The following is a 57,671-nucleotide window of genomic DNA, read 5'->3' on the forward strand; positions in this document are numbered from 1 at the left end:
GGATTGGGTAAATGGATCTTTGAGGAGATAAAATCCACCCTGCCCAAAAGCCAGATCGGCAAGGCCATGGCTTACGCCTATGCCAGATGGGACGGGCTGTCGGCTTACCTGTATGACGGAAATCTGCAAATAGACAATAACCTATGCGAGAATGCGCTTCGTGGGGTTGCGCTGGGCCGCAAAAACTACCTTTTCGCCGGCAGCCATGAAGCCGCACAGCGGGCAGCCATGATCTATTCTTTCTTCGCCATCTGCAAGAAGCATGAGGTGAACCCCTTCCAGTGGCTGAAATATACACTGGAAAACATCATGACCATAAACCACAAAAATATAGGAGACCTATACCCGCAGAACTATAAGAAAATAGTGCAGCAATCAAACATGTAGTTCATAGGGCGGATACCCCATAACGGGCATATTGATCCCCTTCGATAGGTGCGTCCTAAACCATCTCTGCTATTTTGCTTAACACCGGTGTTGGATTCCAGTCCAACGCTTTTCGTGCTTTACTATCGTCAAACGTCAATGTTGACGTGATTTTCTGCAATTTCTCTGAGTTAATTGGAAAACGTCCAATGATGTCACCCGTTTTGGCTAAACCCTTAGCAAGCCAATATGGTACTTTTATAGGTTTCCGTTTACCTAAAGCGTTGGAGATGCTTTCTTCCAACTCACCAAAAGTAGGGTGGTATCCATCGGTTAAATTATATATGCCTCCTTTTTCAGCCAAGGACGGGATGATTCGAGCGATATCCTCTGCCCAAACCACACTTTTCCTTGCGTCGGCTTGACCGATGCTTAAATACTTTCCAGATTTGATTCCGTCTATCATGGCACCTAAGTTCCCGGGTGGATTAGGACCTGCAATTAATGGCAACCGGACGATACTTAATTTAATACTATTCTTAACAGCCCACTCGGCCAGCCAAGATTCTGCCATAATTTTGCTCTCGGCATATGGTGTAGTGCCTTTGAGCGAGTTGTTCTCATTGATGTTTTGTCCTCCATCCAATCCATATACTGCAACAGAACTAATAAAAATAAAGCTTCGCGGCAGCCTATCCAACCCCTCAAGAGCATGACAGAGGTTTTTGGTGCCCTCGTAATTTACCTCATAAAACGCCTGCTTGTCTCTGTTAGTTTTCGGTACCGAATGAGCTTTCCCAGCAGCGTGAATGACAATTTGAGTAAGTTGATTTAAGTTTAATGCAAAGGGTTTTGAAATATCAATACGATGTTGCCCAATTGCATTGGGCAATCCGAATATTCTGTAGCCATTTGAGGCTAACGTGCTTGATATTGTCTTCCCAAAAAATCCCGATGCACCGGTCAGTAATATATTAATCATTGACGAGTTCTTTTAAAAAGTTAAGATAAGAATAAGCCAACTCATCTCTGTTAAATATATTGTTCGCCAGGTTGAAAGCTTGTAGTCCTGATTCATGCACCCTAGCCTCATTCTGTACAAAATCGAGTATCTTATAAGCCGCTCCCTTAGGGTCTTCCAAATCAACATTGAGCCCGCAATTATGCTCATCCACTAAATCTTTTATCCAACCTTTGGTTGTTTGAATGATGGGTTTTGAAGCAGCAAACGAATCAAATATCTTATTGGGACTACAGGTGCTTTGAACGGGATTATTTAATGTCGCAAACAAGGTAGCAGTGCTATTTTGCACCCAGATAGGGAGGTCTTTTTTGGGCTTAAGACCCAAAAAATATACATTTTTTAGGTTTCTCTCCCTCTTGTGCAACAGCAATTTCTCTTTATCTGCGCCATCCCCAATGAACACTAATAACACCTTAGTGTCTAAATCAATTTTTAGTAACTCTTCCGCAACCAGCATCCAATAATCGATATTATGAATCAAACCTAAAGAACCGATATGAGTTAAAAGTCTTTTTCCTCCTGTCCATTCCGGCAACGTACCCTCGACTATATGTCCAAATAAATCTATATCAGAGGCATTTGGTATTACCTCTATTCGTTTTGCTGGCGTACGGGGTTGAATATGCCGTTTCTGGCCAATAGATGCCGTCACAATTAAATCAGCATTGCTGTAACACTTCCTTTCAAACCAAAGAGCAAGTTTTTTTTGCAGATCTGATTTTAAGATTTCTAACTCAATAGCCCCTGCAGGCCATAAGTCTCGAACTTCAAACACTGTTTTCTTTCTTCGTAATTTCTTCGCAAAAATCATTGGCAAGCCGATAGTTATAGGACCCGAAGATGCAATGCAAACCTCATACTTGGACGTTAAGGAGTACCAAACACTTATTAAAGAAAATAGAATTGCTTTAAATGCTCTTGTTATAAAAGAGGATTTATTCGAGTCTGCGGAATTTATCACAATTAAATCAATCCCTTCGATTTGTTGTTTGCTGATAAACCCTCTAGCCTTTATATCGGATTTTTCGTAAGGCGCCGTTACAACGGTGACTTTATGTCCTTGCTCAACCCAACGCTTGCAGATTTCATAAATACGAGTGCTCCAACTTCCCTTAGGAGTACCGAAATATTGATAAAACAGTAGGATATTTAGCAATGGCTTTGCCGGATTTCGTTTACTCATGTGGAATAGAAATTGTAATTAGGATACAATCTAAAGAAAATACCGACTACTTTATGCTATTATGATACAATTTTAGATATTCCCCTGCAAGTTCAGACCACCCATAGCCAGTTAAAACTTGCTTTGGAGAAAACGTGTATTTTGGTAGATCAGCGGCGATAGTCGAAATAGCTTTGGGTAAAGCTAATTTTAAATTTTTCTTGCTAACAGCGATTCCAACTTCTTTCCCAAAAAGGCCGTCAACGCCGTCATCGGTAGAATAAATTATGGGTACACATTGCGACAACGCTTCCAAATAAACTAAGCCAAAGGTTTCCCGCTCGGACGGCATCACCAAGATGTCTGATGCCCTCAGTATCTCTTTCAATTTCTCTTTATCTTTTATTTTTCCTAAATAGGTATAATGGGCTTTTTCATTTATAAAATTCATAATTCTATTATGATCCGCTCCGCCACCACCCACTAAGCTTAATGACACATTCATTCCACCTTTTCTTAATTCCTCTGTAGCGGCAATAACTTTTAGCACATTCTTGCGTTTCAAGAAGGTTCCCACATACACTAATTTAGTTTCATCTGAAATCTTGCGCTTTTCATTGGCAATGTTCTTGAACCAGAAATCATCAATTCCGTTGGGTATAATACTGTGGTTTTTAGTCAAAAAAGCTTGGTAATTCCTATAATAGGGATGATTGAGGAGGCGTTTTGCATATACCGGTGCAACGAAAACAATGTTTTTGGCACCTAACAACACCTTCTTTCCATATCTTCTTAAATGAATCATATACTTAAAAAAAATCTCAGTATCTGAACTTCTTACCGTTACGATATAAGGCAAATTATACTTTTTACTGAGCACGTAAGCAACTCCACCGTCACTATACCATGTATGGGCATGTATTACATCAACATTGGTTAAGTCAAGTTTCTGTTCCAAGTCCTGAACAACTCTAGTTATCTTGCAGTGGAAGAATATTCTAGTAAAGGCATTTAGAATATTACTATAGATTAGTCGAGATTTTTTTTGCTTAAAAGCAACTTCGTTGTTGCCAATAAGTTTTTTCGATCGAACAGCTGTATACACGATTTGTTCGAGGTTATTTCTATCAAGTTCTGAAAACAAGCTTTTGTAAACTGTTGATCCAGCATAATCATTGGCGATATGTAATATACGCAATGTAGATTTTGGTGTTTTGTTCAAAACAATTACAAATTACCTTTAATTTTTATTTAATAATCGATCAGGGCCCTTTGTACGGCTATTGTACACCCTTTCGAATTCTGTATAACTCTTAGGAGTAGCAAAAAACAACAAACGACGTTGCTTGAACTTGCCTTTGCTTAATTGATAAAGATTATTAAAGGAGTTAGTTAAATCAACATTACGAAGCTGCTTATCCTGCCATTCTTTTTGTTTTAAAGCATAGGAAAGAAGGTTTTCAAACGCCGTATTAAGTGATCGACCGTTGGCAGTTTTAAAGTTCCACAGATCATAGCCAGCATGTTCCAACATATTGGCCATGTTAAACCAATAATTCAAATTCAACACACTATAGTTCCAAGAGTTGGTACGTTTAATTTCGTGTATCTGAACCCCAGACTCGTCTATTTGCTGGTCAAGGAGTTTGGGGATTTGATTTATTGCATACCGGCGTACAGGGGCAATCTTTCCCAAAAATAAATTAATTTGAACTACTTGCATATAATAGGCTGTGCCAATATTATTGGTTGCTTTAGACGCTTCTATCCCAAGCTTACTTGTTTCTAGCCAACTTAGAAACTCCGTAAACCATTCGTTTATACCTTGGTCAACCTCCGTGGTCCATTCAGGTGATGTTTTCAGGAGCTGAATGCCATCAATGAGAGACACCAAAACACGGGTATCGATTACGCCCTCCATCCTACCTGTGTTGCGACCAGGTATATATTGTCCGTTGTCTAAGTTTGGATTCATCTTAGTCTTTGAATCCAAAAACCATACTTTTAGACGCTGAATGGCATTTTTTGCATATTGCGAATCTTTCGTGTAGAAATAAGCTAAGCCTAGCTTTTGGATAATATCACAAAGTTCATTAAAATATGTTTTGTCCGTAATTTTCCTCACCTCCGGATTCGTCTTTCCGTCCTTTCGTATATAGGGAAGTCCGTTACGCTTCGCTGGGTCAGGCCACCAATAAGGCCCCATACTTACGAAATTATGTTTATCCTCGATTCCGGGAATGTCTATTTTCTCAACCACCGATCGCATAGGCTTTTTTATAGATGCATCTGCGACTTGTTTAAGCTCTTCGAGCGCCTCGGCCATCGTAGAAGAATTACTTTCTAACAAACGTTTATTCTCCTTAAGATTATTGAAATCAACTGAGAATGTAGGATATTCCTGTTGGTATAGATTGTTTGTACTACGGCTGTAGGCGGCTCCAATTCCTGTAAGGAAACTATTTGTAAAAATAAGAATTTGAAAAAGCGAAATCCTGTACATAGCTACTAATTTTAATTTCCAAATATCGTTTGATAGGGTGCGGTTCCATGAGATCCATTATAAATAGCAAACAAATATAATGCTATATAGAGCACAAAGATGCCTATTACGCCATACTTCCATATGGCATTCTTTTCCTGCCACAAAAACCATGCGGTAAATGCTAATATGAAAGAACGAAATATAATGAAATAGTGGTTAATTCGAACTATCAACGGTATCATATAAAATAAATTATAGATGATGAGCCCTATAAAAAATAGCGTGTAATACGCTTTCGTTTTTGGTTCCGCCTTTATAACCCGTTTACTGGTGAAGAGCAAAAATAGCGATACAGCGACCCTAAAAATATATCCTAAGCCTACTTCTAGCCGAAAATTCCCAAACTTTTCATTTAATATATACCGAACATAGATGTTTAACAACGGAATGAACTCGGTAACACGTATAAATAGCTTTAGAAACAACTCAATAAATATAGGGACATTAGCCAACAAAAGAGTGATGACATAGGTTATTATCCACAATTTTTGGTTATATAGACGCTTGTATGGCAAAAAATAAAGAGGTATAAGAATTACCGCACTTAAATGAAATAAAGAGGCAAACAATAAGCAAAGCAAAAATTTCAAAAAGTGTCTGCTTACAATAAACTTGACTGAATAAACAAAAATACCAAGCGCTGTAAATTGTCGAACTAAATTTAGCGAGATGAAGAAATATTCGTCGACGAAGAGAAAAAAGATTAATAAGGGAACCAAATAAGGCGGGACACTTTTAAATGCCAGCCCCCAAGCTATAAGTGCTAGCGCCCCAAACACAATAGAGGAACCTCCCCCCATCCAAATGACAAACCTATTAACGTAATAATACCCTAATTCCATCTCTTGATTACCAAAGCTCATGAGGGGATTATTCTTATATGACTTGAAAAGACCGTTGTATGTATTCCAATCTGTTCCGACATCATAACGAACCGCTACGACTAAAGTCAGAAGCATAAGCGCTAAAAGGTGGAAAAAATTAAAACTGTAACCTTTTGTTAAATCCAGCGTTGCGTTTTCTTGCCATACATAAACTTTATAGGCGAAGAAGAGCAACCCTACTTCCATAAGTAATAAACTTACATATACTCCATATGTCAAAAGGTCTGCCACTTTATCGCTTTTAAATACGAATCATTAATTTTCCCAATCACGTTCGACCATATAAAATGTCGTGCTAATAACCTCGAATGTTGAGAAATATTCGTTAATATAGCACGATTTTCGGCGATATGGGTTAATACGTTTAAAATAGAATCTACATTTTCGTGATCAATTAGAAAACCTTCTTTCCCGTCTGCAACGAAACCATCCATACCACATCCTTTCGCGGCAATAACAGGAACGCCTACCGCCATGGATTCTATGTATATCCGTCCGAAAGTTTCCGGATAGCTCACTAAAACAAACACGTCATACTGCCCCAAGATACTTGGGATACTAGCATAATTCGTATAACCTTTAAAGGCCACTTTATTTTTAATTGATAACGAATCCACCATTTTCTTTAATCTTTCCTCGTCTGGACCGTCACCATAAATGTCGTAATTGAAGTCAAAGTCGGCTTTCTCCAATGCACATAATACCTTATCTATATTTTTCCAATTCAATAACCGACAAATGGTAACGACTTTTAACTTGCCCGAAATATTAGCGCCTTTCGATGGATGGGAAAAGAAAACGTCATCAATACCATGCGGAATCAATATTGAATTTTCATTAAAATTGTCCGCAATTCTTTTTAGTGTCGGGGTCAAACTAATCAATAGTTTAGCCATGCTGAGATTTTTTCGGACGTATGAGGTGATTCTATTATTATGTATATTACGAGTGGTAATAACATACGGAATCTTGTATCTGGCATTTATTTTTGCAGCCAAAGCTGCATCCGTACCAACATTATGGGCATGTACAAGGTCTATGTGGTTTTTAACAATCGTGGATTTTAGCCTCTTGCGGTAGAAATTAAAACAGATATTGATTAGAAAGCGTTTAACCAGATAATCCGATCTAAAACTTGGAACAGCAATCACTTCTATTTTTCGGTTCTCATGCAGGTAGTATCCCTTTTTGCGCAATGTTCTATACTCCTTCCATTTTTTTGAAAACAAGGAAAGAATAAAGTTTGAGTATGGCACAACAAATAAGAAAGCATATCTCACCCGGTTATTTGCGTCTTCGTGGAGATTTGCAGTTTTGAACAGTACATCGTTTTCTCGTTTCTTTCCACTCAAAGGAGCAGGCATTACACTGGAAATAACTAATATGTTCATGAACTAATCAATTTGAACCTCACAGTCTCGTATTCGAACGGCCTCGTAAAGGCGAGCTGCCGCCGTCTCCTTGTCAAATGTCCCACCCAATTGCATCAGGTTCGTAGAGAAATCGAATGTCCTGCTGATCTGCTGAGAAATCCAATAATCTCGTTGGGTTGTGTTCCCAAGCACATCGTAAGTAAAAGCTAACTCGATACCGGCCGGGTTATAAGGATATCCATACTTACTGGTATTTAAATCTTTTCTGAACGTATCGCGTTCTATCACATTCAATGCTTTAGCTAGCTTATTCATTTTAAATAACCCATATTCGGACAATGTCTTATCTAACAGCGCCAAAGCATACAAGTTAAATCCATGATACCCGACAGATTTGCTATAAATGTAAGACGAACCATTCAATTCCCTTTTAAAATAGCTACCCATGGCTCGGATCTTTTGATATGCTGATTTCTTTAAATAGAAAGTGGGTATATGTTTTATGACCCCATTTGAATAGATCTGAATATTTTTGGGGATTGCTGAGGTAAAGTGTCTGACACCATTAAGATTCTCTTTTTCAAGAATTTTCATCAATACAGAACCTATCGCAGCGAACCACAACTGATGATTAAAAGTGTAGTCGAACTTTCCCGCCGTTCCATCTACATTCACAATCTTCCACCCTTGCACACTTTTAATATAAGGATGCAAATTAAATACTTCTTCAGCTAGTAACAATGCCTTTTCATCTTCAAATAACTGATAACCATCGATTAAGGCTTCTATTGTCCACGCTTGCCCAACTAACCCATTCGTGGAATCCTTTTGTGGATTTTTGCGATGCCAAAAAGTAGCTTTCTGCGGGCGTGATTCCTTGCCCATTAAGTATTGAAGACAACGATAGGCGCCCTCCTTAAAGGTTTGTTCACCACTTATTTCATACGCTTTTTTAAATATCATTAGCCAATGGCCAGTATTCCTGACTGGTGTCTCCAAATCATTATACGGTCCGTTGTGTCCAGGGGGCATTGAGCCGTCAGCATTTTGAAGCTTAAAAGCTTGGCGTGCACTGCTTGTTATAATTTCAAAAAGTGAAGTTCTAATCATGCGTTTTCCTTGAGTTTTAAAATTCCCTGTATGTTTGCTAACCCCATTGCCATTTTAACGATTTGTGCAGTAAACAAAACACTAATATAGTAGCTTCTGATTCTCTGCTTTTGATGTTGACGCATTACTTTTAGCACCGATATCGGTGATACAGGAATTATAGTTTTTTTCAGCGCATTTAGTAGCGAAAAAGACTTTCCTTGATCTCTCCAAATCAACGGCTGATGCAATCCTACACGCCACTGCTTCTTAAGTAACTCCTTAAAGCATCTTGCCGGTTTGTATACGATAGCATCACGACAAAACACCAGTTTTAACCCATTTGAAGTTGCCTTATATGTCCAACGCACATCAGCCCCTGAACGGATACCCTCTGGAAACAAACCAATCTTATCGAAAACAGATTTTTTTATAAACAAGTTTGCTGTTTTCGCTACCCCCTTTTTAATCGATTCTTCCATCTTGATATTCGTCATCGCATCGTATAACTTAGCGCCTGTTACTTTCCCTTCAAAATCAAACAAGACGTTACCACCTACTATATCAGCTTTTGTGGTATCAAGATAATTTAAGCCCTTCTCCAGCCAATCATTTTGAGGACAACAGGTGGCATCTAAAAGGACAATGATATCTCCTTTGGCAATCTCTATTCCACGATTCCTACATGAGTATGGACTATTTAAATTTTTTGTTTCACTAAGAACCTTAATTTGATCTGATTGCCCAATCCATTGAAAATCATCATAGGTGGAGCCATTATCAACAATAATGATTTCTATATTCTTCCTTTTATCGATTTGGCGTTTAATCGCTGCCAACGTCGACTTAAGATATTTCTCGTCGTTATATACAGGTATTATTATGGATGCATCAAAACTCATTTTATATTATTGGCGTAGTGTTTTAATTTAATTAGGTCCCCTCTATGACAACATTGATTTATTGTTTCAAGATTGTTCTGAGTAACATGAAACATGAATGGATTGCATGATTAAACCTTAGTTCCCTAATGAAGCCACGAAGATTCTTTAAAAAAAATCGCTTAAAATAAGCAAAAATTTCGGGATCGTTAATTTCAGAATTAAGGAAATTTTGATAATTGAGACATGTTGCGACGTACTTCAACTTGACTTTCTCTGAAGAACGATTTGCGACTTGACTTAATTGAAGTTCATGCATTCTTCTAAAAATATATGCTTTATCTATAATTTTGAAACGATGGTCTCTCAGGATGATTCTAAAAAAAAATTCTCTTTCCTGATGCCTTTTCAGTGTGACATTAAACAGATCCATCGGCTCCAAAAAAGCTTTACGAAAAAGTGGCCCAGGCGTAAAAAATTTAGTTCTATAAGTTAAAAAATCAATGAAAATTTCTTCTGAATCCAAATTCTGATCATAATCCGTCTGTAGGGAATAGTCATTGTCATAGAAGTAGGAAGTACGACATATGGCATAGTTAATTTCTTTGCACTCATCTAACGCCTTTACTTTCTCTTCCAGCATCCTTTCATGCATAATGTCATCACTATCAAACCACTGTATGTACTCGCCGGTCGAAATTTTAAATCCATAGTTTCTGCATGCATTCCCGCCTTTCGGATACGAATTAGGCCGCTTAACGGATAAAAATCGATGATCGTTTGCTGCGTATTCTTCCAAGATATCACAACTTGAATCGCTCGATCCATCATCTACACAGATACACTCCCAATTTTTATATGTTTGCGCCTTTATAGAATCCAGCGTTTCTGATAGATAGCCTGCGCTATTAAAAATTGGGACAATTATAGAAACCCTTCCCTGAATCATCTCAAATTTACAGTAAACCTATATTGATTTCCACTCTTTTAGAATCCCCGCTGTTAATTGCTTGCTAAATAGATGTTGATTTAACTTTAATTCATTAAGTGGTCGGTCCCACCACTTCAATGACATCAATTGTTCTATAATCTCGTCATCAAATCGTTGGCCGATAGCTTTTGCGGGGGAGCCTGCCACAATACTGTAAGGACGTACTTCTCCCCTTACGACACTATTAGCGGCAACAACTGCTCCATCACCAATCGTCGCTCCAGACAAAATGACGCATTGTGCACCTATCCATACATCATTGCCAATGCATATAGATCCATTTGAATATATATCATTTTCTCGTGGTGAATCAAAAATGTTGTGGTGCATGTGATAAGTACTAAGCGTGTTTATATTATGATTGAATTCTTGAATAGAGACACTTCTAGCAATGCTTGTAAAGGAACCAATATAGACTTCGTTGAAATAATTTATTATGTCAGTATTGGGTCCATTTATTGAGGTATACCGCCCTATTTGAACCTTTTGTTTTGCTTGAATAGAAACACTATCGGTAATTTTAGTGTTATCACCTATCTCAAGAAGCCCATAGGCTGTCAGTCCTTTCATTACGACACTGGAACCTATCTTAGATTTTTTATCAAGATTTAGGATATTCGCCGTTCTTAGTTTAAATGCTAAGGCTCGAAGAAACTTAGCTTTGGTATTCTCTATTATTGAAAAACTCATATATTATGCCTCAAATTAATATTCTTCTCAATATATCAGATAATGATGAGGCTTCCGGATAGGGTAGCGCAAACGCATCACCATTTTTGATATAATGTGCATAAGTATCAATACCTATTGGATCCATAATGACGGTAGGTGTTTTTAGGGCAATACCTTCGATTATTGATCCAGAAAATTTAGAGATATGAACAGCTGCATTTTTTAATAATACCGGAAGAGGAGTTTCATTTGACGTTTCAATTTTAACTCCGTATTTCATCGCTCCAGCAACAGATAGCTGTTGCCGAATAACACTCGCTGCATCAGCCATCCTAGGATGCAATCTTAACCACCATTGATATTCTCCACCTGTCTGCATTATAGTTTCAATGATGTATGGATCTAAGCTTCTTTCTTGCAAAGTGTATAAGATAATTTTCTTGTCGCTTGAAAGGCTTTCCTTTTCATTTTTAATTTGAAATTCTAACCAAGGATTGCCTAAGAGTTTTGCCGAATGGTACAAATTATCTTTTAGCCAATTGTTTATATTTTTATAGGAGCCTTCATCCCAGCACCAAAAATACTTTGGCAAAATACTTATGCCTCCCTTAGGGTAATTGCTGTAAGAATACATAGGATGAAGTGGCCCTTGGCCGCCATGTTGAACATCATAAATTGGGATTTTGTTGATATAACACCAATGATTTAAAGCGAACATGGCTATGTTATAATAGCATAGGCTATAAATCACTTCGGGCTTTTGCTTAGAAAACAAGTAATCAAATATCCTGATATGGAGTGAGAGGTCTTTTGCTTTTGATTCTAATTTGCCCTTATAGCTACTTATATCTAGCAATAATTCCTCGCAAACTATTTTTTCCATCTTGTCCCAATCCGGCAACTCAATCTTTGGCTTATCCGTAAATTTGTCTATCAAACGAAAGGCAAAGCGGCATCGATCTAAAAATATTATACGCTCTTCATTCAAATAGTTCTGTATTTTGTCCTGAGAACCATACTCAATTTCCCAGTAACTTTCTGTAGATAGCTTTCGGGTAAACGGGTAATAATAGCGGTTAATTAATTTTCCCTTCCAGGGTAAGCGATGCGAATATGCGCCACAAAAAACTGCTTTTGGCGAGCTTTTGACACGGAATTTTACTGCTAACACATACCAAAACGATGTAACATATGTCTTGAATTTCCAGAACAATACTGATTCGACTTTCTTGGGTTTAGATTGCCCGTTTTCATGTGGCTGATCAAGAAATATAAAAAAGAGTTCTTTTTTAATTAATGGCCACAATGGTATATCTCCACATTTCCAATCGTAAACCGAAATGGTAGCTTCAATTTTACTTAAAGTGCCGATGACCAGTTTTCTCTCCAATTTACCATTTTTACCCATATTATCTGTTATTTTTTTGTTCTATTGAAAATCGGCCAATCAAAATAGCTCCAATTATGACAACAAAAAAAGTAATTGCAATTTTTATCAGCGGTGAGAACTCTACGATATAACTACTTGATATCATCAGGCCAATAGTGGCAAATATCCAAACAAGGGGGTAATAGTTTATATGATTAATCTGTTTAAACACCTTAAGAAAATATCCAGCATATCCCATATACATCAAGGAAAAAAATGTTGTATAAGCTGCAGCTTGATACCCATAAACGGGCAGAAGTATAAAATTTGCGACAACATTCAAAACCCCTGCAGTAAAGGTTACCTTTAGTAGGTTTTTAGTTTTTTCGGTATAAAATATTTTATTATTAGAACCAAAATACATCGGCCTATAATTATAGGCCATGATGAGAACTATGCCCAAAGGGTAAGTAGTTTGAAGTTCCTTGTTCTTTAGTAAGAAATGAAATATTTCCTTAAGCCATATTGTCACGGTAAATGTCAGGACGAAATAGGATATTTGTAGCAAAAACACCAGGTTGCGCGCCTTGACATCGTCTCCTTCCTTATAAGAGGCATTCATCATTGGTCCAATTGCATAACCTGCAGCTGTTCCTAGTTGCCTGAATAGATTTGCACCGGTGTTTGAGGCATTATAAAGTCCTATATCTGCCGTACTGATATTTAGTGTTTTCATAATTAGCCTATCAGATGTATCAAGAAGATATGCAGAGTAGTAGTGAGGCACCGTTGGCAACGAAATAGCCAGAGACTTCCTAATATATCTCCATTTGAAGTTAAAAATTGGCCTTAGTCCATATTTAAAATTAAGTGGTATGAAGTAGGACGCTTGGTTCAATACGGTAGCTATACCAGTAGAATAAAACCATCCCATGTAGCCCAGCTTTAATTCCGCAATAAAGTGTATATTAAGGAAGATAGTCATGAGCCCAAATATGATGCTTCGAACGGCAATCTGAATCGGAATTTGCTTTAACTGGAATAGCGTAGTACCAATAAAAGAAGTAGGCCCAAACATAATAATCGGGATGACGTTTATTAGTATAATTTCGAGCCTATTATCTATTGCTTCGTGAGGCACGAAAAACCACAGTATACAAGCTGTTAATACTGAAAATGGAATACTCCATACCATTAAAAAACCGTAAATCTGCCTCCAGCCCCATTTATACTGGTGAGTGCTTTTAAAGAACGTATTGGTCAAAATAACTTTTAATCCGATTGTGCCCAACACGGAGATAGCCCCAGTTACAGCAGTTATGATGCCATAAACCCCGAAATCCAATGGAGTTAGGTAGGGGGTTATAATGGGCAAAGCGAAGATGCTTGCAAACCTAGTAACCTGAGGAGCAAGACCATAAATAGCTGTGTGTGAGAAAAGCTTTTTAAGCATTTAAAATTAATTCCGCAAGCTTAAAATCAAGCATTGTGTCGATATCTATGGATTCATCTCTTTTCATCAGATATTTTGTCATCGCTAATTGTTGATATCCTTTTGCTAATAACTTTTCAACGTTGATGATGTATATAGCTCCATTCAATTCATATACCGTCGGACAATCTTGCCTTCTAATGAATACTCCTTCTTTCGCCTTTCGCAATATACCGTCATTGTCTTCTTCGAATAAGACATAATAGGGATTGGCGTCAGTTATCTTAACGGAAACAATCAGCTCACTTTCCGGTGTAACCAATGACAATGCCTCCTTAATATGTTCAGGCTTTCTTAATGGCGACGTAGGTTGTAACATAACAATATAGTCGTAATTTCTTCCCAAATCTCGAAATGCTTGAATCGCATGCAATAAAACCGCTTCACTGGAAACATCGTCACCAGATAATTCTTTAGGTCTTAAAAACGGTACAGATAACCCCATCTCCTCAGCAATTTGCTTTATTTGAGGCGAATCCGTTGAGAGGTATATATTCTTGTTGGACGATACCTCCATGGCTGCTTTGACTGTATAATATATCAATGGCTTGCCTGCCAATGGGTGAATATTCTTATGAGGAACCCCCTTCGATCCGCCTCGAGCTGGTATGAGATACAAGATATTCATTTAGCCGTTAGTATTAACCAATTACTGTTCTTTGATTTATAAAGCTTTCTATCGTATTACAGATATAACGTATTTCCTCTTCATGTAAATTAACTGAAGAAGGTAGACTTAACCCCATTTCTGAAACCTTTGTGGAAACAGACAGAGAAGCGTGATTTCCAAAGGTTTGATACGGCGGCATTATGTGTAGTGGGTAAAAAATTGGACGTGTCTCAATGCCTTTATTGCTGAGAAACGAAACCAACTGTTGGCTTGTAAAAGGAGCATGTTCCTTAATCAAGAAAGTATATAACCAATACGAGTTTTTAGTTTCGTTAATTTCAATCGGAATTTGAATAAAATCGTAGGGAGAAAGTGTTTCATTATAGATTGATGCGATAAATCGTTTCTTATCAATGAACTCCTGTAGTCGCTCGAACTGAGCGACACCAATCGCAGCCTGAATGTTTGTTAACCGATAATTAAACCCAATTTCATCATGCCAATATCGCTTGGTTTTATTCATACCGTGATCTCTTAAGACTGCAGCATATTTTGCGACTTCCCTATCATTAAACAATACCATGCCACCTTCCCCTGTGGTAATCGTTTTATTACCGAAAAAACTAAAAGTCGCGGCGTCTCCAAATGTTCCGACCGGCCGATTTCTATAAGTCGATCCTAACGCTTCCGCACAATCTTCAATCACCAAAAGACTATGCTTTCTGGCAATCTCCATAATCGAATCCATGTCACATACCTGACCGTATAAATGTACAGGCATAATTGCCTTAGTCTTCTTAGTAATACTATCTTCAATTTTTTGAGGATCGATGTTTAACGTGAGAGCGTCGACGTCGACCAATACTGGAGTTGCTCCAGTATATAAGACAGCATTAATTGAAGCGGCAAAGGTAAGATTTGGAACAATTACTTCGTCATTACCCCCAATTTTTAAAGCTTTCAATGCCACGTGTAATGCCACGGTACCATTGCTAACCGCCAATGCAGACATTCCATTATGGCTTGCCGAAAAAAGTTCCTCAAATCTTTGAACGTATTTGCCTTGAGAGGAAATCCAGTTCGTATTAATGCAATCAGATACATACGATAATTCGTTTCCGCCTAAGAGAGGGGAAGCAATAGGGATACGGCGCAATCTACTTATCGTGGCATAATCAACAAGATAGTTGTTTTGATCCACTAACGGGATTATTTTTATCTTATTATCTAGTTTTTTGATAATGGTAGCATTGTCAGCGTCCGCAGGCAGGGAGATGAAGTTTTCATTCATAATATCACCCGTTTGCGATTTGAGATCATGGCCAGATAATAATGCGCGCCTGATATCTCCATCTGTCGCGATTCCTATTAGCTTTCCGACATTGTCAATAACAAATAAAACTCCCAAAGCATTTCTGTCGAGAATTTTCATAGCCGATTCCAACGAATCCTCGGAAGTAACAGTTAGATGCCTAATTTCCATGATTAATTAAAATTTTTTTTAGTGAGGCGATTTCTTTGGTAGTAATGTTCTTTACTTCAATGACATGAGGAATTTCTTCAAATTGGACCATATATTTCAAAAACCAATAATCATTTGTGAATTTCTTATTGTCATCTATTAAACCGTCGTTATCGCTATGGTGAATACATTTAATGTGCGGCATTATTAATTTTAACTCTTGGTGTAAGTCGACATTAAAGGTGATGCAACTTACTTTAAGATGAGCTGTGTCCAATAAAATACCAAAATTCGGTTGATTGATTTCAGACACTAACCAATTTATCTCCTCGCCTGTACAACATAGTAAAGGGTTGACGTTCTCAGCTCCTAAATTGAATTGGGCAATCACGTTATTTTCGATTAGAAATGAGATCCCTATCTTATTTGCGTGCACCATAATCTGCCGAACAGATTCGATGAACAATTCTTTACACAAACTCTTGTCAAATGTCGAAGGCAGTCGAATTTTATTTCCCAGCTCCTCTGGATTAGGGTCGATACAAAATCCCGCGTGCGCAGAGAAAAATGGAGAGCCGCTACGCTTTGCCAAGTCCAATCCTTGCAAACAATGTTTGATAGAATTTTCTCTAAGAACTTGATTGGTACTTGCTAAGTTAAGCACAAATGCTTCTTGGGGGGCGGGAAAGTAGTTGTGGGGTATTCTTTTTATAGGCGCATGTATATATATATCTTGCATGTCGCGTCGGAACGGAAGGCCGGAACTGAACTCTAGAGCCAAATCGTTTGTATGGCATAAATCAAGTATTTCCTCAATCGAACTGCCAGCAAACGCAAGCGAACTAACATAAATTTCCATGGAGTTTTCGTTTCATTAAAATAAAAGATCGACTTTCGAGACATTTTTCCGGCAAAAACCCAAACCTATTATACAATGAAATAGCAGCTTGGTTAGATTTATCTACTGAAAGAAAAATCTCCGAGACTTGGCCTGAATCCGCGTAATCCAATAAATATTCGAGCAATCTCTTTCCTAAACCTTTTCTTTTGAAAGACTCCACAATCATCAAGCCCAGCCAAATCTTATCATCTTCTTCATCCAAGTGACCATAACCACAGGGCTCACCATTGAAGTAAAGAATAACGGTCAATTTGTGATTCTGAATTACCGAAAAGGAACGTTTATTGAAATAACGGAATGAGTCCAATGAGTTACCTGCCCTAGATAAAAGATCCTGTAAAAGGGGGATGTCCTTTAATTTGACAGGTTGAATAAGAACAGGGTTATCTTTCATTACCATTTTATTGCATCAAAACCAATGTTGTCGTCTGCTTTCAAGTCTATCAGAGTTTCTTTACCGATTATGTCGGGCAACATATTGATCGGCACACCCCGAAGCGGTCGCTTAAATCCGATATGACTTTCTTTTAAAACAGTTCCTTTAGCCAAGTCCTCCAACACGACCATCCCTCTTTTCATCTCTTTACTATTTTCTAATTCGATTTTGGATGGTCTTTTTACTTTGCTGCCTAAAGCTAATTCAATGTTTCTAATTCCTTCGATCAATTCTCGAAATCCTTCGGGGTCTAATGACGAACTATGATCCGGTCCTTCCATTGATTTATCCAATGTGAAATGTTTTTCTATCACCTCTGCTCCTAGAGCAACAGCTGTATAGCAAGCGTAATTACTAGGGACATGGTCCGAGTAGCCTACACTGACATTGCATGCTTCCTTTATGCTGTTCATAGCCAAAATATTCGCATCTTCTATTCTTGATGGATAATTCGTTGTACATTGAAGGACAACAATATCGTTATTCCCTTCATCACGAATTGCTTCAACAGCTAAAAAGACATCTGCTAATGTAGCCATTCCTGTTGAGATGTACATTCGCTTGTTCTTCCTTGCGAGGTAGCGTAAAAACGGCAACTCCGTAAGTTGGCCAGACGCTACTTTGTAAGAAGAAACATTGAATTTCTCAAGAAATTCAATATCTTCAATATTATAGGGCGTTGAAAGAAAATCTATCTCGTTCACCTTACATAACTCGATAATCTCTTCATATACATTAGAATTTAGTTCTAGTTTTTTCAACATGTCATACTGACTTTCGTCTCTATCAGTAACTGCCAATTGGTATTTTGCTTTAGGCGAGTTTTTAGTGACGATTTGTTCTGCCTTAAACGTCTGAAATTTTATCGCATTCGCGCCGACCTGCTTTGCTGTTTCGACTAATTTCTTAGCTATTTCAAGATCACCATTATGATTGACTCCAGCCTCTGCTATGATATATACACTACGGTTCATCACTTCTAAATTAATTCCTTTGAATAAATGGATGTTGACTATTCAAAATAACCAACAGTTCTGTATCCCCCCTCTTTTAAATACAATTCTTTTTTTGTCAATTTAATATCTTCCTCCATCATCTCCTTTACCAACTCTTCGAGGGAATATTCCGGTTCCCAGCCTAATTTCCTTTTTGCTTTTGAGGGATCGCCAATTAACAAATCGACTTCTGTAGGCCGAAAATAGGAAGGGTCTACAGCAACCACTTCTTTCCCTAAATCTACAATATAATTTGGATTGCTACATGATTTTACATAACCTTTCTCATTTATGCCCTCACCCTTAAAATATAGTTCAATACCCACCTCGGCGAACGACATCTTTACAAAATCCCGTACACGGGTCGTTTTTCCAGTAGCTATTACCCAGTCCTCAGCCTCATCAGCTTGTAGGATTAGCCACATCACTCGTACGTAATCTTTTGCATGTCCCCAATCACGCTGAGCATCTAAATTACCTAGATATAGTTTATCTTGAAGTCCTAATGCAATACGGGCCGCTGCACGGGTGATCTTGCGAGTAACAAAAGTTTCTCCACGAATGGGCGATTCATGATTAAATAAAATACCGTTACTAGCAAAAATGTTGTAGGCTTCTCGGTAATTGACTGTAATCCAATATGCGTATAATTTCGCTACCGCATACGGACTTCTTGGATAAAATGGAGTTGTTTCCGATTGGGGAACGGCTTGAACCAAACCATATAATTCAGAAGTAGAAGCTTGGTATATTTTGGTTTTGTTTTCCAAATTAAGAAATCGGATGGCTTCCAACAACCTGAGTGTACCAATTCCGTCTGCATTAGCAGTATACTCTGGTGTATCAAAGCTGACCTTCACATGGCTTTGTGCTGCCAAATTGTAAATTTCGTCGGGTTGAATCTCTTGAATGAGTCTTATAAGATTTGTGCTATCGGTCATGTCACCATAGTGAAGAATAAATCTAGGGTTGGTGACGTGGGGATCCTCATAAAGATGATCGATTCGACCTGTATTAAACAAAGAGGTACGACGCTTAAGGCCATGCACTATATACCCCTTTTTTAACAGAAACTCACTGAGGTAAGCACCATCTTGTCCTGTAACACCAGTAATAAAAGCTGTTTTCATTAAATTGTCCTCCATTCTATAGCCTGCCGTCAACTAAATTTCGATTTAGACACGCTTTTGTGTCAAAGATAACACCGTTGCTGCGCTTTACTTTCCCATAATCGAACGTTAAGAACTCATTATGTGCTACTGCGACCACAATAGCATCATACACCACACGTGTATCTACTTCATTAAGAACCTTTAATCCGTACTCAGACTTGACTTCCTCCGCATCTGCCCAAGGATCATAGATGTCTACAGAAAGGCCAAACTGTGCCAATTCGTGATAAATATCCACTACTCTCGTATTACGAATATCCGGGCAGTTTTCTTTAAATGTTATTCCCATGATCAATGCACGGGAATTCTTAATTTTATGGTCTTTTTGAATCATCAACTTGACCACTTTGTCGGCCACAAAAGCACCCATGTGGTCATTGACCCTCCGCCCCGACAAGATTACTTGCGGATGGTAACCGAGCGACTGAGCTTTATGTGCCAAATAATAAGGATCTACGCCAATACAATGACCACCAACTAGACCAGGTTTATATTTTAAAAAATTCCATTTCGTTCCGGCAGCTTCAATCACATCATTGGTGTCTATACCGATACGATCAAAAATCAATGCAAGTTCGTTGACAAACGAGATGTTGACATCGCGTTGAGCATTTTCAATCGCCTTTGAGGCTTCAGCGACCTTGATGGTAGGCGCCTTGTGTGTGCCTGCCTCGATGATAGAACGATACAGGTCATCTACCCGAACGGCAATTTCGGGATTGGATCCACTGGTCACTTTCTTAATCTTGGTCAGCGTATTGATTTTGTCGCCCGGATTAATTCGTTCAGGGGAATAGCCAACAAAGAAATCCCTGTTGAATTTCAAGCCTGACACGCGCTCTAGGACCGGTACACAATCCTCTTCCGTACAACCGGGGTATACCGTCGATTCGTAGATGACAATATCGCCCTTTTCGAGCATCTTACCTAACATTTCGGAAGCCTTGACCAGCGGTGTGAGGTCGGGTGCTTTGAATTGGTCGATCGGCGTAGGAACAGTAACAATATATGTGTTATACGGGCGCAGGTCTTCAACGGTTGACGAGAAAGACAAGCCGATTTGGCCTTTTTTCTTTAATTCCATCGCGTTTTTCAATCCGTTGAGATCCGCCTCTTGTGTACGGTCTTTCCCGGCTTTCAACTCTGCAACCCGCTCGACATTGATATCAAACCCGAGGACATTGTATTTCTTTCCAAATTCGATCGCCAAAGGCAAACCGACATAGCCTAATCCGATGACCGCGATATGTGCATTATCAACCGTTTTGGGAGATGTTTGGTTACTCATTTTCTATTTAATTCTTGTTTCTTTGTGAGTCAAATTTAATTGTGTACGCGTTAGTAGGTCAATTGCTTTCTTCCTTATTTCAAGCGATCTCTAAATTTGGCGTTGCGGCGGTGCCTATAGCGGCAGAACCTTCCAAGTCTGCCAAATAGATTATTGTTGTTATCATCTCTTAACCATCTTTTTTATTAGTCTTTCCGTTTCTAAGTGCTTTATGAATCTATTCGCTGACAGCAATAAAGGTATAGATGCCTATTGATTTGCAAATACAATACAATAGATGTTGGATTTTATCATCTTGATCGTTGTTCTCGAACTGTTTCAAGCTTCTCACTCACGGTTATAATGTTGCGATAGTATTTCTGAGTAATTAAGAAGATTAAGACCAAACACCCAAATAAAAAACCTCCTATGAGGATACCTTTTACGCTACCCAACTTTTTTATCGGAAGGGGGTAAACAGGAGTATCTACAACTTGAATCAGAGGCTGCTCTTGTAACAGATTCATTTTGGCTAATTCAAGGTTTTGCAATAAATGGCTCAAAATAGCTTTATTTGCCTCAGCCGAAAATTGAGCCTCTTGTACGGGTACAACTCGTTGCGCCTGTCTCGTGGGATTGAGATTAGGCGTTACATCAGACACGCGCGCGGCAGAATGAATTGCTTCTGACATTTCGTTACGTACCGAGTCCACTTTCTTCTCGAGTATTGCAATATTATCAGTTGATTTTTTCGTTTTGGTCTGTAAGTAAAACTCATTTACGTTTTTCACCAATTTTTCATTAAACGCTTTTGAAAAAACCTCGTCTGGCGAAGTCACATCGACTTGGATAATAGAAAGGTTCTCTATTCTACCAACAAATAGTACTTCTGACTTTATCAAATTGATAATCGAAGCGATTACGCCATCACGTAGCCTACGCGATAATGAATCTAGCGCCTCTGGTTCTTTGCGAAAATCTAAAGCCAGTAATTCTGGTTTATTTTTCCAATCTTTCTCTAATTCGTTGTAAGCAATATAGCGTTCTATGAGTAGCTCATTAGAGTCAGGATGAACCTCGTCTAATAAGGTTTTTTCCAACATCATACGGGACTTATACAATTCCAAAATATTATTGCCCTGAAAAAGCCCTCCAACATCTGAACTCAAGTTGATCCCGGCGATAGCTGCCACTCCGGCTATGCGACCAAGCCCATTTTTCGAATCACTAGATTCTAACACAAAAGTGGTCGTGGCAGTATATTTCGGTCGACTGAAGAAAGAATAACATAACCCGATTATACCACCCGAAATAACCGCTATCAGTATAATATTCCACTTTGATAAGAGGTAGATCAACCACCAACGGACACTTAAAACAAGTTCCCTTAAAGAGCCATCGTCATTTCCTGTATGATACGTAGATCTTTCTTCCATAGCTTTTACCTCAATAAACTTACAATTACCGCCGCCATTGATGTAATCACGCTTCCCATGCTCACCCAGGCCTGCACAGGAATTTTCTCCCGCTCAGGCCTCGTGGGCACGATGATCTCGCTGCCGGGTAACACCTCGGGGTATCCCCATCGACTTCCTTCAACCGAGCCGTTGGCATGCTGCACAAAGGTTTTTTTCTTGTGGGCCTTGGCAGTAAAGCCACCCGCCTGCCGGATGTAGTATTTCAAGGGCTTCCCTTTTTGGTAGACGATCCGGTTAGGGTTGAGTACCTGCCCGCGAACCGTGACGGTACGCAACTGCCGTGGTACGATGATCACATCCTCATCTTCCAGCGGGATGTCATATTTGCGATCCCCCTCTAAAATCCTATCCAATTGAATGCCCACGTAATTACTGAAAAATAACTCGGTTTTGGTTCCCCCTTCTGCCGTATTTTCGAGGGCAATACTTTGCAACGCGCTCTGTTCCAGCTCCAGCTCGCGCAGTTCCTGTTGATCCAGGCTGGTTAATGCGCTATGCCCCTGCGCGAGCATCGCATCCGATGCTTTACGCTGTAGTGAAGCACCAGGCAAGTAAGCAAACTCCGTGACGCCACCGGCACGCCGGATGAGGTCAGAGACCTTCTCGTCTTTCTTTAGCAGCACATACTCGCCCGGATACATGACCTCCCCTTCGATACGTACGAGCCGTTGTACTTGATAACCGGTGCTTGTATGCACACTGACCATGTCAAACGGCTGCAGCACGAAGTCGGATTGCACGGCTTCCTCGCGGCTATCAAAACTAACCCGTACCAGTTCAGAAATCGTTGAATCCCGTTCGTTGGTATTCCGGCGGATACGGCGGGCAACGTCGATATACTCGATATTGGCGGCTTCTGCCAGCCCGCCGCTCATCTGGATGAGGTTACCGAGGGTCATCTGCTCCACATATTCGAATTCGCCAGGTTTACGCACCTGCCCACTGATAGACACGGTGTATTCTTCGCGGAGATCAAAAATCGATGAAATGATGACCTTGTCTTCACGCTGCAGCACGTGGTCCTGTTGCGTAGAGCCGGCCATGAGTTGGGCCAAGTCTACCGTGATGAGCTGCTGGGTATTGTCAGGATTCAGGCGGTTGATGTAGGCCCGCGACATGAAGGCATCCTCCTTGAGACCATCGGCTCGACGGATCAGCTCCCGAAGGGTAAGCCCGTCTGTAAGGGCATACAATCCGGGGCGGAATACTGCGCCTTCGATAGCGACGCGGTTCGCATACCGGTCGAGAACCTCCTCCACGATGTAATGGTCACCGTTTCTCGGAGTATAACGACTAAAGTCTTCGGCATAGATATCGGCTACGCTGCGCTGACGGTCGGTAACCTGAAGTACCTTGACCTTGGCCCGGTAAGCCTCGGGGGAGAAGTCGCCCGCAAAGCGCAGCACGTCTTCCAATGTTTCGCTTTCTACCGGCTCGAAGATGCCGGGGTTGTTTACGAGCCCATCGACGGTGACATGGCGGTTAAACACCGGAATATGGATGACGTCGCCATCTTCCAACCGCACGTTGCCGGGTTGGATGCCCTTGGTCAGAAAATCATACGTGTCGATGGTTTCTATCACCCGGTTATTACGGATGAGCTGGATGCCGCGATAAGTTCCTTTGTCGGATGGGCCGCCGGATGCGTACAACGCATGGAATACGTTGGCCAGCGACGGCAGGGTGTATGTGCCCGGGCGGGTGACGTAGCCCGTGAGCGTCACCTTGATGCTGCGGATATTGCCCAGCGTGAGTGACAGCCGCGTGCGGCCGGAACCCAGCTGCGGATAAGTTGGTTGCATCCGGTTTCGGATCTTATCGGCCGCATCTTCGATCGTGAGGCCGGAAACCGGCACGATACCCACGTAATTGATATTGATGGTGCCTTCCGGCGTTACAGGAAGTGTATAGCTTGCTTCGTTGTCTCCGGTGAGGTCGAGCAGCAATTCATCGCCTGTGCCGATCACATAATTTTTCGGTGTCGGGATATTGAGATTGGGCTGGAATTGGATATTGGTATTGCGGAACAGCTTGGCGCCGAATATACGGCTGGTATCGGCCTCCTCCTCAACAATCATCAAGCTGTCGACAAAGGCAGTTGTCGTGTCGACTACCTGGCGTCCTTGCTGATCCATCGGTGTGGGCATAGCGGCAGCGCGCTTTCCAACGGGTGAGCCTTTCTGCCGAAGCGCGGCCATCCTGCTACGCAACTTTTGTTGCTCAGCTGCTGGCATCCCCCGTTGAGCCAAGCCTTGCAGCAGTTGATCATCCGTCAAGCCACGCTTTTCGGCGTCGGTCATGATCTTTGTGATCTGCTCGTCGGACAGCTGATCCACCCGGACCTTGGAAATATCCGACAATTGCACGGGAGGTTGCTGCTGCTGTGACTGGCTTTGCGATTGGTTTTGTGATTTCGTTTGTGACTGCGTCTGTGCCTGTGTCGTAATCAACCAGAAAAAGCCTATCAATAACAGGATACTTCTTTTCATCAATCTATTCGCTTTCTTGTGTTTATATAATGCTAAAATTGAGCAAAGGTACATATTCTCTGTGGTCCTCACAGCGTTAGTGTCCAAATTTATCGTTACGTCGGATGTTAACCCACAAAAAAATACGCCAAGGTTTTGTGTTATGGACTTGATTTTACCGCTCATACAACACCAGCCCCCCCGCTGTTTTTACTTGACTTAACGTAAAGCGTACCTTGCGTGCGATCACCCCTTCCACCTTCGGGGCCAGTTGTTCGAGATAGTCGGCATTGAGTGTCTGTCCCACGATGGTCACCTCAATGGTGCCGCTGTCGCGCCCTTGGGCATAATCGCCGGTGAGTACAACCTGCTCGACATCACCCATGCGGCTGAGGACGGTCTCGACAATCCGGTCTAACCCAAGGTACTTATGTACAATATCCTGCAACGAACCGAATAAGGGATGCTTTACGTTGGCGCGGTAGGAAACACGGTTTTGATCGGCTTCCTTTTCCAGGTAACCGGCTTCTGATAAGTTGTTGAGTTCTTTGCGGATGGCGTTGGTGGATTCGTTGAATTCTTCGGCTAAACCTCGCATGTGTCCCCGATTGGCGGCGTTGATGAAAAACTTCACCAATAGGCGCAAGCGGGTCTTCGAGGTGATGAGTGAGTCGAGCATCTAAAACGATAGACTAATTGAGCAACAAAGGTACTCACTTTTTTGTAAACTCCAAATGCCGTCATACGATATCTTTGTTTCCGGCTAGCAGATTTAGGCCTAGGAGCGTGAACGCAGTGAGCGTTCCAGCCTAAATCTGCTAGCCGGAAACATCACGAACTACTTAATCTGATCAACGATTTCGTTTCCGCCATAGCCAGCGTCTGGCAGCGTGGGTCTGCTGCTGACGGTATTGTTTGAATTGTTGCAGCGTGTGCTGCATCTCGGCATCGACGGCCGAAAGGGCAATGCGGGATTCGTCGACGAGCAGGACGCTGGCGTAACAGAGGAAACCGACGCCGATGAGGTCAAGGGCTATCGGAAACCAGGAATAGCCGTCAGACAGGAAGTAGACCAACGCTATGCTGATGCATGAGGCGACGAAGAAGAAAAGGGTGATGTACAGGCTTGTCATGGCGCGCTGGAGCAGGCGGGCACGGCGGCTGGACAGCTCCAGTTGTTGGATGAGTACGGGGACATCCGCAAGCCGGGGAGTGCTGCTGTTTTCGCGAATGATATCACTGATGATACTGCTTACTTTGCGTGATCGTTCGATGGATCGGCTGAGGCGCTGCGACGTGGAGAGTATCAGTGAACTGCTGGCCATAATCAGCACCACTGGGGTGATCATGGCCGATAGTACGGACAATGTGTGGGAGAGCGCATCCATGTGGTATGGTCAGCTGACGGGATAGGCCGTAAGGGTATGGTTTGCCTGATGGTGTGTGCCGAAATAGCGCTGTTTGAATTGTACCGTGATGGGCCGATCCGCCGAAACGACGAGCGCGTAAAGGGTCTCCAAGGGGATGGCTTCTGGATCGATGAGGTCATTGCAGCGGAAGCACTGGATGCGCTGGGCGGGTACGCTGATATGATAGGGGCCCACCGGGTCACGGTCGGCGTAATAGACGTGGAGGCTCACCTGCGCTTCCTCGGCGTGGGTATTGAGGATGATTAACTCATCGCGGCTGGTACATGCCGGTTCGGGGCCATGGCTCTCCAAAGGGATGTAGCCGCCGGGAATAACCCACCGCATATACCCGGCGATGGGTTCATGGCTATTGCTGTTCGTCATGCGTAAAAATCGTTTTTAAGTGTTCATTCAGGAAAATACCCTGCGGGTCGAACTGCGTGCGGATGCGTTGGAAATCAGCCCAACGGGGATACAGCTGTTCCAGATCGGCGGCGCGCATGCTATGTTTCTTGCCCCAGTGCGGCCTTCCGCCGTAAGCATGGAATATGGGTTCAACGTCGTCGAAATAGGCCTGATAGGGCAGGCTGGCATTCTGGTGCAGCGTGATGGCGGCCACCGTGGATTTTCCATACCCATTACTGAGCCAGTTGCCGTCTCCTTTGACCGGCCGGAAGAGCACACGCCAGCCCACGTCTTTGCGGTGTTTTTCTTTGATTCGTTGGCGGATTTCGAGGAAGCAGGGGACGGCATCACGCAGGTCTACGGAATATTCGAGTTCATTGAATTTTAACGTCTGCTCGGAAGGCAGCACATCTTTGGCATAGCCGCGCATTTCTTTGTACAACTGGCCGAAGGGAAGGTCGGGCACTTGGCGATCTTCTTCGTTCCATGTGCGGATCGTTACATCATCCCGCCGGGGATACCAGTAAAAGCAGAAATTGCGGTGAAGTTCCATGAGTTCGTCCAGCTGGGCTAAACAGTCATCCAGTGAGGCGCGGTACTGTTTGCGGACGAGGCGGTATTGCGGGAGTAGCTTGAGCTTGACAGCGGTAAACAGGCCAATCGAGCCCAGGGATACGCGCAGCGCCTGCATCATTTCGGGGTGCTGGTCTGCATCAAAGTCATGTATAGCGCCCGTGCCGCTGATAAGACGGACCCCGTGCAGCTGTGAAGACAGGTTAGCCAAGTATTTGCCGGCGCCATGCGTGCCGGTACTGATGGCACCGGCCAATGTCTGTTTGTCGATGTGGCCCATGTTTTCCATGGCGAGCGCATAAGGCGCGATGGCCTCACCCACCGCCTCGATCGTGGTATTGGGTAGAAGCACGGCTGTCTGTGCGCCGGGATCGGCGCCAAGCAGGCCAGTGAACTTATCCATGTTGATAAGTGTCTCCTTGGTGGTGTAGATATCGGAACATGAATGGCTGGCACCCACCACGCGAAGGGTCTTGCCCTGATGGTAGGTCTCTTTGACGATTTGTTGCAGGGCTGTTTCATCGACAGGCGTCAGCAGTCGCTCAGGCGTAAACTGGATGCTTCCGGACCAACTGGTCCAGGTATGTCGGCGTAGCGTTTGCTCCATAGTAACATGATAGGTAAGTCCTGTTTATGCAACAACCAGGGGGGATTAATGTTTGCGAAGGGTATTGCTGTCCGTAGGGTGCACGGCATACTTCGGATGTTGAGCAAGTCACGGTATTTCCAGTTGCCGGATTTTTGGCCTAGGAGCGTAAACGATGTGAGCGTTCCAGCCAAAAATCCGCCAACTGGAATAAACGGAATTTGTCGTGCGCCGTTGCTGAGATTTGCGGCCCGGATGTATTCCAAATATTGTACCTTTGTAGCTGTATTGCTTATTACGTACGGTAAAGCTATTCGTCAATGTTATCCAAAAAAGCCAAATACGCCATCAAAGCCCTGATTGTTTTGGGCAGGAATTACGGTAAGGAACCGATGCAGATTTTACGCATTGCGGAAGAAGAACGTATTCCGAAGAAATTCCTCGAACAGATTTTGTTAGAAATGCGTAATGCAGGAATCCTGTATAGTAAAAAAGGGGCCGGTGGCGGCTACAACCTGAATAAAGCGCCCGAAGATATCCGGTTGTCGCAGGTGATGCGGCTTATTGACGGCCCGATTGCGCTGCTGCCCTGTGTAAGCCTCAATTTTTACCGGAGTTGCGACGAGTGCAAATCGGAAGAGGTATGCGGTATCCGCGATACCTTTATTGACGTACGCAACGCTATGTTACAAATCCTAAACGATACCAGTATAGCGGATATTATCGATAAGGAAAAGCGCCTTGCACTGGGTGTTTGACGGCAAACATTTAGGCGTCCGTTGCGTTTCTTATCGTAATGAAGCCCTTTTGGAAATGGGGCCTTGGCATCGCCGCTGGCCTAATCGTAATCATCATTGGAAGTAATTGGTATGTAAACCATCGGTGGAAGCCGCGGATGGAGGTGAAGTTAAAGGACCTGATCGCCCGCGAGACAGACGGCCGTTATCAATTGAGCTACGATCGCTTGGAGGTGTCGTTGCTGGGGGGCAATGCGGCGGCCGTAAACGTTTCCCTCATCCCCGATACGGCAACTTATAAGGGTGATGGCCGGCAGCGTCCGGAATCCGGCGCGTCGTATCTCGTCCGGATAGGCCGTCTCCAAGTTAAAGGAGTCGGACTGATGCGGCTGCTTATCAGCAAGAAGGTGCATGTCAACACGGTGGTTATCGACGCGCCATCGTTACAGCTTGTCCGCCATCATTGGCCCGACAAGGATACGGCGGCCGCCGACCCGACTGTGGATACGTTTGCCGAACGCCTCGCTAAGACGTTGGCAGGTACTCGGGTAAATCGCATGGTACTGAATGCCGGCCAATTTGAAATGACGGACGACAGCAGTGCGATGGACGTCCGGATACGGGATATCACCCTGGCGATACGCGATATAAGGATAGACCCGGCCTCGTTGCTTGATACGGCACGCCTGTATTTCGCGAGGGCAATCCGATTGGAGATAGATTCACTCGATTTTCTCCGGCCGGACAGCCTTTATCGGCTGCATGTAGGGCCGCTGCGTTTCCAAACGGATACGCGGGAATTGGCGCTCCGCGATCTGCGTTATGGACTTACGGTGAGCAAAGCCGAGTTTTACCGCCGGGTGCAACGGGCTAAGGACATTGCAAACATAGCGGTTGCTCATGTCGCATTAAACGATGTGAACCTGGCAAGGTGGGTCAACAGCCAAACGTTGGCAGCGTCGGTACTTCGCGTTGACAGTGGCAGTATCGCCGTCTATAAAGACAAAACAAAGCCCAACCCACCTGCGTATAAAATCGGTGAGTCGCCGCACCAGCAGTTGCTGGGGATGAAGCAGCGGCTCGCGATTGATTCGGTGCTAATCAATGCAATGGATATCAGTTTTACGGAGGTAAGCGACCAGACGGCCAAAGCGGGCACCGTGACGTTCGACGATGTTAACGGCCTAATTCGCAATATGACCAACGATTCTGTAATGCTGGCCCGTAACAGGTTCCTGCAGCTTGATGCGACCTCCCGCGTCATGGGGGCTGGGGATCTGGAAGTGAGGTTTCGCTTTGACCTGCTGGATACCCTTGGTGCGCATACGTATCAGGCCAAGGTTGGACGCATGGATGGTAGGTCCTTCAACCGGATGCTCACGCCGCAGATGAATGTGGAGGTTGAACAGGCGGATATCCAGGCGATGGCCTTTGAGATGGAGGCTAACGATCGCCAGACGAGCGGTACGCTGCAGTTGGATTATCGGAATTTGAAGGTAAGCTTGCTTAGGGAAGCCGGTAACGGCGAGACATCGGCGAGGCCGGTGGTATCGTTTTTTGCAAACCGGTTTTTGGTGAATGATAGCAACCCGGATGCCAACGGGATATACCATCAGGGCAGCGTATATTTGGTGCGCGATCCAACATATTCGTTCTTTAAGATGATCTGGCATAGCATCCGTGAGGGGACGAAGCAATGCATTGGACTCGAACCTTGAATGTGCACAAGCGACCTAGGGGATGAGCGGGGCGAGTCTTCCAGTTGCGTTGCGTATCCAACATGCCAGTCCCTCAGCTATGCCTTTCCTCTCCCTCCTAAGGCACCTTGGATGTGCACAAGCGACCTAGGGAGATGAGCGGAGCGAGTCTTCCAGTTGCGTTGCATATCCAAGGTGCCGCCACTTCCGCTGCCGTCTCTTACGTTTCGTCTGCAATCCCTTCCACACCAAGTTTGACCGCTAATACCTGCAGGTTTTCCCAAACGGCATCAACCAATGGAATGCCGTGTTCTTTGCGGTGTTGTGTGGCGCGATACTCCGGTTCGCCCGGGATGATAACACCTTGTTCCTCGTTTATCCGTTGGGCATTTTTAAACCGGCTAATCCATTGATCCATATGGGCTTTGAAATCGGCGACAGGTCGGAATCCATCTACACGCATGGCACCGACGAAGTGACCAATGCCTTTGCCGGGCTGGTCGGCTACGGGTTGCAAGTACGCCACAAACGGCGGTACCCATGGGCCGTAGTTGGCGCCGGACAATACACCGGAAAGGATGTCCACGGTGGCGGATAATCCAAACCCTTTGTGGCTGCCTCGGCCATATTCGCTGCCCAAAGGCAACAGTGCGCCGCCGGCCGTCACCGCATTGGGGTCGGTGGTAGCCTTGCCGTCGGGCGTCAATGCCCAGCCTTCGGGAATGGGAACGTTCATCCGCTGCGCGATTTCCAGCTTGCCGTTGGCAGCAGCTGAGGTGGCCATGTCGACCACCACGGGCGGATAGGCGCCGGCTGGAAAGGCATAGCACATTGGATTGGTGCCCAGCAGCCGTTCGGACGAAAACGTGGGAGCCACCAGTGGGCTGGCGTTGGTCATGGCATATCCGATCATTTCCTGCTCCACGGCTTTCAGGGCGTGATAAGCGGCGATACCGAAATGATTGGAATGGCGGATGGCTACCCAACCGGAACCATATTGCCGGGCTTTCTCGATGGCAAGGTTCATCGCATAGGGGGCCACCACCAGTCCTAAGCCACCATCGCCGTCGACCGTGGCGGTAGTCGGTGTCTCATGGACAATGCGGATATGGGGCGTTGGGTTGAGCCGGTTGTTTTCCCATAAGCGTACATAACCGCTGAGTCGCGCCACACCATGTGAATCAATGCCACGGAGGTCGGCGGAAAGGAGTACATCCGCCGCTAACGCAGCATCGGCATCAGGGCATCCGATGGATTGGAAGATGCGGTATGTAAAATCCCTTAATTGCCGTTCTTGTACGATCATGTTCTTGTGCTTTTTGCGATAAATGTTGGGTCGCCTTCTCTTATTGCCTTGCCCGTTGCATGGGATTTGGTCCGACGGATGCGCCACGCGCCGGCCCGGTTCCCTGCTTAAACAATTCAAAACGTGTGGGCGTATGTTGGCGGGGCCACGAATTGTTGGCTTCGTCAATGTCTGCCGTCTCCCGCAGGGGATCGATAAGGATGGTCTTCACCTCCTTGGTTTTCGCAAAGACCTTGGTGACTTCATGTTCGTTTTTCCGCCAGATATAGGCCGGAATCCGCTCGGTTTCCGTGGTGCCATCCACAAAGGTCCACTGAATGATAATGGGCATGACCAGCCCGCCTTTATTGCTCATTTTAAGCTGGTAGAAATGGTACTCGCCATCATACAGCGCTTTTTCTTCTGCCGATAACGACTGGTAGTATTGCTCGAAGGCTTGCTTGTCTTCCGCTGTGATTGCGAAGCGATCCCATTTGTTATAAAAATCCTGCAAGGAGGTGTCGGCCTCCACGGCAAAATTGACGCCGGCTTCGATGTTGCGCCGGCGGGAAATGGTATTCAGGTCATTTTCGTGGGCTGCCTTGGCCTCGGCTTGCGCTTCCTGCAGGTTTCCCACGGGCTGGAAGTACTGTACATCGTCCAGGGAGATATCCACGGGATCGGTACTGAAAAACCATCCACGCCAAAACCAATCGAGATCGACAGCCGAAGCATCTTCCATGGTGCGGAAAAAGTCAGCAGGGGTGGGGTGCTTAAACGCCCAACGTCGGGAATACTCCTTGAACGCATAGTCAAAAAGCTCGCGGCCCATCACGGTTTCACGCAGGATATTGAGCGCCGTGGCGGGTTTGGCATAAGCATTTGGCCCAAACTGCACGATATTTTCCGAGTTGGTCATGATGGGCTCCAACTGGTCTTTCGGAAGCTTCATGTAATCGACGATCTTATGTGCGGGACCGCGGCGTGAGGGGAAATCCTTATCCCATTCCTGCTCCGCGAGGAACTGGCAGAAGGTGTTGAGGCCTTCGTCCATCCATGTCCACTGCCGTTCATCGGAGTTGACAATCATGGGAAAGAAGTTATGGCCGACCTCATGGATGATAACGCCAATCATCCCGTATTTAGTGGCTTCTGAATACGTGCCGTCTTTATCAGCACGGCCGTAGTTGAAGCAAATCATGGGATATTCCATGCCGTTGGCGGCTTCCACGGAGATGGCTACCGGATAGGGGTAGGCAATGGTGTGCTTGGAATATACCTTCAGGGTGTGGGCGACAACTTTTGTGGAATATGGGCGATAGAGGGGATAGGCCTCGGGGCCGTAATATGACATGGCCATGGGTGCGTTCCCCGCAATGCCGTCCTTGACGCGCATGGCGTCCCACACGAGGCGGCGGGATGTCACAAAGGCAAAGTCACGTACATTTTTGGCTTCATAGATCCAAGTCTTCTTGCCCTTGGCCTTGCCTCGCATAGCTTGCCGGGCCTCGTCGAGCGTGACGACTTCCACCGGCTCGTCCGCCTGCTGTGCCTGCCGCCAGCGATCGTATTGCGCAGCGGTGAGCACGTTGGCATAATTGCGGCATTCGCCCGTGGCACCAACAATGTGGTCGGCCGGTACGGTAATGTTCACCTTGAAGTCCCCGAATGCCAATGCAAATTCGCCCCGACCTGTAAATTGCTTGTTTTGCCACCCTTGGAAGTCGGAATATACGGCCATACGCGGGTACCATTGCGCAATGGTATAAAGATAGTTGCCGTCTTCGGCAAAGTATTCATAGCCGCCGCGCCCTCCTTCCGTCATCCGATCGCTGATGTTGTACTGCCAATCGATTTGCAACACAAACTTGGCGCCGGGTTTCAGGGTGGTTGGCAGCTCCACGCGCATCATGGTATAATTGATGGTATATGGAAGCGCTTTGCCAGCCGCATCAGCCACTTTCAGGATGTTGACACCCAAATCTTTATCGTGGGCTATAAGTTGCTGCAACTGGCGGGTGGTCACCTGATCACCGAGTGAGCTTTCGTCGAACTTCTTGCTTTCGGCATCGGCCTTGTGTTCGTTTTCATCCAACTGGATCCACAGGTAAGTCAAGGGGTCGGGCGAATTGTTGGTATACGTGATGGTTTCAGCGCCGATGACCCGCTGATTTTCGTCATCGACCTCTACGTCGATGACGTAATCAGCTTTCTGCTGCCAATATTGGTGACCAGGGGCGCCTGAAGCTGTACGGTATACGTTCGGGTCGCTCAATAATGTGCCGAGCTGCTCAAACTTGTTCCCATGGTTCGAACCGGGATTGTTTTGATATTGCGCCAGGACGGGGGAGGAGAGCGTTCCAAACCCGAGAAGCATGAACAACTGATAGTATCTTCGTTTCATGTTTTCATGTTTTATGTTAAGCGTTAAGCTGTCGGTTTTTACATTCGTTCCAATGCCATCACCAGTGCGATGCCGAAAATAGCGGCAGACAGGAAAAACGTCCAGTCTCGCCTCGATACGGAAAAAATGCTCGTGGCAATGAATGATACGACCAAGACCACGAAAACGATGGCCAGCTGCCCTATTTCCAACCCCACATTAAAAGCGAATAAGGGCCACGTGATACTACTTTCCTTGCCCAGCAGCGACCGCAGGTAATTGGAAAATCCCAATCCGTGGATGAGCCCGAAAAACAACGCGTAGCTGTAGGTGAGCCAATCGGTGCTTGATGCCCGCCTGCGTTTTTTGACCACATTGCTGAAGGCGGTGATGACAATGGTGACCGGGATGAGGAATTCAATCAATTCGGTATTTACCCGGATAAGGTTGAATACGCTCAGTGCCAACGTAAGTGAGTGGCCAACGGTAAATGCGGTGACCAGTACAACCACCTTTCGCCAGTCTTTCATGAAATAGGTACAACAAAGCGCAATGACAAAAAGGATATGGTCGTATCCCGAAAGGTCTAAGATGTGCTGTAGACCCAACTCGAAATAAACCCCGAAATCCTGCATATTGAAGTTTTGTTGTTATATTCGCGACAATATTACGTTTATTGCGGCGAAAACACAATCGATAACGGAAAATATATCGTGACGTTCCGTTGATGGAGGCTTAAATTTCATGTTGACTATAATTATCGGCTTTTTTTTGTTGGTTTTCCATCCGTTTTATGTTAGCATTACGTCGATTGACTTCAACGAAAAGGCAAAAACGATGGAAGTAAGCTGCCGCATTTTCTATGACGACCTGGAAGAAGCGATCCGTGCGGAGTATAAGACAAAAATTGACCTCATACATCCGGCCGATCGCCGCAGGACAGACAGCTTGTTGGCGGATTACTTTGTAAAGCAGCTTAAGCTTGGTGTAAACGGAACATCAAAAACCTTAAGCTTCCTTGGTTACGAAATTGAGGACGACGTGGCGTGGTGCTATCTTGAGGCCAGCAATGTAGCCGGGGTGCAGCGCATCACCATAGACAACCGCATCTTATTTGACCAATTTCCCAAGCAAAGCAACATCTTGCACGTGACGGCCTATGGCAAACGGAAAAGCGCGAAGCTGGACAACCCGATGCGTAGGGCCGTTTTTGTGTGGTGACCAGTGGAGTCGGAATCAGGCACCTTTGGATGCGCAAAAGCAACCTAGGTGGATGAGCGGAGCGAGTCTGCCAGTTGCGTGGCGTATCCAAGGGTGCCTGGGGAAGCCCCGTGTCCTAACACTACCTGACAAGTAGTTGCATACGAAACCTAGGAGACGGCAGCGAAGCGCACCGAATCCGATTGGGGATCGGCTACGTGATGCCTCACTGTTCTTCAAATTCATCATCATTGAAGTCGTTGTCAAATAGACTCCCCAGCATATCGGCAAAGGCGATACCGCCGTCGAGGTAGCTTTTGTTGAGCTGTGAATATTCGGCTAATCCATGGAGCACAAACTCCATGAGCAACAATTGTTGGCTTTCGGCAAGCTTCGGATGAAGTTTTTTGATCAGGGCGTGCAAGCCCGGTACCTGCATCACCGCCTTTTTGTACTGGCTGTCTGAGAGCTCATCTGTCAATTCCAGTCGGTGGCCATCCGTGAACCAGTCAATAATGGGGGTGTATGGATTTTCGGTTTTCGACTTTTTGGTCTTCTCGGGGTGCGGAAAATACTGCGTAAACAGGGTTTTCACCGCAGAGCCGATGAGCCGGTGTGCTACATGGACAGGTCCCTCGAGCTCGCCTTCGTAGACAAGTTCGATTTTCCCGGTAATGGCCGGGATGATACCGGAAAAATCCGACAGGCGGGCGGCAGTCTTCTGCTGGCCTGCTATCAGCATCCGCCGTTCTGCGGCACTGACTAGATTTTCAAATGCAGCTATCGTCAGGCGTGCGGACACGCCGGATTTTTGGTCAATAAATTCACTTTTTCGAGCTTCAAAGGCCACTTGTTCAACCAGGTCCTTCAACAGGCCGTCTACTTCAATGGCTGCCTGTTGCTCGGGAGTGACGCGCGCTTCCTGAAAGGTGATTTTGCGGGAAATATCGATGCTGTTTGGGTAATGTGTCAGTATCTGGCTTTCGATGCGATCTTTCAGCGGGGTAACGATGGAGCCGCGGTTGGTGTAGTCTTCCGGATTGGCGGTGAACACAAATTGGATATCAAGTGGTAAGCGCAATTTGAATCCACGTATCTGGATATCTTTTTCCTGTAGCATATTAAACAAAGCGACCTGTATCCGGGCTTGCAGATCGGGCAGTTCGTTGATGACAAAAATACCGCGGTGGGCTCTCGGAATCAGCCCGAAGTGGATGACACGCTCGTCATTATAAGTCAATTTCAGTGTTGCCGCTTTAATCGGATCGACATCCCCCACGAGATCGGCTACGGTGACATCCGGGGTAGCCAGCTTTTCCGTATACCGCTCTGAACGGTGTAGCCAGGCGATGGGCGTGTCGTCGCCTTTTACCTGGATTTCGTTCCGTGCATACCATGAGATAGGGTGCAACGGATCGTCGAAAAGCTCGCTCCCTGCCACATAAGGCACGTATTCGTCTAATAAGTGCACCATCAGGCGGGCAATACGTGTTTTTGCCTGCCCCCGCAATCCCAGCAGTAGGATATTATGCCGGGATAGGACGGCGGTCTGCAGTTCGGGGATGACGGTCTCGTCATAACCGACAATGCCTTTAAACCCAGCTTTTTTTTCTTGTAGCTGCCTGATGAGATTAGCTCTTAGTTCGTCTTTTACGGTACGGTATTGGTATCCTGATTTTTTGAGTTCGCCTAATGTGTGAATATGAGTCATACTATTTTTAAAATCGTTGTTTTTTATTGTATCGATCACTGGCCCCCGCTACTGATTACTATTTCCGATGCTACCGATTCGGGCTGTTGAACACTAAACATGGATACAGAAGCGAAGTGCCGCCATCCCCTACCGCACCGTCTTTCTCCGGTTGCGGATGTAGTCTTCGAAAATATACTCACCCAACCCCTGGAGAGAGCTGTAAAATGCTCTTCCGCCGTTGGTTTCGGTAAATTGTCGGACGAATTGCTGTAAATAGGGGTCGCGGGCAATCATAAACGTGGTGATGGGGATGTTGAGCCGTTTGCACTGAGCGGCCATATTTAACGTTTTGTTGACAACTTTGCGATCCAGGCCTACGCTGTTTTTATAATAACGGCCATTTTCCTTCAGGCACGTCGGTTTACCGTCCGTAATCATGAAAATCTGCTTGTTATGGGTTTTGCGCCTGCGCAATAAATCCGTGGCCAGCTCAAGCCCGGCTAACGTGTTGGTGTGATACGGGCCTACTTGCAGGTAGGGTAAGTCTTTGATCGTAATGGGCCAGGCATCATTGCCAAATACGACGATATCCAGTGTGTCTTTCGGGTAGCGGGTATGAATCAGCTCGGCCAACGCCATCGCAACTTTTTTGGCTGGCGTAATGCGATCTTCCCCGTACAAGATCATACTATGGGAAATATCTATCATCAGTACGGTAGACGTCAGTGTTTTATAGTCCCGTTCTTCGACTTCAAGGTCGCGTTCGGTGAGCATGAAGTTGCCAATACCATGGTTTACCTGTGCGTTGTGGATGGACGTGGTCATATCAATCTGATCCAGGCTGTCGCCATACTGGTACTCCCGGCTGTCGGCATTTTTTTCGTCGCCCAATCCGGAGAGGTTGCTGTTGTGGTTGCCACGTCCGCTTTTGCGCAGTTTGCCGAAAATCTCTTCCAGCGCCGATTGGCGGATAGTCTGCTCGCTTTTAGCCGTAATCCGGAATTGGCCTGAGCTTGGATCGTCGCTAAGGTAGCCTTTGTCTTTAAGATCCTGGATGAAATCGCCCATGCCATAGTCATCTGTGGTGAGGTTGTATTGCTTGTCCAGCTCATTGAGCCAGGCCAATGCTTCCATAGCGTCACCCGCGGTGTATTGGAGCAGTTGCATGAAAAGTTTCAGCAACTCATCAAAACCGCCTTTTGGCAACGTATTGGGTGTATATTGTGAGAAATGGTAGCCACGCATATGTTCTGCTGTTTTATTGTTTTGTTTGTACTGTCCGCGGATGCACAACAAATTTCAGATGTTTCGCCATTCACGATGTTTCGACGTTGGATTGTACCCAAAGGGCATGGACGGAGCGAGCGTTCCAGTCATCCAACAACGTCGTGCGGGTAAGCAGCGAACATCAGGCCTAAGTTACTGCTTTTTTCGGTAAGTCAAGATCCGGTTTTGTGGTTTTTTACTTTACACCGGAAATCCTTATCTTTACGAAACATTCAGGGCCAATTGTTGTTTCTCCGTCAATGTAACGCTATGTTTCATGAAACCAATCTGGAAATGGGTCATTGGGATTACTGTTAGCCTCCTATTGGTGATATCGGTGAGTGCTTGGTACCTAAGCAGGCATTGGCGGCCGATATTGGACGCTCGACTCAAAGAAGCTGTGATGAACGCCACGGACAGCCTTTACCTGATCGCTTATGACGAGTTGGGTTTCAATTTGGTTACGGGAAACGCTACGATTGAAAACCTGCGGCTGACGGTGGATACCGCCAGGTATGCAAAGATGGAGATTAACCAACAGGCACCAGACAATGTTTACAACATCAGCATAGCCAATCTGCAGATCCGGCGATTCCATCCACGCCGCATCCTCGCTGATCGCAGGTTGAACATCGATGACATCATCATCGATACGCCGGCTATTCAAGTGGTGAATACCTACCATGTCTACAACGATACGGTAGCGACAAAGCGCGACCCACGGACACTCTACCAACGGATCGCTCATCTGCTCAACGAGGTGAGCGTAGGGAATATCTATCTTAACGATATTCAGTTTAAGTTTACCAAAAACACCGACTCCGCTGTAAACGAAACGGCGCTGAACAATCTCAACATCCATGTGCGTGATGTGCTTATTGATTCGGTTTCCCAGTTTGATACATCGCGGTTTTACTTGACACGGGCCATCGATGTGGACATGCCTGGTTTCCGGTATGAGACGCCCGATAGCTTTTATTATGTGAGCTTTGACCGGGTGCAGCTGGCTACATTGTACAAGCGACTGCTTGTCACGGGGTTGAAGTACGCTCCGCGGATGAATAAGAGCGAATTCTACAAGCGAAGCCAGCAGGCAAAAGATATGGCTATCATCGCCTTTCCGGCGATTCGTCTTGAAGACATCGATTTGCAGCGATTTGTCGATAGCCGAAAGCTGTATGCAGGTAGTCTGCATATCGACAGCGGTACGGTGGCGATATCCAATGATCTCCGTTATCCCCGGCATGCGACCAATAAGATGGGCAAGTCGCCCCATCAATTGTTGCTCAACATGAAGCAGACGATTAAAATTGATTCGGTGTTGCTCAATCATTTGAACATCAGCTACGCCGAGGTGGGCAAAAAGTACGGGAAGGAGGGGAAAATAACGTTTGACGACGCAAGTGGCGTTTTTAGGAACGTGACGAACGATACATCGGCGTTGCTGCGGAATCAGGTGATGGAGGCACAGCTGACCACATATCTGATGAATACCGGCAAACTGGATGTGTTGTTTGCGTTTGATATGCTCGATAAAGACGGCAAATACACCTATAAAGGACAGCTTGGACCCATGAACGGCACTCCGCTTAATCGTATGATTACACCATTATTGAACGCAGAGATAGGTAGTGCAAACATAAAGGGCCTACGCTTTGACGTGCAGGCTGATGATCGCCGGGCACGGGGTTCGCTGCGGTTTGACTATGACAACATGCGGCTCCACTTACTGACCGAGGGGGATGACGGAAGCCGGTCGTCGAAACGCGTCGTATCCTTTCTGGCAAATAGTTTTATCATCAATGATAGTAACCCCGATGCCAATGGCCAATATCATCGGGGTCGGATTAATTATACACGTCCGCCCACTTATTCTTTTTTCAAAATGCTTTGGCAAAGTTTGGCTCAGGGCATCAAGGAGTGTGCTGGAATCAGCCCCGAGCGCGAGCGACGATTGCTAAATGCCGCGGAAGAAGCTAAGCAAGCCGCAGAAAAAACAGGTGGCTTTTTCAGGCGGGTATTTGGCAAGAAAGCAGAAGGCAACTAGTATTTCGGCTTGAACAAATCAAAGAATTTGGTGAAGATGCCATTACGCGGAGGCAGGCCGGCTTGCTCACGTTCGAAGTTGATGGCCTCCCGCCGGGTAAGCATCACCATATCCATTCGTTGATCCTGCAGTGGGCGGTCATAGCGATCGGTCTGTACCGCGGCGATGCTATCGACGACAGCTATCCCCGAAACCAATTCACCAAAGACGGTATAACTTTGGTCGAGGTGGGGCGTACCACCGAGTGTCTTGTATACCTCCCGCTGGTGCGGCGGGATTTTGCGCCCGCCGAGGCGCAATTGCTCCAGGCTATCCAGGCCGTTATCGGTAAAGGTACGCCCTTGCACCAGGTAGAATTGCGACCCACTGGAGGCTTTTGCAGGATTGTTGTCGCGGGCAGCTCCAATGGCACCCTTTTTATGAAAAAGGCTATCGTCGAATTCGGCGGGAATGGTGTATTCCGGTCCGCCTTCACCCAGCCGCTGCTTTTCAGCCGCATAGCGGGAATTTGGATCGCCACCCTGAATCATGAAATGCTGGATAACGCGATGAAACAATAAGTCCTTGAAATAACCCTCACGGACCAACTTCGTGAAATTTTCACGATGTAAAGGCGTTTCGTCATACAACTTCAGCAGGCATTCGCCTTTTGGTGTGATGATCCGGACGTACTTGGCGGGAGGGGCAGCGTGCGATGTAAGAATAGATGCAATGAGTGCTACGAGTATCAGCGTTTTCTTCATGAGCGTTTTTAAACGTATAGGGGCTATTCACTGCTGAATAGCTTCGTCGAAATAATCGATGATCAATGATTTGATGATGAGCTCTTGCTCCAAAAGGGTATAGTTGGGTATCGGTTTGATAAGGCGCCAGTGTGGCCAGCCTTCTTGATCGAGTCCTTCCAGTTCATAAAACCCCATAGCGCTAAAAAGACGGCATGTAGCGATGTGCATTAATTCTTCCTTCTGTCTTTTGCTGAATTTCATGGGGCCTTTACCAAGCTCCTGCACCCCGATGAGAAACAGCATTACCTTGATGTCGGGCTTCTCCATGTCGAACTGCTTAGCCGTATCGGCTTGCAGCTCAGACCATCTCTTATTAATCAATGATGCGTTCACCATGCAAATTTAGCTAAAATTGTCTTAACAATTTCATCGATTGCCCATTGTCGCTTGAAGACCGGTTTGCTATTCCCTGATAGCGTGGCCGTCTGTTGCGTGCCGGAGGGAAAGGAAAGCAACATTTTGGGGAATTCTTTCTACAAGGTGTGGGTCAATGATGAGCTTGTATCCATCGCCGGTGAATTTTTCGTAAGCAAGTTGTGGTTTTTTGGCTAATGCACCTGGTTGATACTCATGCTGTTAGGTGGTTGTCTTGTCGGATTGCTTGCCGCGGCGCGGATTCGGTAGCAATTGGCATCATATTGTTATATAAAAGAGCATAGTACACGGTGTTTAGCTAAAGACTTTAACCATATAACATTACCGCGCTTGAGGTAAGTTGAACGATAACGGTAAATTACTTAGCATAGTATGAACTGTTTGTTTTAGTATCTGGAAAAGCGTCGCTTCGGTGGCGCTTTTTTTTATTTCCCCCAAATCGCCAATAGCTCCCGGCACCGCTTTTCAACCAGCTGATACACGACGTCGAATAAGCGGCCGTCATAATAAGGGTCGGGTACTTCCTGGCCGCCTAAAAATAACTGGATGCGTGCCCGCTGTTCGCTGGTTTTTGCGTAAGCCAATAAGTGTCGCAGATTATCGCGATCCATGGCCAGAATGTGATCAAATTCCTCCAGATGGCGGTGGTGTAATTGTTTTGCCCGTTGCTTGCTGATATCAATGCCATGGCGTTTAGCTACGGCGATGGCGCGGTGATCAGGCGGATTGCCGACATGCCATCCACCAATGCCTGCGGAGTCAATTTCCCAGTCCAGACCTCGTTCATCAGCCAAATGCTGCAAGATACCGTGCGCCAATGGCGAACGGCAAATGTTTCCCAGGCATACAATGAGTATCTTCATGGTTGGTTAAAACTGGAGGGTAAATACACTGCCTTTCCCTTCTTCACTTTGCACCAGAATGTTACCGCCATGCAGGAGCATAATTTGTTTGCTGAGCGTAAGTCCTACTCCGCTTCCCGTTTTACGTGTAGTAAAAAATGGAATAAAAATACTCTCCAGCAACTCTGCGGGAATGCCTTTTCCGTTGTCGCTTACCTTGATCTGCGGTCGGCCGTCGTTCGCCGATGCCGAAAGCGAAATATAGGGGGCCGGCGATTCTTTGACGGCCTCCATCGCGTTCAATAAGAGGTTGATCAGCACCTGCTCAATGAGGTTTATATCCAGATCAAGCTGTAGCTGCGTGTCTTTCAAAATAATATCCAGCTCGATATTTTTTTGGATAAGCGAAGGTTCCATGAGCTGATAGAGATTTTCAAACAGGTCGGATGCATATACCCTGCTGATGTTCGGTCGTTCTATTTTGTTTAATGAACGGTAAGTGCCTGCAAATTTGAGCAATCCTTCGCTCCGGCGTTTTATCGTTTCGGTGCCTAGTCGAATGTCTTCCAATTCCTCGTTATTGGGCATGTTATCCAGTCGACTTTTTAGCGTATCCGCAAGGGATGATATGGGCGCAATGGAGTTCATGATTTCGTGTGTAAGTACGCTCAACAGCTTTTGCCAGGCTTTGGCCTCCGTTTCATCAATGGCTTCATTGACATTTTGGTAGACAACAAGCTGGAATTTGCCTTCGGGCGTTTGAAAGTAGCTGGAGGTAAGCAGCAGCTTGATATTCCCCTTGGCAGAATTGACACTGAGCAGCGTTTGTTCACCGGGGACCAATTGCATGGTTTTTTGATACAAATCTTCGTTTTTGCGCTGAAGTCCTTCAAACCGATGTAAATACGGGATATGAAAAAGTTTTTTAAAGGCTTCATTCATCCATACGACTTCGTGGGTCTCGGTGTTATACGAGAGGATTGCTGTATCGACAATTTCCAGGATTTGATGCAGGTACTGATATTGTGTTTCGCGTTCGCCGCTGATTTTTTTGAAGACGGCATTGATTTCATTGAACGCACTTCGCAAGGGCAGCAACTCTGCCTTGGCATAGTTGAGCGGAAAGTGGCGGGTAAAATCGCGGTATCGGGCTGCTTCGGCAAACTCCTCCAGCTCGCGATAGGCCAGCAACTGCGAGCGGAAATTAAGTGTGAGCATCCAGATGCAAAACGGGCCTAATAGGAATGCGTACAAATATTGCGCTTTGAACAATAAATACGCTAAGCTCGTCAAGGCCACCAATAGCAATATCGCCCGGAAAAAAATCAATCGCCTGAATCGTCGCATCCTCAGATATCGTATTTGCTTAGCCGCCGATAGAGTGCAGTACGGGTAATGCCCAACTCCTTGGCTGCCTTGCTGATGTTCCCGCCGTGTTTCTCCACGACGTTTGCGATGGTAATACGTTCCAGCTCGACTAAGTTGTGTTCTTCCGGTGCCTGCCGCTGGGTTTGGTTGTTCTGTGGCGCTTGTTCGATGGCCGAGAAGATGAGATCTTCAGCGCCTAAAATTTCAGTATCAGCCATGATGACTGCGCGTTCAATGCTGTACTGAAGTTCTCTGACATTGCCGGGGTAATGGTATTTCAATAACTTCTGCTCTGCCTTTTTATCCAAGTCGGCAATAGATTTCATGTATTTTTGGGCATACTTCTGAAGGAAATGACGTGCGATCCGGAGGATGTCTTCGCCTCGATCACGTAATGGAGGCACCTGTATGTCTACCGTATTAATGCGGTAGATGAGGTCTTTTCGAAAGCGGTTTTCGTTGGCCAAGTCGGTCAGGGGCACGTTCGTGGCACAAATCAACCGGATATCCACGGGAATGGGTGTATTGCTTCCCAACGGGATGACTTGCCTGTTTTGTAGTACGCTGAGCAGTTTGGCTTGCTGTTGAAGGGAGATGTTGCCAATCTCATCCAGAAAAAGCGTTCCGCCGTTTGCGGCCTCAAACCGACCGACCCTATCCTCCCGGGCGTCTGTGAACGCCCCTTTTTTGTGCCCAAAAAGTTCGCTCTCAAAAAGGCTTTCCGTGAGTGCTCCTACGTCTACTTTGACAAAGGGTTTGTCCGCTCTTCGGGATTGTTTATGGATAGCCGTTGCGATAAGGTCTTTTCCCGTGCCGTTTTCGCCAAGCACCAGTATATTGGCGTCAGTAGGTGCAATTTTGCTGATCTTGTAAAGCAAGTCTTGCATGATTTCGGATTCACCGATAAACTCGGCATCCATCACCGCTTTATTAGGCTCTACGGCTTTCTTGCGATCGCTTTTCGACAATAGCCCGGTGATCACGCCTATTAACTGTTCGTTTTGCCACGGTTTGACGACAAAGTCTGCTGCACCCTGTTTGAGCGATGTGACCGCCAGATCGATGGCTCCATACGCCGTAATCATCACGACGGGCAGGTTTGGTTTGATGGTTTTGATACGGTTTAGCCAATATAAGCCCTCATTGCCCGTGTTGATGGTGCTTTTGAAATTCATGTCCAGCAGTACAAGATCCGGTGTTTCCTTGGCCAGAAGTGAAGGAATTTGCTCGGGGTTGTGCTCTGTTATGACTTTTCCAGCTTGCTGTTTGAGTAATAGGCGTACGGCGGTCAGTACATCGGGATCGTCATCCACGACTAGTATACGCGAGTGCTTCATATTGTTTAGTTAAATATGACATCCAATTAAAATGTAAAACTACGATATCTATGGCGGCCCGCAAAAAAATGAAAAAATAATTTTGAATGTCGCATAACAGCACTATATTTGCAGACCCAAAAGGAAGGGAGCTTAGCTCAGCTGGTTCAGAGCATCTGCCTTACAAGCAGAGGGTCACTGGTTCGAATCCAGTAGCTCCCACAAAATTTACAAAAAGCCGTTTTTCTCGTAGAAAAACGGCTTTTTTATTAGAGGCTCTCCTGACTGACCTCGATGGCGCACGATGGCCGATTGGGTACCGGGAGCGACCTTTTTCGGCTACCGCATTACCGACAAGTTGATTTGGAACTCGGAGTGTCAGGTCGAGTTCCTGCATTATAAGTCGCAAGAAACCCACCACGAAATCGTGATAGAGCATACGTGTGTTTGGTTACCTGTTTGAGGTTGGATGCGATGTCCTGCCATACATCCGGCAAAACAGGAAAATAAAGGGTGGATCTTCGTTTGTCCATGATCCACACGAGATGAAACTTAGTTTGTTTTCGCGATATGAGCGGCTGAACACCCACGCCGGAGTACGTGTGGAATTGCTGCATCTTCCGCGGGTGGAAAGCAACATGGACATCTGGACATTCGGTGCCAATTTCAATACCAGAGAAAATATCGTTATCAAAGCTAATTATCAGCGCCGGATGAACAGGTTTCAGGATGACCCAAGTCCCAGAAAACAGATCGTGGAAACGGGCATTGGCTTTATTTTTTAGATCTGTCAATACGTGCCGTCGAGAATGATATCGTTTTGGCCACCTCCACAGAAAGGTAACATAAAAGTAACAGTGAGGTGTTAGCTTTGCATCCGGATCACCAACACACCGTGAATGACACTAAAAGTTCCGGATCGTTATTCAGACAGTCACCTGCTGGAGCAAATTGCTTTGGGCAACGTGGAGGCGCTTGAACAACTGATGCGCCGCTACGACGGCTTGGTGTACGATTTTGCCCTAAAATTGGTCAAAAACTCTCAAATTGCTGAGGAAATCACGCAGGATGTATTTATAAAAATCTGGGAAAACAGAGGTCAAGCATCTCAGATAAAGTCGGCCGCCGGCTGGTTTTATACTGCAAGCCGGAATCGCTCGATCTCCATGATCCGGGAGGAAACGGCCCGCCAGGCACGTGAACAGTGCTATATGGCCGAACAAGAAATCGCTGCGAGACCGGAGGACGATATTTATCGCTACGATACCAAGGCACTGATGGATGAGTTTATTCTCCAATTGCCACCTAAACGACGTGAAATTTTTCTGCTTAACCTGAAACATGGGTTATCCATTGAAGAAATCGGTGCCCGGCTTAACATCTCGCCCTATACGGTGAAAAACCAACTGCAAAAAGCATATGCCTTGCTGCGGCGATGGATGACCGAACACGCCTACCTCCTGATTGTCGGAAGCGGTTTATTCTGACGATCCTAAACTTAACACATTCTTAATAATACCTCGTAGTCCCGCGCAGCCACCGGCTGCGTCATAGTACTGATGGATAAGGAAAAATATCGGGTACTGTTCAAGAAGTATGTCAGCGGTGAACTGGCTCCGGCCGAAAGGGAAGTGTTTTTACACTTTGTCGAAGACCCCGAGAACGAGGCGTTATTGGATGAGTTTCTTCGGACATATTGGCGGGACGCTGTGCGGGACGGCGCGCGGAATGTCCAGAAAAGCAGTGAAAGACGGATCGCTGCTGTGATGGGGTATGTGCGGAAAGACCGTCACCGCAGACGTTGGCTTCCCTGGATGGCAGCGGCCTGTCTCATGGGAATCGTTGCGGTTTGGGCGCTGCACCGAATGCAAACTGCCTTCGATACCACCCGCCACGCAACGGAATATTGCATAGCGGCTGCGCACGGACAGAAAAAAACCGTGCATATGCCGGACGGCAGTGTGGTGTACCTGAATGCTGGAAGCGCGTTGAGGTATAGCAGTGATTACAATCGAAGCATGCGAGATGTGGTGCTGGACGGCGAAGCTTTTTTTGATGTACAACAAAATCCTGAAAAGCCGTTTGTCGTTCGTACGCAAACACTGCATATCCAAGTGTTAGGTACGGCTTTCAATGTGCTGGCGTTTGACGACGAAACGGCCGTCTGCGTGGCCGTCCGCAGTGGGCTTGTCGAAGTGACGGCGTCAGGCGATTCATTGCTGCATTACGGAAAATTGGGGGCAGGCAAACAACTGCACTTCGACCGGGAGACCCTCGAAGCTGAAATTAGCGATTTCAATGAAGAAACGGGCATGCTGGACTGGAAAGATGAGGTGTTTGTGATTCAGGAAGATGAATCGTTTGCTCAGGTAGCAAAACGCCTGGAACGTTGGTATGGAATGTCGATTGTTTTTGAAGACAAGGCACTTGAACGCTGTCGGTTTGCGGGCAAGTTCAACCGGATGCCTATCAACAGCCTGCTGGGACTGCTGCAAAAGGGAAGCGGCTTTAAATTCCGGATTGAAGGCGGTACAGTCTTTCTGAGTGGTCCGGGATGCGGCGGATAACCGGCTATCAGATAAATGTAAACATTAAAAAGGAGCGGCGTATGTAACAGGAGACAGGAATCAAAAAACTTCCGGCAGGAGGCCGGAAGCTTATGGACGTGTTGCCAAGCGGTCTGGACAACTCATTGGCAACCATGGATTTCAAGAAGTATGAAACTTATTAAAATCATTCAAAGATAATGAACAGGAATTTACTGTGCTATTCAAAAATCATTTTTAATGCCATGAGATACAGTTCATTGATGCTTTTGGTACTGGCCTTCGGCCTATCGCTCTGCAGTGCCAAGCACGTGGACGCACAAGGGCTCCATGACACGAAAGTGGCCCTTAAAGTCAAAAACACAAGCCTTAAAGCGGTGTACCGTGAAATCGAACGGCAAAGCCATTTCCGTTTCGTTTATAGCAGGGATGCGGTTCCGGAAGATCAGGAAATCAGCCTGTCGATAAAGAGCAACCTGGCAAGCGTGCTTGACGAGATTGAACGGCAGACACACACGGTGCATGAGCTGACAGGGACGCATATCGTTGTTACGTACCGACCTCCGCAGCAACAGGGAAGGGTCGCCGGCCGCGTAGTGGATGCGGGGGGAACCCCGCTGGCGGGGGCCAGTATCCATGTGGTGGAAACTGGTGGTCGGTATACCTCGGACGCTGAAGGGAATTTTTCGTTTGGCCTGCAGCCGGGTACTTATCGTATTGAAGTGAGCTATATTGCCTATGAAGGCCAGCGCATTTCAGACGTTTCGGTCGTGCGGGGTCAAGTTACGGAAGTGTTGTTTACGCTTAGCGAACGGCTGGATGAGATTGAGGAAGTCGTCGTGGTCGGTTATGGTACGCAGCGAAAGATTAATCTGACGGGTGCTGTGGACCAGCTTGGCGGAGAAGTATTTGAAAACCGTCCGTTGACGAGTGCAACGCGAGGTCTTCAGGGCGTGCTGCCGAATCTAAATATCCGGATGACGGACGGGAAGCCAACCCGGGGTGCTGAGTTTAATGTACGGGGTACAACGTCGATAGGTGCGGGGGGAAGTGCCTTGGTACTAATCGATGGCGTCGTAGGGGATCCTGCCCTGCTCAATCCAAATGATATTCAGAGCGTCACCGTGCTGAAAGATGCTGCGTCTGCTGCCATCTATGGGGCTAGGGGTAGCTTTGGAGTGGTGCTTATCACCACCAAGTCGGCTAAACCGGGTAAAACTTCAATCACATTAAACAGCAACTTCTCGCTTAACGACCGCACTGTGAAACCGCGCATGGTGACCAACGGGTACCAATGGGCCGAGAGCTTCAATGAGGCATTCGTTGCATGGAACGACTATCAGGCGTACCCGCAACGGGTGAACAACCTATTCCCCTTTTCGCTCGATTACCTCGATGAATTGAGAAGAAGGGACATGGATCCGTCTTTGCCGAAGGTCGATGTTGACCCGGTCACAGGAAACTACGTCTACTATGGCAACACCGACTGGTTGCGTGAGCTTTATGCGGATTATAATCCGTCAACAGAGCATACACTGGCTGTGACGGGCAGCCAAGATAAAATTGATTACTACCTTTCTGGAAGGTACCATTACCAGCAAGGGGTATTCCGCTACAACCCAGATAATTTCAATATTTATAATTTGCGTGCGAAGCTGGGGGGCAACGCCACTGACTGGCTGCGGATCGATAATAATACCGAATTCAATCAGCGGGATTACCGTTACCCGATTGTCAATAACGCTTGGAATTCACCCGTTTGGCGGACGATCACCGATGCAACATTTCCGATGGTCGTACTGAAGAATCCCGACGGGTCGCTCTCGGAGTACGCAGCCGGCTCTGTGGGGGGCTTTCTTTACGACAACAACGCCTCGGAATCCTCGACGTTGTCAATCAGAAACACGAGCCGGTTCAAGGCCAGGGTCGGCGACACCGGACTTGACTTGAACGGAGATTACACATTCGCATATACTTTCGATACCGATGGCCGCGTATTTACACCGGTACCTTTCCGTCGTCGGCCAGACGTCGAAGCGACGCAGGGCGAAAGCAAGCTCAACGAACGGAACGACCGAAACCGGTACACGGCTGTAAACCTGTACCTGAATTATGACAGGGCCATGGGCAAACATGGGATTGGCGGGGTAATCGGGCTCAACTATGAAAGCACATCACTCCGCACCCGTTTTTATCAACGGGATGGTATCATAAACAGTGCAATACCGGATTTTTCCCTGCTGAATGGACAGAACTACCTCATCGAGGGCGGTGGATACGATTGGCGTACCATGGGAGGCTTTATGCGCTTGCAATATGCTTACGATAGCCGCTATCTGGTTGAAATGAACGCACGGTATGATGGGTCATCCAAGTTTCCGGAACGGCAGCAGTTCGGCTTTTTCCCGTCCTTTTCAGCGGCTTGGAACGTAGCCCGCGAACGCTTCTGGAGTATCCCCGAACGTTGGGTGTCCGACTGGAAGCTGCGTGCATCGTGGGGTACGCTTGGCAACGGGAATGTGCCGCCTTATCAGTACCTGGCCACTATGGACGTGCAGCGGCTGCCACGTATACTGAATGGGGTTGCGCCCGATTATACCAGTGCCCCAAACGTGATCCCCAATGGCCTAACCTGGGAGTCGGCAACGACAGTTAATTTCGGGACCGATCTCTCGCTGTTCAGGAGGCGTTTGAACCTTGTGTTCGATTGGTATACGCGCAACACAGCAGATATGTTTACCGTGGGTACACCACTTCCAGGCGTCTTTGGGACGGACGTCCCCCGGGGAAATTATGCTGACCTGCGGACCAGAGGATGGGAACTGACCATTAATTGGAAGGATAGCCGTGGAACAGGGGACCGCGCATTCAGCTATTCACTGGGGGCGGTGCTTGCTGATCACTATTCGGTTATCACCCGGTTTAATAACCCTCAGGGTCTTCTGAATACCTACTATGAAGGCATGCGAGTGGGAGATACCTGGGGTTTCGTCAACGACGGCTACTTCGGTAGTGAAGCGGAAATTGCGGCTTATCCCATCGATTACTCGTTCATCAGGTATTCCAACACCAACAAGCCGCTTCCGGGAGATATTAAATTCAAGGACCTGAACGGTGACGGCCGGATCGACCGCGGCGCCAATACATTGGCTGATCCGGGTGACCAGACGATTGTTGGAAACACCGAGCCACGCTATGCATTCGGCATAAACGGATCCCTGGACCATAGGGGTGTATTCCTAACCTTTTTTTTCCAGGGGATCGGCCGGCAAGATTGGTGGCCAGGTAGAGAAGGGTCGCTTTTCTGGGGGCAATATAACCGCCCGTACAACTGGATGCCCCAGGATGTGCTGGACAACCGGTGGAGCGAAGAAAATCCGAATGCGTATTTTCCGCGCTTCCGCGGTTACCTCGCGCAGAATGCCAGCGGTTCACTCGCGATGGTACAGTCCAAGTACATGCAAAACGCTGCCTATATACGGCTCAAAAACGTTTCGCTGGGATATAAATTCCCCGAACGCTTAACCAACAGGTTAGGAATGAGTGCGCTAACAATGTTTGTCACAGGGCAGAATCTTTGGACCTGGACACCCTTGCACCGGCATGTGAAAACAATGGATCCTGAAGTAATTGACGGATCTGATCCGGAGGTGAACCGCACCAGTGGCAACGGCCTTTCCTATCCGATGCTGAAGACTTACACCGTGGGTATCAGCGTAGGCTTATGAGCGCATGTAAATACTGGCACTGATATAAAAGACAAACGATGAAAAAGTTACTTATTATACTCACTATGGGGTTGCTGGCGTCTTGCAGTAAGCTGTTCGACCTGCAACCAATCGATAAACTGAATCCGGAAGACGCATTCCGCACCGAACAGGACCTGAGATTGTATACCAATTCGTTTTACTTGGTACTTCCCAGTGCGGAGGAGATAATTCGAGAAGATGTGATGAGCGACTACCTCGCTGGGCGCAATGTCAATCCGTTCCTGCTCGATGGGGCATTCAATGCAAACCAGTCTTCGGGATGGAACTGGGGAAATCTGAGAAACATTAACTTCTTCTTAGAACACGTGGGTAGGGCTGAGGTCAGCGATGCCGTGAAGAACCATTACCGAGGCATTGCCCGCTTTTTTCGGGCATGGTTTTATTTTGACAAGGTAAAACGTTTCGGTGATGTACCTTGGTATGGCCATACCCTAAATACAGACGATCCGGATCTTTATAAGCCGCGCGACCCGCGCCAACTGGTCATGGATAGTGTGCTGGCTGACCTCAATTTCGCGGTGCAGCACATCAGTAACCAAAAAGACCCTTCGGCTACGCAGGTGACGTCTTGGGTGGCGCAGGCTTTTAAGTCAAGGGTATGTCTATTTGAAGGAACGTTGCGTAAATACCGGACGGATCTTGAGCTCTCAGACGCCGATCATTGGCTGGACGAGGCGGTGAATGCCGCACAGGCCGTGATGGATGGTGGCGCGTACATCCTGTATACGAATGCCGGCGAACAGGCTAGCTATCGGCAACTGTTTGTCAGCGACCGGCCCGTGTCCGATGAGGTGATCCTGTCATGGGTGGGTGATCGCAGCCTACGCATCTTTCACGATGCTAACTGGGCTTATACCAGTGCAAGCTATGGCAGTAGGGTCAGCTTCACCAAGACTTTTATCAATACCTACCTGAAGCTCGACGGCACACGGTTTACCGACGAGGAGGACTATGGCACACAATTGCTGACGCAAGAACTCGCCGGGCGCGATCGGCGGCTTGCCCAGACAATCAGGATGCCGAGCTATACCCGCGAAGGGACGCCGGCGCCACCTGACTTTACCTATACCTATACGGGATATCAACCGCTTAAATTCACGGTGGAGGCCCGATCGGCAGACGGTAGGGCGGAGAATATCAATGCTATTCCTATCATCCGTTATGCCGAGGTACTGTTGAATTATGCGGAAGCACGAGCTGAGCGCGGCGTGTTTAATACCAATGATTGGGAGATGACGGTAGCCGCATTGCGCCGCCGTGCAGGAATAACGAATGTATCCTATCCGCAAACTATCGACCCGTATTTGCAAACCAACTATTTTCCTGGATTGAATGACGCTGTCCTATTGGAAATCCGTAGGGAGCGCGCCATCGAGCTGGCCCTCGAAGGTTTTCGCTATCCTGATCTGATTCGCTGGAATCGTGGCAAACTGCTGGAAATGCCCTACGAAGGGATGTATGTGCCGGCGCTGGATATCCCGGTGGATATCAGTGGTGATGGACGACCGGACGTCGCCTTCGTCAATGAAGTGCCACGGGAGACCCAACCCGGCATCCAATATTACGTGATTGATGGGACGCAATCCAGGCTCACCGAAGGGGATCGTGGACGGTTGCTATGGCTGAATAATATCAGAAGAGTATGGGAAAACTACAAGTTCGTTTACCCGATCCCGTATAACGAGCTGGTGCGCAATCCAAATCTGGAACAGAACGAGGGATGGAACTGAAACTAAACATTATCATCATGCGATTATTCATTTTAATTTTTGTCCTGACGATCCTGGGCACAGTAGGGAATGCGCAGCCTGCGAAACACGTGGTGCTGATTGTGGTAGATGGGCTTAGGCCGACGTTTTATTTACATGACTCTTGGCCGGCGCCTACATTGCAGGCGCTGAAGGAACGTGGCGCGGCGGTCGGTGGAGTGAACCCTGTTTTTCCCGCTATCACGTACCCATCCCACACTTCCATTGTCACCGGTGTGTCCCCGGCGAAACACGGTGTTTTTTATAACGCCCGTTTTGAACCAGAGGGACCAAGGGGACGGTGGTACTGGGAAAACCAAGCTATCCGGTCAACCACCCTATGGCAAGCGGCAAAGCAGGCTGGGCTAAGAACGGCTTCGCTACTGTGGCCAGTGACGGTCGACGCTGAAATCGATTACAACATACCTCCGGTATGGTCACCCAGCTCGTATGATAGCCGCGCTATTACTTCCCAGAAAGCGACGCCTGAGGGGTTGTTTGAGGAATTGCAGCGCCATGCAACAGGGACGCTTGATTCCGTCGCCTTTAGTGTACAGGGTAGCTACCTCATGCGCGATCAGAATATCGGACGCATGGCGGCATACCTATTGCGTACTTATCGGCCCGCATTGCTTACCTTGAACTTGCCCTTACTGGACAAGGCACAGCACGCCGAAGGACTGGACGGCCTCCACGTCCGCAAATCGATTGCGGGTGCTGATCACGCTATCCAAACCATTTTGGATGGCATAGCTGCAGCGGGGATCGCTGATAGCACTGCGGTTATTGTCATGGGCGACCATGGCTTTATGGATGTTCACACCCAATTAAACCCGAATGTATGGCTGCGTCAACATGGGCTCTACGATGGGCCGCGCGGAGAATGGAAAGCGCGGTTTCATAATGCCAGCGGGAGCACCTTCCTGATGGTGAAAGACAGTGATCCGGCAACGGCTGATTCCATCAGGAGCGTCCTGCGGAGGTTGCCGGATGCGATACGGGCGCAGTTTGAAATTGTGGAAAGGACAGCGTTGGACCGGCTGGAAAGCTCCGTGGAGGCGATACTGGCACTGTCCGGCCAGCCCGGGGTGGTGTTTTCGGAAAAATCCGACGGGCCTTTTTACGAACCTGCACCGCGCAAGGGCTCCCATGGGCATTTGCCCTCCAATCCGCAAATGAAATCCGGCTTGGTTGCGTATGGAGCCGGGATCCGGGAAGGGGTGTTCCTGGACGAAATGGATATTCGGGACGTATCTGCGCTCGTTGCTTATCTTCTGGGGCTGGGATTTCCCAGCGGGGATGGGGTTTTGCCGATTTCGCTCCTCTCCGGCGTTCGCTGATAGCGGGTGCGGGTGTCCGCCATCGCTTTTCCTCATACGTTCAAAAAAACATCCGGAGTGTCTTATTCCGGATGTTTTCGTCGAGGCCGTATCCGCCAGCAGCAAATACGGGCATCCAATTGCAAAGGGCCAGAGCCGGTATGGTCGTTCTGTTATCTATTGTCTTTAAACCATTGGACAATGGCAGGCATATTTCGCTCAAAACCCCCTGGAATGAAAAAATTGAGCACGCCCGTTTTTTGACCGGTTCGGTTTTTAAAGTCATGAACGGTATTGGCGGGTATCCTTAGGAATGTTCCTTTTTCTGCGTCGACCCATTTCTCGCCAACAAGAAATGTGACGGTGCCTTCCAATACATAAAATACTTCGTCATTGGCCTCATGCAGATGAGCGCCAGGTCCGTCGGAATTGGGGGCTAACCACCATTCCGAGATGCTGTATTTTTTGTCCGTCTCGTTTTCATCGGCTTTAAAAACGGCAGTCATTGTCCCGCATGGGTAAAGACGCCCTTCTCCCGGAGCTAAGATCAAGGTGTGCGTATGGTTGTTTTGGTGTTTCATATCCTTGATTCGTTATATTACTACATTGATCGTTCAAATGTATGAAATGGTGTGTACATGTTGAGGGGGGAAACCTGACATTTTGCGGGCAATCCGGGACATCCCAAAGCGTGGGCGATAATTGACGTAGCGGTATATAGGACGAGCTGCCGTCATGACGACTTCAGCGCCGAATAGGCTGCGACAGATAGACAGCCCCGGACAGCATTAGTCATAGAACTTCCAGGAGATACCTACCCGTAGGTTCGCGTTATTCATCGGATATCTCCGTACGGTGTAATAACCAGCCGGCCACACAAACTGGTTGATGAAATTATAGCTGAGAAATAAATTTGCTCGTTTGAGTGTAGCGGTCGCCCAAACATCCATGATGGGGTAGGTGGAAAATTCGATGCCCGCATTGTCGTTATAAAATTGCCCGATATTGATGGCGTAAGACGGCGTGCGAAAGGGGGTGTTGAAACGGACGTCAAAACCTAAGTTAAAATCGACAATTTTGTAGAGCAACCCATTGTAATAAAGGCTATGCCAAGTGTACAATTCGGGAATGGCTAAAACCGCATTGTAATCCGATTGCTGATACACCACATAATTATCCAAATGGAATTTACCGAGTCGAAAATTCTGGCCGACGGTGACTTTCAATAAGTTGATGTTGTTGCCAAGCTGGGCAGGCTCAATCACGCGAAGTAATCGTGCGTCCATGGGTGGCGGATTGTCTATTTCTCTAAAATAAAGGTGGTTGGCGATTAAAAAATATTCAGCTTTTCCAGAAAACCCAAGTGATGGGTTTTCATAGGCAAATGAAAAGTTGGTGGTTTTTATTTTTTCGAAATCATGTTCCCATTGATGGTAGGTGTAGTTGACTCGTTGGAACGTCCATTCGGGAGATTTATTTTGGATATAAGCGCCCAATACAACCCGCCCGATAGCATTGCTCAGCAGGATGTCAGCCTTGGCTTCATAAAGGTAATCACCAAAATTTGCTCCCTGTACAATCTGGTTTAGGTCGCCCGTGATGCTCACCCGGTCGCTGAACCGGTACCCCACCCCTGCCTTCAACATGCTGTTTTGCAGAAAAGTGCTGTAGCCCCTGTCTTGGTACCAATGCATATCGTGTTGGTACCCCAAATCAAGTTTCACTTCGTTTTTGATAAATGCCAAGGATTTGCCTCTAAGGTAAAAGCTGTAACCAAAGTCATTGGTAATCGTGGTGACTTTGGTGGTATCCTGCGTTAAGACGTTGTCCCCGAAAGGAAACGCATTGTTCACATCTTCCTCGTTTTTGTAAAACTGGAAATTCCGGAAACGCACGTTTAAGCTGTGCGACATCCGGTTGGTAGGCAGGATTTGTTGTTCCGGCTTTCCTGCATTTATCGTATCCAACCGTCCTAAAAAGAGACTTTGCCGAAGAAAAAAGCTGTTGTCGCGCCATGTGTGCCGTGGGCGTTCGTCACCCGTACCCCGCAACCTGGTGGATTCTGAATCGCTGGGGCCCCGATCGCTGTCCCTGAATAACGTGTCGTTGAGCACGGAGCCATTTTCTGTAGAGGTAAGCCGGTTGAATACCACGTTGGTCAATAGGTTATACCGGTGGTCTGAAGACTCATACCAAGCAAACAGTGCAGATTTGATGTCATTATATCGTTGATTAATATAGTAGCCGTCTGCCCTTGCCGCGTGAAATTCTCCTCCGATATTTAGCCGTGGGGTAATGTTCTGGGTGACTTTTGCCCGGAGAATCTGGTCGTCAAAGAAGAAGCCCACATTATAGAGTTCTGAGAAAGGGGCTCGTGCGCGGTAATACTTAATCGAATCAGGCTGGTATAGAAATCGGTCCAAGCTATGATATCCCGGTTGAAATCCGATAGTTTTGTTGGGTACAAAAAGCAGGTCGCGGGTGGCCAATCCGTAACTGCCCAAGTGGATACTGGGATTTCTCGGTTGGTTCTGCGGATTGTAATACTGGAAGTTTTTATGCAGGGTATCTATCTGATAGGTAAATGTGCCCTGTTTCATCATGGCCAAGGTTGTATAGCGGATATACCTTGCGCTATAGATGACAGTATCTGCTTTGCTGTCCTCTGCAGCTCTTGCTGAGTCCAATGCGCTACTGAACTCTTCCTCTTGAGCGTGCACCACCGGCAGGAAAGATACGGAGCATATCGTGAGCAGCAAAATACGCAGAAGAGCCTTCATTGCTGCAAAGCTACCAATTCTTTCAATATTAATGTCATCTTGGGTTCTGCTGTAGAAGCTACTTTTACAATTTCGGCCAATGACACCGGTTGAAGATCTTCGTGGAAGCCTTCGTCGGTGACGACAGAGACCGCAAAGACGGGCAATGCCATGTGGTTGGCTACGATGACTTCGGGTACCGTGCTCATCCCTACGACATCACCGCCGATGGCGCGCATATAGCGGTATTCGGCGCGTGTTTCTAAATTAGGTCCCGGAGTGGAAACGTAAACCGCTCGGTGAGCTGTAATGCCATGCCGCTTAGCTATTTCTAAGCCTTCCTGAATCATCGTGACATCATAGGGTCGGCTCATGTCTGGAAAACGGGGGCCAAGTCTATGGTCGTTGGCACCTCTTAGCGGGTTATCGGGCAATAAACTAATGTGGTCATCGATAATGGCTAAATCGCCCTTCCGGATATTCGGGTTAAGGGAGCCGGCAGCATTAGACACAAACAGCTTTTGAATGCCGAGCGCTTTCAAGACCCGCACGGGAAATGTTATCTGCTGCATATTGTAGCCCTCATAATAATGGAGGCGTCCTTGCATGGCGACGACACGGCGTCCGTTGAGCACGCCAAAGATGAGCTTGCCGGTGTGAAACTCCACGGTAGAAATCGGGAAATTGGGGATGTTGGCATACATCAATTGATAGGCAATGGTGACTTCGTCCGCCAGTTTTCCGAGCCCGGTGCCGAGGATGATACCAAATTCCGGCGTAAAATCGCCAATGCGATGCTTGATGAACGCTGTGGTTTCTTCAATCAGGTGGTACATGGTGATGACTTATTGGTCAAACTTCTGTTTTTTCGGGGAAAGATGCAAGGTTTTCCATGCAAAGTGTTTCGACATCTCGGACGGTCCTA

Annotated in this window: 50 protein-coding genes and 1 tRNA gene (1 of these 51 running past the window's edge); 12 read left to right on the forward strand and 39 right to left on the reverse strand. The window is 46.1% G+C overall.

The features are described from left to right. Positions 1-387 (forward strand): transposase (locus JHJ32_RS00005; protein ID WP_200118978.1); only part of this gene is annotated, 387 nt, incomplete at its 5' end. Between the two features lie 55 nt (positions 388-442). Here the strand turns inward: JHJ32_RS00005 and JHJ32_RS00010 are convergent. The 25 genes from JHJ32_RS00010 to JHJ32_RS00130 form a co-directional block, all read right to left on the reverse strand. Beyond that, positions 443-1,348, reverse strand: coding sequence for an NAD(P)-dependent oxidoreductase (locus JHJ32_RS00010; RefSeq protein WP_200118980.1), 906 nt, complete (start codon positions 1,346-1,348; stop codon positions 443-445). Continuing rightward, complete coding sequence (locus tag JHJ32_RS00015) at positions 1,341-2,573, reverse strand: glycosyltransferase family 4 protein (protein WP_200118982.1); 1,233 nt, start codon at positions 2,571-2,573, stop codon at positions 1,341-1,343. Before JHJ32_RS00015 ends, JHJ32_RS00010 begins: the two co-directional genes overlap by 8 nt. Positions 2,574-2,619: 46 nt before the next feature. After that, on the reverse strand, positions 2,620-3,774 hold the full coding sequence (locus tag JHJ32_RS00020; protein ID WP_200118984.1) for a glycosyltransferase family 4 protein: 1,155 nt from the start codon (positions 3,772-3,774) through the stop codon (positions 2,620-2,622). 18 nt (positions 3,775-3,792) lie between these two features. Further along, positions 3,793-5,055: an alginate lyase family protein gene (locus tag JHJ32_RS00025; RefSeq protein WP_200118986.1), complete on the reverse strand. Its 1,263-nt coding sequence runs from the start codon at positions 5,053-5,055 to the stop codon at positions 3,793-3,795. Positions 5,056-5,066: 11 nt separating this feature from the next. After that, positions 5,067-6,212, reverse strand: coding sequence for an EpsG family protein (locus JHJ32_RS00030; RefSeq protein ID WP_200118988.1), 1,146 nt, complete (start codon positions 6,210-6,212; stop codon positions 5,067-5,069). After that, entirely contained in the window at positions 6,197-7,372 is a 1,176-nt protein-coding gene (locus JHJ32_RS00035) for a glycosyltransferase (protein ID WP_200118990.1), read from the reverse strand. Before JHJ32_RS00035 ends, JHJ32_RS00030 begins: the two co-directional genes overlap by 16 nt. Positions 7,373-7,375: 3 nt before the next feature. Continuing rightward, positions 7,376-8,464 carry a hypothetical protein gene (locus JHJ32_RS00040; RefSeq protein ID WP_200118992.1) on the reverse strand — a complete coding sequence of 363 codons (1,089 nt, stop codon included), beginning with the start codon at positions 8,462-8,464 and terminating at the stop codon, positions 7,376-7,378. Beyond that, positions 8,461-9,345, reverse strand: a complete 885-nt coding sequence (locus tag JHJ32_RS00045; RefSeq protein WP_200118994.1) for a glycosyltransferase — start codon at positions 9,343-9,345, stop codon at positions 8,461-8,463. The genes JHJ32_RS00040 and JHJ32_RS00045 overlap by 4 nt, the downstream gene beginning before the upstream one ends. 58 nt (positions 9,346-9,403) lie before the next feature. Next, the gene (locus JHJ32_RS00050; protein ID WP_200118996.1) at positions 9,404-10,273 is read right to left on the reverse strand and encodes a glycosyltransferase family 2 protein; all 870 of its coding nucleotides are present in this window, start codon (positions 10,271-10,273) and stop codon (positions 9,404-9,406) included. 18 nt (positions 10,274-10,291) lie between these two features. After that, positions 10,292-11,005, reverse strand: coding sequence for a CatB-related O-acetyltransferase (locus JHJ32_RS23065; protein ID WP_200118998.1), 714 nt, complete (start codon positions 11,003-11,005; stop codon positions 10,292-10,294). A 10-nt stretch (positions 11,006-11,015) separates the two neighbouring features. Continuing rightward, the gene (locus JHJ32_RS00060; RefSeq protein ID WP_200119000.1) at positions 11,016-12,395 is read right to left on the reverse strand and encodes a hypothetical protein; all 1,380 of its coding nucleotides are present in this window, start codon (positions 12,393-12,395) and stop codon (positions 11,016-11,018) included. 1 nt (position 12,396) lies between these two features. Next, positions 12,397-13,809: a lipopolysaccharide biosynthesis protein gene (locus JHJ32_RS00065; protein WP_200119002.1), complete on the reverse strand. Its 1,413-nt coding sequence runs from the start codon at positions 13,807-13,809 to the stop codon at positions 12,397-12,399. After that, positions 13,802-14,476 carry an acylneuraminate cytidylyltransferase family protein gene (locus JHJ32_RS00070; RefSeq protein ID WP_200119004.1) on the reverse strand — a complete coding sequence of 225 codons (675 nt, stop codon included), beginning with the start codon at positions 14,474-14,476 and terminating at the stop codon, positions 13,802-13,804. Before JHJ32_RS00070 ends, JHJ32_RS00065 begins: the two co-directional genes overlap by 8 nt. Positions 14,477-14,489: 13 nt before the next feature. Next, positions 14,490-15,941: an aminotransferase class I/II-fold pyridoxal phosphate-dependent enzyme gene (locus tag JHJ32_RS00075; RefSeq protein ID WP_200119013.1), complete on the reverse strand. Its 1,452-nt coding sequence runs from the start codon at positions 15,939-15,941 to the stop codon at positions 14,490-14,492. Beyond that, positions 15,931-16,779, reverse strand: coding sequence for a sugar phosphate isomerase/epimerase (locus tag JHJ32_RS00080; protein WP_200119015.1), 849 nt, complete (start codon positions 16,777-16,779; stop codon positions 15,931-15,933). Before JHJ32_RS00080 ends, JHJ32_RS00075 begins: the two co-directional genes overlap by 11 nt. Then, complete coding sequence (locus tag JHJ32_RS00085; protein WP_200119017.1) at positions 16,763-17,215, reverse strand: GNAT family N-acetyltransferase; 453 nt, start codon at positions 17,213-17,215, stop codon at positions 16,763-16,765. Before JHJ32_RS00085 ends, JHJ32_RS00080 begins: the two co-directional genes overlap by 17 nt. Then, entirely contained in the window at positions 17,215-18,231 is a 1,017-nt protein-coding gene (neuB, locus tag JHJ32_RS00090; RefSeq protein WP_200119019.1) for an N-acetylneuraminate synthase, read from the reverse strand. The genes JHJ32_RS00085 and neuB overlap by 1 nt, the downstream gene beginning before the upstream one ends. Positions 18,232-18,269: 38 nt before the next feature. Next, complete coding sequence (gene gmd / locus JHJ32_RS00095) at positions 18,270-19,382, reverse strand: GDP-mannose 4,6-dehydratase (protein ID WP_200119022.1); 1,113 nt, start codon at positions 19,380-19,382, stop codon at positions 18,270-18,272. A 16-nt stretch (positions 19,383-19,398) separates the two neighbouring features. Then, positions 19,399-20,712 (reverse strand): nucleotide sugar dehydrogenase, encoded by a 1,314-nt coding sequence (locus JHJ32_RS00100; protein ID WP_200119030.1) that lies wholly within the window; start codon positions 20,710-20,712, stop codon positions 19,399-19,401. 290 nt (positions 20,713-21,002) lie between these two features. Continuing rightward, positions 21,003-22,127: a Wzz/FepE/Etk N-terminal domain-containing protein gene (locus JHJ32_RS00105; protein ID WP_200119032.1), complete on the reverse strand. Its 1,125-nt coding sequence runs from the start codon at positions 22,125-22,127 to the stop codon at positions 21,003-21,005. Positions 22,128-22,132: 5 nt separating this feature from the next. Next, entirely contained in the window at positions 22,133-24,658 is a 2,526-nt protein-coding gene (locus JHJ32_RS00110) for an SLBB domain-containing protein (RefSeq protein WP_200119034.1), read from the reverse strand. A gap of 154 nt (positions 24,659-24,812) precedes the next feature. Continuing rightward, a complete protein-coding gene (locus JHJ32_RS00115; protein ID WP_200119036.1) occupies positions 24,813-25,316 on the reverse strand; it encodes an ArsR family transcriptional regulator in 504 nt (167 codons plus the stop codon). A 172-nt stretch (positions 25,317-25,488) separates the two neighbouring features. Beyond that, entirely contained in the window at positions 25,489-26,025 is a 537-nt protein-coding gene (locus JHJ32_RS00120) for a DUF2721 domain-containing protein (RefSeq protein ID WP_079717443.1), read from the reverse strand. 9 nt (positions 26,026-26,034) lie between these two features. Further along, positions 26,035-26,430: a sensory rhodopsin transducer gene (locus tag JHJ32_RS00125; protein ID WP_200119038.1), complete on the reverse strand. Its 396-nt coding sequence runs from the start codon at positions 26,428-26,430 to the stop codon at positions 26,035-26,037. Next, positions 26,414-27,631, reverse strand: a complete 1,218-nt coding sequence (locus JHJ32_RS00130; protein ID WP_200119041.1) for a D-arabinono-1,4-lactone oxidase — start codon at positions 27,629-27,631, stop codon at positions 26,414-26,416. The genes JHJ32_RS00125 and JHJ32_RS00130 overlap by 17 nt, the downstream gene beginning before the upstream one ends. A 299-nt stretch (positions 27,632-27,930) precedes the next feature. Here JHJ32_RS00130 and JHJ32_RS00135 point away from each other — a divergent pair, with 299 nt between their 5' ends. Next, positions 27,931-28,368 carry an Rrf2 family transcriptional regulator gene (locus JHJ32_RS00135; RefSeq protein ID WP_079717440.1) on the forward strand — a complete coding sequence of 146 codons (438 nt, stop codon included), beginning with the start codon at positions 27,931-27,933 and terminating at the stop codon, positions 28,366-28,368. A 38-nt stretch (positions 28,369-28,406) separates the two neighbouring features. Next, complete coding sequence (locus JHJ32_RS00140) at positions 28,407-30,065, forward strand: hypothetical protein (RefSeq protein ID WP_200119043.1); 1,659 nt, start codon at positions 28,407-28,409, stop codon at positions 30,063-30,065. A 199-nt stretch (positions 30,066-30,264) separates the two neighbouring features. On the opposite strand, the gene JHJ32_RS00145 is transcribed toward JHJ32_RS00140, so the two are convergent. Genes JHJ32_RS00145 through JHJ32_RS00155 form a run of 3 tightly spaced genes read right to left on the reverse strand, consistent with a single transcriptional unit; the run spans position 30,265 to position 34,347 of the window. Then, positions 30,265-31,350 (reverse strand): Ldh family oxidoreductase, encoded by a 1,086-nt coding sequence (locus JHJ32_RS00145; RefSeq protein ID WP_200119046.1) that lies wholly within the window; start codon positions 31,348-31,350, stop codon positions 30,265-30,267. A gap of 40 nt (positions 31,351-31,390) precedes the next feature. After that, positions 31,391-33,733 carry a M1 family metallopeptidase gene (locus tag JHJ32_RS00150; RefSeq protein WP_233632414.1) on the reverse strand — a complete coding sequence of 781 codons (2,343 nt, stop codon included), beginning with the start codon at positions 33,731-33,733 and terminating at the stop codon, positions 31,391-31,393. A 38-nt stretch (positions 33,734-33,771) separates the two neighbouring features. Further along, positions 33,772-34,347, reverse strand: a complete 576-nt coding sequence (locus JHJ32_RS00155; RefSeq protein WP_200119048.1) for a HupE/UreJ family protein — start codon at positions 34,345-34,347, stop codon at positions 33,772-33,774. Positions 34,348-34,456: 109 nt separating this feature from the next. Here JHJ32_RS00155 and JHJ32_RS00160 point away from each other — a divergent pair, with 109 nt between their 5' ends. Then, complete coding sequence (locus JHJ32_RS00160) at positions 34,457-34,933, forward strand: DUF6702 family protein (RefSeq protein WP_200119050.1); 477 nt, start codon at positions 34,457-34,459, stop codon at positions 34,931-34,933. A gap of 205 nt (positions 34,934-35,138) precedes the next feature. Here the strand turns inward: JHJ32_RS00160 and JHJ32_RS00165 are convergent, their stop codons facing one another. Together JHJ32_RS00165 and JHJ32_RS00170 are read right to left on the reverse strand one after the other, a co-directional pair. Then, on the reverse strand, positions 35,139-36,623 hold the full coding sequence (locus JHJ32_RS00165; protein ID WP_200119058.1) for a sigma 54-interacting transcriptional regulator: 1,485 nt from the start codon (positions 36,621-36,623) through the stop codon (positions 35,139-35,141). Between the two features lie 129 nt (positions 36,624-36,752). Then, complete coding sequence (locus JHJ32_RS00170) at positions 36,753-37,850, reverse strand: VWA domain-containing protein (RefSeq protein ID WP_200119060.1); 1,098 nt, start codon at positions 37,848-37,850, stop codon at positions 36,753-36,755. A gap of 298 nt (positions 37,851-38,148) precedes the next feature. Here JHJ32_RS00170 and JHJ32_RS00175 point away from each other — a divergent pair, with 298 nt between their 5' ends. After that, the gene (locus JHJ32_RS00175) at positions 38,149-39,918 is read left to right on the forward strand and encodes a hypothetical protein (protein WP_200119062.1); all 1,770 of its coding nucleotides are present in this window, start codon (positions 38,149-38,151) and stop codon (positions 39,916-39,918) included. Here the strand turns inward: JHJ32_RS00175 and JHJ32_RS00180 are convergent. The 5 genes from JHJ32_RS00180 to JHJ32_RS00200 all read right to left on the reverse strand — a co-directional run bounded on the left by JHJ32_RS00180 (position 39,915) and on the right by JHJ32_RS00200 (position 44,625). Beyond that, the gene (locus JHJ32_RS00180; RefSeq protein ID WP_200119064.1) at positions 39,915-40,661 is read right to left on the reverse strand and encodes a peptidylprolyl isomerase; all 747 of its coding nucleotides are present in this window, start codon (positions 40,659-40,661) and stop codon (positions 39,915-39,917) included. The genes JHJ32_RS00175 and JHJ32_RS00180 overlap by 4 nt on opposite strands. Positions 40,662-40,688: 27 nt before the next feature. Continuing rightward, on the reverse strand, positions 40,689-41,036 hold the full coding sequence (locus tag JHJ32_RS00185) for a hypothetical protein (RefSeq protein ID WP_079717501.1): 348 nt from the start codon (positions 41,034-41,036) through the stop codon (positions 40,689-40,691). Between the two features lie 467 nt (positions 41,037-41,503). Beyond that, entirely contained in the window at positions 41,504-41,941 is a 438-nt protein-coding gene (locus JHJ32_RS00190; protein ID WP_200119066.1) for a low molecular weight protein-tyrosine-phosphatase, read from the reverse strand. Between the two features lie 6 nt (positions 41,942-41,947). Next, on the reverse strand, positions 41,948-43,267 hold the full coding sequence (locus JHJ32_RS00195) for a PAS domain-containing sensor histidine kinase (RefSeq protein ID WP_079717431.1): 1,320 nt from the start codon (positions 43,265-43,267) through the stop codon (positions 41,948-41,950). Positions 43,268-43,269: 2 nt separating this feature from the next. Next, positions 43,270-44,625 carry a sigma-54 dependent transcriptional regulator gene (locus tag JHJ32_RS00200; protein WP_200119068.1) on the reverse strand — a complete coding sequence of 452 codons (1,356 nt, stop codon included), beginning with the start codon at positions 44,623-44,625 and terminating at the stop codon, positions 43,270-43,272. Between the two features lie 126 nt (positions 44,626-44,751). On the opposite strand from JHJ32_RS00200, the gene JHJ32_RS00205 reads away from it, so the two are divergent. The 7 genes from JHJ32_RS00205 (at position 44,752) to JHJ32_RS00235 (ending at position 54,008) form a co-directional block, all read left to right on the forward strand. Next, positions 44,752-44,826: transfer RNA gene (locus tag JHJ32_RS00205), tRNA-Val, on the forward strand. 323 nt (positions 44,827-45,149) lie between these two features. After that, positions 45,150-45,389: a hypothetical protein gene (locus tag JHJ32_RS00210; RefSeq protein ID WP_079717429.1), complete on the forward strand. Its 240-nt coding sequence runs from the start codon at positions 45,150-45,152 to the stop codon at positions 45,387-45,389. 114 nt (positions 45,390-45,503) lie between these two features. Beyond that, positions 45,504-46,091: an RNA polymerase sigma factor gene (locus tag JHJ32_RS00215; protein WP_079717428.1), complete on the forward strand. Its 588-nt coding sequence runs from the start codon at positions 45,504-45,506 to the stop codon at positions 46,089-46,091. A gap of 72 nt (positions 46,092-46,163) precedes the next feature. After that, complete coding sequence (locus JHJ32_RS00220) at positions 46,164-47,171, forward strand: FecR domain-containing protein (protein WP_200119071.1); 1,008 nt, start codon at positions 46,164-46,166, stop codon at positions 47,169-47,171. A gap of 224 nt (positions 47,172-47,395) precedes the next feature. After that, positions 47,396-50,878, forward strand: coding sequence for a TonB-dependent receptor (locus JHJ32_RS00225; RefSeq protein WP_200119073.1), 3,483 nt, complete (start codon positions 47,396-47,398; stop codon positions 50,876-50,878). Between the two features lie 38 nt (positions 50,879-50,916). After that, complete coding sequence (locus JHJ32_RS00230; protein ID WP_079717425.1) at positions 50,917-52,650, forward strand: RagB/SusD family nutrient uptake outer membrane protein; 1,734 nt, start codon at positions 50,917-50,919, stop codon at positions 52,648-52,650. Positions 52,651-52,667: 17 nt separating this feature from the next. Further along, a complete protein-coding gene (locus JHJ32_RS00235; protein WP_200119075.1) occupies positions 52,668-54,008 on the forward strand; it encodes an alkaline phosphatase family protein in 1,341 nt (446 codons plus the stop codon). A 152-nt stretch (positions 54,009-54,160) separates the two neighbouring features. Here the strand turns inward: JHJ32_RS00235 and JHJ32_RS00240 are convergent, their stop codons facing one another. From JHJ32_RS00240 to rsgA, 4 genes are all read right to left on the reverse strand, one after another. Continuing rightward, a complete protein-coding gene (locus JHJ32_RS00240) occupies positions 54,161-54,568 on the reverse strand; it encodes a cupin domain-containing protein (RefSeq protein WP_200119077.1) in 408 nt (135 codons plus the stop codon). 207 nt (positions 54,569-54,775) lie between these two features. Further along, positions 54,776-56,767: a putative porin gene (locus JHJ32_RS00245; protein ID WP_079717422.1), complete on the reverse strand. Its 1,992-nt coding sequence runs from the start codon at positions 56,765-56,767 to the stop codon at positions 54,776-54,778. Beyond that, positions 56,764-57,582 carry a purine-nucleoside phosphorylase gene (locus JHJ32_RS00250; protein ID WP_200119078.1) on the reverse strand — a complete coding sequence of 273 codons (819 nt, stop codon included), beginning with the start codon at positions 57,580-57,582 and terminating at the stop codon, positions 56,764-56,766. The genes JHJ32_RS00245 and JHJ32_RS00250 overlap by 4 nt, the downstream gene beginning before the upstream one ends. Before the next feature lie 86 nt (positions 57,583-57,668). After that, on the reverse strand, positions 57,669-57,671 hold the final stretch of the coding sequence (gene rsgA, locus JHJ32_RS00255; RefSeq protein ID WP_200119081.1) for a ribosome small subunit-dependent GTPase A. It continues 918 nt past the right edge of the window; 3 of the gene's 921 nt are visible here — the last part of the coding sequence; its start codon lies off the right edge, out of view; the stop codon is at positions 57,669-57,671.

The organism is Parapedobacter sp. ISTM3, assembly GCF_016533505.1.
Taxonomy (GTDB): Bacteria; Bacteroidota; Bacteroidia; order Sphingobacteriales; family Sphingobacteriaceae; genus Parapedobacter; species Parapedobacter luteus.

Excerpts from the sequence above, each read along its gene's own strand:
- JHJ32_RS00010 (WP_200118980.1), bottom strand. The coding sequence starts at position 1,348 with ATGATTAATATATTACTGACCGGTGCATCGGGATTTTTTGGGAAGACA.
- JHJ32_RS00015 (WP_200118982.1), bottom strand. The coding sequence starts at position 2,573 with ATGAGTAAACGAAATCCGGCAAAGCCATTGCTAAATATCCTACTGTTT.
- JHJ32_RS00025 (WP_200118986.1), bottom strand. The coding sequence starts at position 5,055 with ATGTACAGGATTTCGCTTTTTCAAATTCTTATTTTTACAAATAGTTTC.
- JHJ32_RS00035 (WP_200118990.1), bottom strand. The coding sequence starts at position 7,372 with ATGAACATATTAGTTATTTCCAGTGTAATGCCTGCTCCTTTGAGTGGA.
- JHJ32_RS00040 (WP_200118992.1), bottom strand. The coding sequence starts at position 8,464 with ATGATTAGAACTTCACTTTTTGAAATTATAACAAGCAGTGCACGCCAA.
- JHJ32_RS00045 (WP_200118994.1), bottom strand. The coding sequence starts at position 9,345 with ATGAGTTTTGATGCATCCATAATAATACCTGTATATAACGACGAGAAA.
- JHJ32_RS00050 (WP_200118996.1), bottom strand. The coding sequence starts at position 10,273 with ATGATTCAGGGAAGGGTTTCTATAATTGTCCCAATTTTTAATAGCGCA.
- JHJ32_RS23065 (WP_200118998.1), bottom strand. The coding sequence starts at position 11,005 with ATGAGTTTTTCAATAATAGAGAATACCAAAGCTAAGTTTCTTCGAGCC.
- JHJ32_RS00060 (WP_200119000.1), bottom strand. The coding sequence starts at position 12,395 with ATGGGTAAAAATGGTAAATTGGAGAGAAAACTGGTCATCGGCACTTTA.
- JHJ32_RS00065 (WP_200119002.1), bottom strand. The coding sequence starts at position 13,809 with ATGCTTAAAAAGCTTTTCTCACACACAGCTATTTATGGTCTTGCTCCT.
- JHJ32_RS00070 (WP_200119004.1), bottom strand. The coding sequence starts at position 14,476 with ATGAATATCTTGTATCTCATACCAGCTCGAGGCGGATCGAAGGGGGTT.
- JHJ32_RS00075 (WP_200119013.1), bottom strand. The coding sequence starts at position 15,941 with ATGGAAATTAGGCATCTAACTGTTACTTCCGAGGATTCGTTGGAATCG.
- JHJ32_RS00080 (WP_200119015.1), bottom strand. The coding sequence starts at position 16,779 with ATGGAAATTTATGTTAGTTCGCTTGCGTTTGCTGGCAGTTCGATTGAG.
- JHJ32_RS00085 (WP_200119017.1), bottom strand. The coding sequence starts at position 17,215 with ATGAAAGATAACCCTGTTCTTATTCAACCTGTCAAATTAAAGGACATC.
- neuB (WP_200119019.1), bottom strand. The coding sequence starts at position 18,231 with ATGAACCGTAGTGTATATATCATAGCAGAGGCTGGAGTCAATCATAAT.
- gmd (WP_200119022.1), bottom strand. The coding sequence starts at position 19,382 with ATGAAAACAGCTTTTATTACTGGTGTTACAGGACAAGATGGTGCTTAC.
- JHJ32_RS00100 (WP_200119030.1), bottom strand. The coding sequence starts at position 20,712 with ATGAGTAACCAAACATCTCCCAAAACGGTTGATAATGCACATATCGCG.
- JHJ32_RS00105 (WP_200119032.1), bottom strand. The coding sequence starts at position 22,127 with ATGGAAGAAAGATCTACGTATCATACAGGAAATGACGATGGCTCTTTA.
- JHJ32_RS00110 (WP_200119034.1), bottom strand. The coding sequence starts at position 24,658 with ATGAAAAGAAGTATCCTGTTATTGATAGGCTTTTTCTGGTTGATTACG.
- JHJ32_RS00115 (WP_200119036.1), bottom strand. The coding sequence starts at position 25,316 with ATGCTCGACTCACTCATCACCTCGAAGACCCGCTTGCGCCTATTGGTG.
- JHJ32_RS00120 (WP_079717443.1), bottom strand. The coding sequence starts at position 26,025 with ATGGATGCGCTCTCCCACACATTGTCCGTACTATCGGCCATGATCACC.
- JHJ32_RS00125 (WP_200119038.1), bottom strand. The coding sequence starts at position 26,430 with ATGACGAACAGCAATAGCCATGAACCCATCGCCGGGTATATGCGGTGG.
- JHJ32_RS00130 (WP_200119041.1), bottom strand. The coding sequence starts at position 27,631 with ATGGAGCAAACGCTACGCCGACATACCTGGACCAGTTGGTCCGGAAGC.
- JHJ32_RS00135 (WP_079717440.1), top strand. The coding sequence starts at position 27,931 with ATGTTATCCAAAAAAGCCAAATACGCCATCAAAGCCCTGATTGTTTTG.
- JHJ32_RS00140 (WP_200119043.1), top strand. The coding sequence starts at position 28,407 with ATGAAGCCCTTTTGGAAATGGGGCCTTGGCATCGCCGCTGGCCTAATC.
- JHJ32_RS00145 (WP_200119046.1), bottom strand. The coding sequence starts at position 31,350 with ATGATCGTACAAGAACGGCAATTAAGGGATTTTACATACCGCATCTTC.
- JHJ32_RS00150 (WP_233632414.1), bottom strand. The coding sequence starts at position 33,733 with ATGAAACGAAGATACTATCAGTTGTTCATGCTTCTCGGGTTTGGAACG.
- JHJ32_RS00155 (WP_200119048.1), bottom strand. The coding sequence starts at position 34,347 with ATGCAGGATTTCGGGGTTTATTTCGAGTTGGGTCTACAGCACATCTTA.
- JHJ32_RS00160 (WP_200119050.1), top strand. The coding sequence starts at position 34,457 with ATGTTGACTATAATTATCGGCTTTTTTTTGTTGGTTTTCCATCCGTTT.
- JHJ32_RS00165 (WP_200119058.1), bottom strand. The coding sequence starts at position 36,623 with ATGACTCATATTCACACATTAGGCGAACTCAAAAAATCAGGATACCAA.
- JHJ32_RS00170 (WP_200119060.1), bottom strand. The coding sequence starts at position 37,850 with ATGCGTGGCTACCATTTCTCACAATATACACCCAATACGTTGCCAAAA.
- JHJ32_RS00175 (WP_200119062.1), top strand. The coding sequence starts at position 38,149 with ATGAAACCAATCTGGAAATGGGTCATTGGGATTACTGTTAGCCTCCTA.
- JHJ32_RS00180 (WP_200119064.1), bottom strand. The coding sequence starts at position 40,661 with ATGAAGAAAACGCTGATACTCGTAGCACTCATTGCATCTATTCTTACA.
- JHJ32_RS00190 (WP_200119066.1), bottom strand. The coding sequence starts at position 41,941 with ATGAAGATACTCATTGTATGCCTGGGAAACATTTGCCGTTCGCCATTG.
- JHJ32_RS00195 (WP_079717431.1), bottom strand. The coding sequence starts at position 43,267 with ATGCGACGATTCAGGCGATTGATTTTTTTCCGGGCGATATTGCTATTG.
- JHJ32_RS00200 (WP_200119068.1), bottom strand. The coding sequence starts at position 44,625 with ATGAAGCACTCGCGTATACTAGTCGTGGATGACGATCCCGATGTACTG.
- JHJ32_RS00210 (WP_079717429.1), top strand. The coding sequence starts at position 45,150 with ATGAAACTTAGTTTGTTTTCGCGATATGAGCGGCTGAACACCCACGCC.
- JHJ32_RS00215 (WP_079717428.1), top strand. The coding sequence starts at position 45,504 with ATGACACTAAAAGTTCCGGATCGTTATTCAGACAGTCACCTGCTGGAG.
- JHJ32_RS00220 (WP_200119071.1), top strand. The coding sequence starts at position 46,164 with ATGGATAAGGAAAAATATCGGGTACTGTTCAAGAAGTATGTCAGCGGT.
- JHJ32_RS00225 (WP_200119073.1), top strand. The coding sequence starts at position 47,396 with ATGAGATACAGTTCATTGATGCTTTTGGTACTGGCCTTCGGCCTATCG.
- JHJ32_RS00230 (WP_079717425.1), top strand. The coding sequence starts at position 50,917 with ATGAAAAAGTTACTTATTATACTCACTATGGGGTTGCTGGCGTCTTGC.
- JHJ32_RS00235 (WP_200119075.1), top strand. The coding sequence starts at position 52,668 with ATGCGATTATTCATTTTAATTTTTGTCCTGACGATCCTGGGCACAGTA.
- JHJ32_RS00240 (WP_200119077.1), bottom strand. The coding sequence starts at position 54,568 with ATGAAACACCAAAACAACCATACGCACACCTTGATCTTAGCTCCGGGA.
- JHJ32_RS00245 (WP_079717422.1), bottom strand. The coding sequence starts at position 56,767 with ATGAAGGCTCTTCTGCGTATTTTGCTGCTCACGATATGCTCCGTATCT.
- JHJ32_RS00250 (WP_200119078.1), bottom strand. The coding sequence starts at position 57,582 with ATGTACCACCTGATTGAAGAAACCACAGCGTTCATCAAGCATCGCATT.